At 59.1% G+C, this 57671-nt stretch carries 47 protein-coding genes, 1 tRNA gene and 1 pseudogene (1 of these 49 running past the window's edge); 23 read left to right on the top strand and 26 right to left on the bottom strand.

The window, feature by feature from the left end; all coding sequences use genetic code 11:
• Positions 1-1212, top strand: the final stretch of a protein-coding gene (gene gyrA, locus ABLX76_RS22355) for a DNA topoisomerase (ATP-hydrolyzing) subunit A (protein ID WP_004201688.1). Its footprint begins 1422 nt before the window's first position; only the last 1212 of its 2634 coding nucleotides appear in the window; its start codon lies off the left edge, out of view; the stop codon is at positions 1210-1212.
• 131 nt (positions 1213-1343) lie between these two features.
• On the top strand, positions 1344-4184 hold the full coding sequence (rcsC, locus tag ABLX76_RS22350) for a two-component system sensor histidine kinase RcsC (RefSeq protein WP_023290484.1): 2841 nt from the start codon (positions 1344-1346) through the stop codon (positions 4182-4184).
• 44 nt (positions 4185-4228) lie between these two features.
• On the opposite strand, the gene rcsB is transcribed toward rcsC, so the two are convergent.
• Both rcsB and rcsD read right to left on the bottom strand, forming a co-directional pair.
• A complete protein-coding gene (gene rcsB / locus ABLX76_RS22345; protein ID WP_002913007.1) occupies positions 4229-4879 on the bottom strand; it encodes a response regulator transcription factor RcsB in 651 nt (216 codons plus the stop codon).
• Positions 4880-4894: 15 nt separating this feature from the next.
• Positions 4895-7552 carry a phosphotransferase RcsD gene (rcsD, locus tag ABLX76_RS22340; protein WP_285199109.1) on the bottom strand — a complete coding sequence of 886 codons (2658 nt, stop codon included), beginning with the start codon at positions 7550-7552 and terminating at the stop codon, positions 4895-4897.
• A gap of 772 nt (positions 7553-8324) precedes the next feature.
• On the opposite strand from rcsD, the gene ABLX76_RS22335 reads away from it, so the two are divergent.
• The 6 genes from ABLX76_RS22335 (at position 8325) to mgtE (ending at position 15697) form a co-directional block, all read left to right on the top strand.
• Positions 8325-9446 (top strand): porin OmpC, encoded by a 1122-nt coding sequence (locus ABLX76_RS22335; RefSeq protein ID WP_348875319.1) that lies wholly within the window; start codon positions 8325-8327, stop codon positions 9444-9446.
• Between the two features lie 103 nt (positions 9447-9549).
• Positions 9550-10602: an FAD:protein FMN transferase ApbE gene (apbE, locus tag ABLX76_RS22330; RefSeq protein ID WP_348875318.1), complete on the top strand. Its 1053-nt coding sequence runs from the start codon at positions 9550-9552 to the stop codon at positions 10600-10602.
• Positions 10603-10675: 73 nt separating this feature from the next.
• A complete protein-coding gene (gene ada, locus ABLX76_RS22325) occupies positions 10676-11740 on the top strand; it encodes a bifunctional DNA-binding transcriptional regulator/O6-methylguanine-DNA methyltransferase Ada (protein WP_241516568.1) in 1065 nt (354 codons plus the stop codon).
• Entirely contained in the window at positions 11740-12393 is a 654-nt protein-coding gene (gene alkB / locus ABLX76_RS22320) for a DNA oxidative demethylase AlkB (RefSeq protein WP_261902164.1), read from the top strand. The genes ada and alkB overlap by 1 nt, the downstream gene beginning before the upstream one ends.
• A gap of 74 nt (positions 12394-12467) precedes the next feature.
• Positions 12468-14111, top strand: coding sequence for a multidrug ABC transporter permease/ATP-binding protein (locus tag ABLX76_RS22315; protein ID WP_072420976.1), 1644 nt, complete (start codon positions 12468-12470; stop codon positions 14109-14111).
• Between the two features lie 149 nt (positions 14112-14260).
• Positions 14261-15697, top strand: a complete 1437-nt coding sequence (gene mgtE, locus ABLX76_RS22310; protein WP_023290477.1) for a magnesium transporter — start codon at positions 14261-14263, stop codon at positions 15695-15697.
• Here the strand turns inward: mgtE and ABLX76_RS22305 are convergent.
• Positions 15660-16898 (bottom strand): SulP family inorganic anion transporter, encoded by a 1239-nt coding sequence (locus ABLX76_RS22305; RefSeq protein ID WP_348875317.1) that lies wholly within the window; start codon positions 16896-16898, stop codon positions 15660-15662. The genes mgtE and ABLX76_RS22305 overlap by 38 nt on opposite strands.
• 281 nt (positions 16899-17179) lie before the next feature.
• Here ABLX76_RS22305 and mqo point away from each other — a divergent pair, with 281 nt between their 5' ends.
• Positions 17180-18814 (top strand): malate dehydrogenase (quinone), encoded by a 1635-nt coding sequence (gene mqo, locus ABLX76_RS22300; RefSeq protein ID WP_032453547.1) that lies wholly within the window; start codon positions 17180-17182, stop codon positions 18812-18814.
• A 55-nt stretch (positions 18815-18869) separates the two neighbouring features.
• Here mqo and eco read toward each other — a convergent pair whose 3' ends face one another.
• The 5 genes from eco to ABLX76_RS22275 all read right to left on the bottom strand — a co-directional run bounded on the left by eco (position 18870) and on the right by ABLX76_RS22275 (position 22992).
• Positions 18870-19361 carry a serine protease inhibitor ecotin gene (gene eco / locus ABLX76_RS22295; RefSeq protein WP_023290474.1) on the bottom strand — a complete coding sequence of 164 codons (492 nt, stop codon included), beginning with the start codon at positions 19359-19361 and terminating at the stop codon, positions 18870-18872.
• Positions 19362-19535: 174 nt separating this feature from the next.
• Positions 19536-20645 carry an AI-2E family transporter gene (locus ABLX76_RS22290; protein WP_032453546.1) on the bottom strand — a complete coding sequence of 370 codons (1110 nt, stop codon included), beginning with the start codon at positions 20643-20645 and terminating at the stop codon, positions 19536-19538.
• 187 nt (positions 20646-20832) lie between these two features.
• Positions 20833-20909 (bottom strand) — tRNA-Pro (locus ABLX76_RS22285).
• 76 nt (positions 20910-20985) lie between these two features.
• Positions 20986-22746, bottom strand: coding sequence for an LPS biosynthesis-modulating metalloenzyme YejM (gene yejM, locus ABLX76_RS22280; protein ID WP_348875316.1), 1761 nt, complete (start codon positions 22744-22746; stop codon positions 20986-20988).
• An 18-nt stretch (positions 22747-22764) separates the two neighbouring features.
• Positions 22765-22992, bottom strand: a complete 228-nt coding sequence (locus ABLX76_RS22275) for a YejL family protein (RefSeq protein WP_004195346.1) — start codon at positions 22990-22992, stop codon at positions 22765-22767.
• A 186-nt stretch (positions 22993-23178) separates the two neighbouring features.
• On the opposite strand from ABLX76_RS22275, the gene yejK reads away from it, so the two are divergent.
• Complete coding sequence (yejK, locus tag ABLX76_RS22270) at positions 23179-24186, top strand: nucleoid-associated protein YejK (protein WP_004144267.1); 1008 nt, start codon at positions 23179-23181, stop codon at positions 24184-24186.
• 13 nt (positions 24187-24199) lie between these two features.
• Here the strand turns inward: yejK and ABLX76_RS22265 are convergent, their stop codons facing one another.
• Positions 24200-24967, bottom strand: a complete 768-nt coding sequence (locus tag ABLX76_RS22265; protein WP_049013174.1) for a DeoR/GlpR family DNA-binding transcription regulator — start codon at positions 24965-24967, stop codon at positions 24200-24202.
• An 81-nt stretch (positions 24968-25048) separates the two neighbouring features.
• On the opposite strand from ABLX76_RS22265, the gene ABLX76_RS22260 reads away from it, so the two are divergent.
• Positions 25049-25645, top strand: a complete 597-nt coding sequence (locus ABLX76_RS22260) for an NUDIX domain-containing protein (RefSeq protein WP_348875314.1) — start codon at positions 25049-25051, stop codon at positions 25643-25645.
• A 20-nt stretch (positions 25646-25665) separates the two neighbouring features.
• Here the strand turns inward: ABLX76_RS22260 and ABLX76_RS22255 are convergent, their stop codons facing one another.
• The gene (locus ABLX76_RS22255) at positions 25666-26952 is read right to left on the bottom strand and encodes a serine hydrolase (RefSeq protein ID WP_348875312.1); all 1287 of its coding nucleotides are present in this window, start codon (positions 26950-26952) and stop codon (positions 25666-25668) included.
• Positions 26953-27055: 103 nt separating this feature from the next.
• Between ABLX76_RS22255 and ABLX76_RS22250 the strand changes: the two genes are divergently transcribed.
• A complete protein-coding gene (locus ABLX76_RS22250) occupies positions 27056-27943 on the top strand; it encodes a LysR family transcriptional regulator (RefSeq protein WP_080901696.1) in 888 nt (295 codons plus the stop codon).
• 58 nt (positions 27944-28001) lie between these two features.
• On the opposite strand, the gene rplY is transcribed toward ABLX76_RS22250, so the two are convergent.
• On the bottom strand, positions 28002-28286 hold the full coding sequence (rplY, locus tag ABLX76_RS22245) for a 50S ribosomal protein L25 (protein WP_032453540.1): 285 nt from the start codon (positions 28284-28286) through the stop codon (positions 28002-28004).
• 136 nt (positions 28287-28422) lie between these two features.
• A complete protein-coding gene (locus ABLX76_RS22240) occupies positions 28423-30180 on the bottom strand; it encodes a DEAD/DEAH box helicase (protein WP_080901697.1) in 1758 nt (585 codons plus the stop codon).
• Between the two features lie 147 nt (positions 30181-30327).
• Between ABLX76_RS22240 and rsuA the strand changes: the two genes are divergently transcribed.
• The 3 genes from rsuA (at position 30328) to ABLX76_RS22225 (ending at position 32915) form a co-directional block, all read left to right on the top strand.
• A complete protein-coding gene (gene rsuA, locus ABLX76_RS22235) occupies positions 30328-31047 on the top strand; it encodes a 16S rRNA pseudouridine(516) synthase RsuA (RefSeq protein WP_023290466.1) in 720 nt (239 codons plus the stop codon).
• On the top strand, positions 31044-32240 hold the full coding sequence (locus tag ABLX76_RS22230; protein ID WP_023290465.1) for a Bcr/CflA family multidrug efflux MFS transporter: 1197 nt from the start codon (positions 31044-31046) through the stop codon (positions 32238-32240). The genes rsuA and ABLX76_RS22230 overlap by 4 nt, the downstream gene beginning before the upstream one ends.
• A gap of 330 nt (positions 32241-32570) precedes the next feature.
• The gene (locus tag ABLX76_RS22225) at positions 32571-32915 is read left to right on the top strand and encodes a YejG family protein (protein ID WP_002912974.1); all 345 of its coding nucleotides are present in this window, start codon (positions 32571-32573) and stop codon (positions 32913-32915) included.
• Positions 32916-32918: 3 nt separating this feature from the next.
• Here the strand turns inward: ABLX76_RS22225 and yejF are convergent, their stop codons facing one another.
• The 9 genes from yejF to ABLX76_RS22180 all read right to left on the bottom strand — a co-directional run bounded on the left by yejF (position 32919) and on the right by ABLX76_RS22180 (position 44574).
• A complete protein-coding gene (gene yejF / locus ABLX76_RS22220; protein WP_348875310.1) occupies positions 32919-34508 on the bottom strand; it encodes a microcin C ABC transporter ATP-binding protein YejF in 1590 nt (529 codons plus the stop codon).
• Between the two features lies 1 nt (position 34509).
• The gene (locus ABLX76_RS22215; protein WP_023290463.1) at positions 34510-35535 is read right to left on the bottom strand and encodes a microcin C ABC transporter permease; all 1026 of its coding nucleotides are present in this window, start codon (positions 35533-35535) and stop codon (positions 34510-34512) included.
• Complete coding sequence (locus ABLX76_RS22210; protein ID WP_348875308.1) at positions 35535-36629, bottom strand: microcin C ABC transporter permease YejB; 1095 nt, start codon at positions 36627-36629, stop codon at positions 35535-35537. The genes ABLX76_RS22215 and ABLX76_RS22210 overlap by 1 nt, the downstream gene beginning before the upstream one ends.
• Before the next feature lie 9 nt (positions 36630-36638).
• Positions 36639-38444, bottom strand: coding sequence for an extracellular solute-binding protein (locus tag ABLX76_RS22205; protein WP_348875307.1), 1806 nt, complete (start codon positions 38442-38444; stop codon positions 36639-36641).
• 68 nt (positions 38445-38512) lie between these two features.
• A complete protein-coding gene (locus tag ABLX76_RS22200) occupies positions 38513-40075 on the bottom strand; it encodes a cyclic di-GMP phosphodiesterase (protein WP_080901701.1) in 1563 nt (520 codons plus the stop codon).
• 187 nt (positions 40076-40262) lie between these two features.
• On the bottom strand, positions 40263-40832 hold the full coding sequence (gene mepS, locus ABLX76_RS22195; protein ID WP_004201653.1) for a bifunctional murein DD-endopeptidase/murein LD-carboxypeptidase: 570 nt from the start codon (positions 40830-40832) through the stop codon (positions 40263-40265).
• A 426-nt stretch (positions 40833-41258) separates the two neighbouring features.
• Complete coding sequence (locus ABLX76_RS22190; RefSeq protein WP_176377347.1) at positions 41259-41972, bottom strand: phosphatase PAP2 family protein; 714 nt, start codon at positions 41970-41972, stop codon at positions 41259-41261.
• Positions 41973-42009: 37 nt separating this feature from the next.
• A complete protein-coding gene (locus ABLX76_RS22185; protein ID WP_023290457.1) occupies positions 42010-42987 on the bottom strand; it encodes a GTP-binding protein in 978 nt (325 codons plus the stop codon).
• Positions 42988-43107: 120 nt separating this feature from the next.
• A complete protein-coding gene (locus ABLX76_RS22180; RefSeq protein WP_348875305.1) occupies positions 43108-44574 on the bottom strand; it encodes a fructuronate reductase in 1467 nt (488 codons plus the stop codon).
• Positions 44575-44781: 207 nt separating this feature from the next.
• On the opposite strand from ABLX76_RS22180, the gene uxuA reads away from it, so the two are divergent.
• Positions 44782-45972, top strand: coding sequence for a mannonate dehydratase (gene uxuA, locus ABLX76_RS22175; RefSeq protein ID WP_101992854.1), 1191 nt, complete (start codon positions 44782-44784; stop codon positions 45970-45972).
• A 71-nt stretch (positions 45973-46043) separates the two neighbouring features.
• Here uxuA and yeiP read toward each other — a convergent pair whose 3' ends face one another.
• Positions 46044-46616: an elongation factor P-like protein YeiP gene (gene yeiP / locus ABLX76_RS22170; protein ID WP_002912951.1), complete on the bottom strand. Its 573-nt coding sequence runs from the start codon at positions 46614-46616 to the stop codon at positions 46044-46046.
• Positions 46617-46763: 147 nt separating this feature from the next.
• Between yeiP and ABLX76_RS22165 the strand changes: the two genes are divergently transcribed.
• Both ABLX76_RS22165 and ABLX76_RS22160 read left to right on the top strand, forming a co-directional pair.
• A complete protein-coding gene (locus ABLX76_RS22165) occupies positions 46764-47018 on the top strand; it encodes a YkgJ family cysteine cluster protein (RefSeq protein WP_023290454.1) in 255 nt (84 codons plus the stop codon).
• Positions 47019-47052: 34 nt separating this feature from the next.
• Positions 47053-47145: pseudogene (locus tag ABLX76_RS22160) on the top strand (hypothetical protein); the annotation flags it as partial.
• A 34-nt stretch (positions 47146-47179) separates the two neighbouring features.
• On the opposite strand, the gene setB reads toward ABLX76_RS22160, so the two are convergent.
• Entirely contained in the window at positions 47180-48361 is a 1182-nt protein-coding gene (setB, locus tag ABLX76_RS22155) for a sugar efflux transporter SetB (protein WP_032453530.1), read from the bottom strand.
• 336 nt (positions 48362-48697) lie between these two features.
• Between setB and fruB the strand changes: the two genes are divergently transcribed.
• The 3 genes from fruB to fruA are packed head-to-tail and all read left to right on the top strand — an operon-like array spanning position 48698 to position 52478.
• Positions 48698-49828: a fused PTS fructose transporter subunit IIA/HPr protein gene (fruB, locus tag ABLX76_RS22150; RefSeq protein WP_023290452.1), complete on the top strand. Its 1131-nt coding sequence runs from the start codon at positions 48698-48700 to the stop codon at positions 49826-49828.
• A complete protein-coding gene (gene fruK, locus ABLX76_RS22145; protein WP_348875303.1) occupies positions 49829-50767 on the top strand; it encodes a 1-phosphofructokinase in 939 nt (312 codons plus the stop codon).
• Positions 50768-50783: 16 nt separating this feature from the next.
• Complete coding sequence (gene fruA, locus ABLX76_RS22140) at positions 50784-52478, top strand: PTS fructose transporter subunit IIBC (protein ID WP_348875301.1); 1695 nt, start codon at positions 50784-50786, stop codon at positions 52476-52478.
• Between the two features lie 53 nt (positions 52479-52531).
• On the opposite strand, the gene nfo is transcribed toward fruA, so the two are convergent.
• Together nfo and ABLX76_RS22130 are read right to left on the bottom strand one after the other, a co-directional pair.
• Complete coding sequence (nfo, locus tag ABLX76_RS22135) at positions 52532-53386, bottom strand: deoxyribonuclease IV (protein WP_023290450.1); 855 nt, start codon at positions 53384-53386, stop codon at positions 52532-52534.
• A 71-nt stretch (positions 53387-53457) separates the two neighbouring features.
• Positions 53458-54507: a YeiH family protein gene (locus ABLX76_RS22130; RefSeq protein ID WP_044524219.1), complete on the bottom strand. Its 1050-nt coding sequence runs from the start codon at positions 54505-54507 to the stop codon at positions 53458-53460.
• A gap of 265 nt (positions 54508-54772) precedes the next feature.
• Here ABLX76_RS22130 and yieE point away from each other — a divergent pair, with 265 nt between their 5' ends.
• Positions 54773-55639, top strand: a complete 867-nt coding sequence (gene yieE / locus ABLX76_RS22125) for a DNA-binding transcriptional regulator YeiE (RefSeq protein WP_004201638.1) — start codon at positions 54773-54775, stop codon at positions 55637-55639.
• A 179-nt stretch (positions 55640-55818) separates the two neighbouring features.
• On the top strand, positions 55819-57288 hold the full coding sequence (locus ABLX76_RS22120) for an amino acid permease (RefSeq protein WP_023290447.1): 1470 nt from the start codon (positions 55819-55821) through the stop codon (positions 57286-57288).
• A gap of 41 nt (positions 57289-57329) precedes the next feature.
• Here ABLX76_RS22120 and ABLX76_RS22115 read toward each other — a convergent pair.
• Positions 57330-57671 (bottom strand): hypothetical protein (locus tag ABLX76_RS22115; protein WP_348875299.1); only part of this gene is annotated, 342 nt, incomplete at its 5' end.

The raw sequence follows: 57671 nt of genomic DNA, 5'->3' as shown, positions 1-57671 counted from the left end.
CTCGACGAGTATAAAGAGCTGCTGGAACAGATCGCGGAACTGCTGCACATCCTCGGCAGCGCCGACCGTCTGATGGAAGTGATTCGCGAAGAGCTGGAGCTGATCCGCGACCAGTTCGGCGACGAACGTCGTACCGAAATCACCGCCAACAGCGCTGATATCAACATCGAAGATCTGATCAACCAGGAAGACGTGGTGGTCACCCTGTCGCATCAGGGCTATGTGAAGTATCAGCCGCTGACCGACTACGAAGCACAGCGTCGTGGCGGTAAAGGCAAATCGGCAGCGCGCATTAAAGAAGAAGACTTTATTGACCGCCTGCTGGTGGCCAACACCCATGACACCATCCTCTGCTTCTCAAGCCGCGGTCGTCTGTACTGGATGAAGGTTTATCAGCTGCCGGAGGCCAGCCGCGGCGCGCGCGGTCGTCCGATCGTCAACCTGCTGCCGCTGGAAGCCGATGAGCGTATCACCGCTATCCTGCCGGTCCGCGAGTATGAAGAGGGCGTCAACGTCTTTATGGCCACCGCCAGCGGTACCGTGAAGAAAACCGCGCTGACCGAGTTCAGTCGTCCGCGTTCCGCCGGCATTATCGCGGTGAACCTGAACGAAGGCGATGAGCTGATCGGCGTCGATCTGACCTCTGGTCAGGACGAAGTGATGCTGTTCTCCGCGGCCGGCAAGGTCGTGCGCTTCAAAGAAGATGCCGTTCGCGCCATGGGCCGTACCGCCACCGGCGTACGCGGCATTAAGCTGGCGGAAAACGACAGCGTCGTCTCGCTGATTATTCCGCGCGGTGAAGGCGCGATCCTGACGGTGACGCAAAACGGTTACGGTAAACGTACCGCCGCGGCTGAGTATCCGACCAAGTCGCGTGCCACCCAGGGCGTTATCTCGATCAAAGTCACCGAGCGTAACGGTTCCGTGGTCGGCGCCGTACAGGTGGATGATTGCGATCAGATCATGATGATCACCGACGCCGGGACGCTGGTGCGTACCCGCGTTTCCGAAGTGAGCATCGTGGGCCGTAACACCCAGGGCGTGATCCTCATCCGCACCGCGGAAGATGAAAACGTGGTGGGGCTGCAGCGCGTCGCTGAGCCGGTAGACGACGAAGAACTGGACGCCATCGACGGTAGCGCGGCGGAAGGCGATGACGATATCGCCCCGGAAGCGGATACCGATGACGACATCGCCGAAGACGAAGAGTAATCGTCCCAGGTAAATGTTCTGAAAGGGCCGGGTATTCTCCCGGCCCTTTTTGCATTAACATTGCGGCAAAGCCGGTTTACCGCTACTTTAACCCCATTCTGTTGAGTCCCTGACGGCCGAGCATCGCCACATTGAAATATCTTGCCTCTTTTCACACAACCCTGAAGGTTTCACGTTATCTGTTCAGAGCGCTGGCGGTATTGCTGTGGCTGCTGATTGCGTTTGTCTCTGTGTTTTATATCGTCAACGCGCTGCACGAGCGGGAAGCCGAGATCCATCAGGAGCTCAATCTCAACGCCGATCAGGCCCAGCGCTACATTCAGCGTACGGCGGATGTGATTAAAGAGCTGAAGTACGTCGCCGGTAACCGGCTTTCGGCAGGGGATGCGGTAGCGCAAGGGCAAAGCGGCGATATTGCGATCCCCAGCTTTGAACCCCTGTATCCTGACTCCGACTGCAGCGCGATGAGTAGCGCCTGGCGTAATTCGCTCCAATCGCTGGCGTGGTTTATGCGCTACTGGCGGGATAATTTCACCGCCGCCTACGACCTTAACCGCATCTTTCTCATCGGCAGCGATAACCTCTGTATGGCCAACTTTGGCCTGCGTGACGTGCCGATTGAGCGCGATCAGGCGCTGAAAGTCCTGCATCAACGCATTGAGCAATACCGCAATGCGCCGCAAAACGAGCGCGGCAACAACCTGTTCTGGATAAGCCAGGGCATGCGCCCCGGGGTGGGCTATTTTTACGCCCTGACGCCGATCTATATGGCCAATCGCCTGCAGGCGATGCTCGGCGTTGAGCAGACCATCCGCATGGAAAGCTTCTTTACGCCGGGCAGCCTGCCGATGAGCGTGACTATCTTCGACGATAACGGCCAGCCGCTGATCTCCCTGGCCGGCGCGGAAAGCAAAATCCAGAGCGAAGCGAAATGGATGCAGGAGCGGATGTGGTTTGGCTACAGCGCGGGTTTCCGCGAGCTGGTGCTGAAGAAAAGCCTCGCGCCGTCCTCCCTGAGCATCGTCTATTCCGTCTCGGTAGACCAGGTGCTGGAGCGGATCCGTATGCTGATCATCAACGCCATCGTTCTCAATATCCTCAGCGGCGCGATGCTGTTTGCGCTGGCGCGGATGTATGAGCGGCGCATTTTTATCCCTGCGGAAAATGACGCTCAGCGGCTGGAAGAGCATGAGCAGTTCAACCGCAAAATCGTGGCCTCCGCCCCGGTGGGGATCTGTATTCTGCGCACCCTCGACGGGACCAACATTCTCAGTAACGAGCTGGCGCACAACTATCTGAACATGCTGACCCATGAGGACCGCCAGCGGCTGACGCAGATCATCTGCGGCCAGCAGGTCAACTTTGTCGATGTGCTGACCAGCAACCATACCAACCTGCAGATTAGCTTTGTCCACTCGCGCTATCGCAACGAAAACGTGGCGATTTGCGTGCTGGTGGACGTTTCCGCCCGCGTGAAGATGGAAGAGTCGCTGCAGGAGATGGCCCAGGCGGCGGAGCAGGCCAGCCAGTCGAAATCGATGTTCCTTGCCACCGTCAGCCATGAGCTGCGCACTCCGCTGTATGGCATCATCGGCAACCTCGATCTGCTGCAGACCAAAGCGTTGCCGAAGGGCGTCGATCGCCTGGTGACGGCGATGAACAACTCCTCAAGCCTGCTGTTGAAAATCATCAGCGATATTCTCGATTTCTCCAAAATCGAGTCCGAGCAGTTGAAGATCGAGCCGCGGGAATTTTCCCCGCGCGAGGTCATGAACCATATCTCCGCCAACTATCTGCCGCTGGTGGTGCGCAAGCAGCTGGGTCTGTACTGCTTTATCGAACCGGACGTTCCGGAACAGATGTCCGGCGACCCGATGCGCCTGCAGCAGGTGATCTCCAACCTGCTGAGCAATGCGATCAAGTTCACCGACACCGGCTGCATTATCCTGCACGTCCAGTGCGCGGGGGATTATCTGCAGATTAGCGTCCGCGACACCGGAGAGGGGATCCCGGCGAAAGAGGTATTGCGCCTCTTCGACCCCTTCTTCCAGGTGGGGACCGGCGTGCAGCGCAACTTCCAGGGCACCGGCCTTGGCCTGGCGATCTGTGAAAAACTGATCAGCATGATGGATGGCGATATCGCCGTGGAAACGGAGCCGGGAATGGGCAGCCGCTTTACCATCCGCATCCCGCTGTATGGCGTGCAGAACACGCCGCAGATGACGGCGAACGGTTTCGCTGGCAAGACCTGCTGGCTGGCCATCCACAACACCTCGCTGGCGATGTTCGTCACCTCGCTGCTCAGCTATCACGGCCTCACGGTACGTCGTCATGCCGGAGAAACCCCGGACGCCGAGGATGTCTTACTCACTGACGATGAAGCGCTGAGCGGCTGGCAGGGAAGGGCGATGGTCATCTTCTGCCGTCGTCATATCGGTATTCCGCAGGAACGGGCCGCCGGCGAGTGGCTGCATAGCGTGACGACGCCGCATGAACTGCTGCCGCTGTTGGGGCGTATTTTCCACGTCGCGCTGGCCAGTGCGGACAATAGCCGGGCGCTGATGGCGCCGGAGGCGCAGGCCGGCAATAACGACGACATGATGATCCTCGTGGTCGACGATCATCCGATCAACCGGCGCCTGCTGGCGGATCAGCTGGGATCGCTCGGCTACCAGTGCGTGACCGCGAACGACGGGGTCGACGCGCTCAACGTCCTCAGCAAGCAGCACATCGATATCGTGCTCAGCGACGTCAACATGCCTAATATGGATGGTTATCGCCTGACGCAGCGCATTCGTCAGCTTGGCCTGACGCTGCCGGTGATTGGCGTCACGGCCAATGCCCTGGCGGAAGAGAAGCAGCGCTGTCTGGAATCGGGGATGGACAGCTGTCTGTCCAAGCCGGTGACGCTTGACGTGCTGAAGCAAACGCTGACGGTATATGCGGCGCGGGTACGTAAAGGGCGGGAATAACGGGGAACTCCGTCTCGCCGGGGCGAGACGGAGAGAGCGTAGGGTTACTCTTTGTCCGTCGCGCTCAGCGAGACGGAGGAGAGGTAGTTCAGCAGGGCGATGTCGTTTTCGACGCCCAGCTTCATCATCGCCGACTTTTTCTGGCTACTGATGGTTTTGATGCTGCGGTTAAGCTTTTTGGCGATCTCGGTCACCAGGAAGCCTTCGGCGAACAGACGCAGCACTTCGCTCTCCTTCGGCGACAGGCGTTTATCGCCATAGCCGCTGGCGCTGATTTTTTCCAGCAGACGAGAGACGCTTTCCGGGGTGAATTTCTTCCCTTTCTGCAGCGCGGCCAGCGCTTTTGGCAGATCGGTCGGCGCCCCCTGCTTGAGGACGATCCCTTCGATATCCAGATCCAGCACCGCGCTGAGGATCGCCGGGTTGTTGTTCATGGTCAGAACAATGATCGACAGATCCGGGAAGTGGCGCTTGATGTATTTAATCAGCGTGATCCCGTCGCCGTATTTATCACCGGGCATGGACAGATCGGTGATCAGCACATGGGCGTCCAGCTTCGGAAGATTGTTGATAAGGGCCGTGGAGTCTTCAAACTCGCCAACGACGTTCACCCACTCAATTTGCTCAAGTGACTTACGAATACCGAACAGTACGATCGGATGGTCATCGGCAATAATTACGTTCATAGTGTTCATGTATAAGGCTACCTTCTACAGCAAGCTCTTGACGTAAGCGTCAATGTCGCTGATATATTTTTCTATGCCTTGCGCATCCTTTTCGCGAATCAGATGCTCAAGCGTTTCACATAACTGTTTGCCGGGTATCAGATTAAGCATAGCAAATGCCCCTTTGAGGCGGTGGGCGGTTTGTGCCAGAGCAGCAAAATCGCCCGCTTCGATTTCAGTATACAATCTCTGAACATCATCCGGTACCGTATCGGCAAACAGTGCGTAATAGCCGCTGGCATGGAGTTCGGCGTTACTCTCGTTTCCTGAGGTGGCGGGCTGAACCGCCTCCTCCGCCAGCTGCTGCTCAATAAGCTGCAGGATAGCCTCCTGCATCGCCGTGCTAATATTAAAGTTGACCCGCAGTTGGCCCGGGCCGATTTTGCGTATCCCAACCTCATCATCGCTTAAAAGCAAGCCCGAAGCAGTAAGATTAGACGGATTATCCGTTAAATACAGATCGAACGCTTGACTTGTCGCCCGATCGTCCGGCGTGATGCAGGACGCCCCCCAGCTCTCCAGCTGGCGGGTGACAATCCGCCGCACTTCGCTGGAGGTCACATCCAGCAGGACGATAACGTCATCCAGCAGATGTTCTCCCGCCTCTGGCGCCTCTTCGCTGGCCGGCATTTTCAGATGCAGGCTATAGCGAGTCCCCAGCGACTCCCGCGCTTTGATGGTCAACTGCCCGCCCAGCTTGCGCGTCATGCGGTCACATAACCAGAAGGTGAGGGCGTTCGCTTTGCCGTACAGATCGCTCTGGGTCTCATTGAGATACGGGAAGTGCATATTGTCGATCTCGTTAGCCGAGACCCCGTTGCCGGTATCGAGAATGCGGAAGGTCAGGCGATCGCTGGCCGACTCTTCCTGGCAGACGTCGAGGGTGATCTTGCCGATCGGCGTGGTGGTGACGGAATACTGGATCAGCAGCACCAGCGTGCGCCGCAGCGCTTCACGGTCGCCATAGCGTTGCTCGCCGGTAGGCAGCGCGTTATTGATAAGCAACTGCAGCCCCTTGCGCTTCATCGCCGGCAGCACCTCCGGTACGACGTCGTCGATCAGCCCCTGCACCGAGAACAGCGACTGGCTGGTTTTCCAGGCATCGCTTTCCAGCAGGTTAGCCAGCTGAATGTCATCGATCAGTGTGACCAGCTCATCGGCATGCTGCGCCAGCGTCCGGTTCTCCGCGCCGTCGAGCGCCGCTGCCTCGGCCGCCAGGTTCAGGGCGGGCTGCTTCAGGGCGCTGCCGATATGCTGCATAAAGGCCGCCCGGCCCTGCTGGTTTTTCTCATACAAGCGCTGGGCCTGTTTGAGCTTTTTATTGACCAGCACTTCGCGGTCTTGGTCTCGGATAATCAGGATCTGCGTGCGCGGCGCTACCTGGCTGCGATACTGGCGGATCTCATACTGTTCGTTGTTGACGGTGGCCTGGATCACCCCCTGATGCTGGTCCGCCATGTTGGTGATGTTCTGCAGGTTCAGGTGCGGAAGCAGATGGTCGGCAATCGGGTTGCTGATCACCGTTCGGTTGGCTTCCTGATCGTGGACGAGCAGCCCCAGCGGCAGCAAAGACACAATTTCTTCATTAATGGCGCGCAGTAAACGCAGTTCGCTATTGGCGGCGGAGGGGAGCCCGGCGCCCGAGGCGCTGCTGCGTCCTTTATAATGCCGAAAGGTGGTGAAACCGAACAGGGCCAGCGCCAGCAGGCCGATGTTAAGCAGGAGCGGCAGAAGAATGTTCTGCAGGGACTCCAGCAGCATGGTGCTCATCGGGACCGTCCACAGCACCTGCATACCGGTGGTGCTGATGTCGGTGGCGATGTCAATCTGCATGCCGTTGAAGGTGATCCCGATATGATCGCTAGCCTCTTTCTCGGGGCTGGCGGCAACATTTTGCGAGGGATCAGGCTCGATACGGAAGCTGTCCAGCGCCATGCCCGGCGGGATCAGATCGTTAATCGGCAGGTCGAAGGCGACCACTGTCGCCAGGTGTCCTGGCTGATTGAAGGTAGTACGTAACGTAAAGTAGTGCGCGTTCTGCCAGGCAAGATGGCGCAGCGGCGAGAAGGTCTCGCGCTCATCAAGGGTATTGGCCTGCAGCAGCATTTCCGCGCGCCGGGATTCCACCACGCTGCTGATGGTTGACTCTTTAAAGCTTGAGGAGAGGTCCTTCAACGGCAGGGTGGAGATGAGAATCAGGCTATTATCCAGACCATTGAGATAGTACATCGACCACGGAATGGTCTCCGCGCCCCACAAAATATCCAGATAATCGGACATTTTCTGCGTCATCTCGAGGGTCGAGCTGTCGTGGGAGCCAAAGATCAGGGCTTCGGTTTTACGTCGGGGCTTCTCCAGATAGTACACGTCCTGCTTTAAACGCGTCTCCTGCAGGCCGCCGCTGGCGGTGTTGGAAGAGGTGGCGGCGATATTGTCGTAGATTTGCCAGGTGGCATAGCGCCAGGTATCAATACGCTGGTGCAGGGCATGGGAGACATCAACCACCTGATAGCTCTTCTCTTTCAGCCAGGCATTGACGGCGCTTTGAATCATCACCCCCATCGTCGCCAGCAGGACAATAACCATCAAAATGAAGAAGCGGCTGATGTTGCCGGGGATCAGAGAGAATTTTTTCGGGGTCATCTTGTGGCTGAACGACTCATCATTGTTTGTAAACAGGATGTAGCGCCAGAGTAACTGGCAACAAAGCAGATGCTGCAGGCAGTATAAAGGCTAATGGCGTAAATCCATACTACAGATTGGCGCCAGCGGCGCGATACCGCCCAGGAATTATCTTAGAAACGAAGCGTAAATGAAACCGCGTCCGCAAGGCTGACAGCTGACGATATTGGCAGAAACAAAAGCGAAGAATCGCACGAAATAACAAGACATTGGCAGAATAAGTACGAAAGGCGGCCTAATTGATTGATTAATAGTCGTTAGGGAATCATTGGCTGTAGCACAGATAAATTAAAGTTGTGTAAAGAAGGGTAAAAAAAACCGGATGCGAGGCATCCGGTTGAAATAGGGGTAAACAGACATTCAGAACTGAATGACGGTAATAAATAAAGTTAATGATGATAGCGACTCTTATTTTAGTCACCAATGATCATTTTGTTTTACCATTCAGTGCTATAGGCTTGGTTTTGTATATCATATTGATTTTGAATGGCTAAATAATTTTTTTGATTATAAGTGCGTATTTCCCTGGCCATTTTGGGGTGAAAAAAAGTTCCGCTGCATTTACAAATTGAAACATCTTGTGGGAACTTTGAAACATCTTAGAAGTTTTAGTATCATATTCTTGTTGGATTATTCTGCATTTTGCAGCACAATGAAATAGCCGACTGATTAGAAGGGTAATCAGTAAGCAGTGGCATAATAAAAGGCATATAACAAACAGAGGGTTAATAACATGAAAGTTAAAGTACTGTCCCTCCTGGTACCGGCTCTGCTGGTAGCAGGCGCAGCAAATGCGGCTGAAATTTATAACAAAGACGGCAACAAATTAGACCTGTACGGTAAAATTGACGGTCTGCACTACTTCTCTGACGACAAGAGCGTCGACGGCGACCAGACCTACATGCGTGTAGGCGTGAAAGGCGAAACTCAGATCAACGACCAGCTGACCGGTTACGGCCAGTGGGAATACAACGTTCAGGCGAACAACACTGAAAGCTCCAGCGATCAGGCCTGGACTCGTCTGGCATTCGCCGGTCTGAAATTTGGCGACGCGGGCTCTTTCGACTACGGTCGTAACTACGGCGTAGTATACGACGTAACGTCCTGGACTGACGTTCTGCCGGAATTCGGCGGCGACACCTACGGTTCTGACAACTTCCTGCAGTCCCGTGCTAACGGCGTTGCAACCTATCGTAACTCTGACTTCTTCGGTCTGGTTGACGGCCTGAACTTTGCTCTGCAGTACCAGGGTAAAAACGGCAGCCCGAGCGGTGAAGGCGCTCTGTCTCCGACCAACAACGGTCGTACCGCTCTGAAACAGAACGGCGACGGTTACGGTACCTCTCTGACTTATGACATCTTTGATGGCATCAGCGCTGGTTTCGCATACTCTAACTCCAAACGTCTTGGCGACCAGAACAGCAAGCTGGCACTGGGTCGTGGCGACAACGCTGAAACCTACACCGGCGGCCTGAAATACGACGCGAACAACATCTACCTGGCCACTCAGTACACCCAGACCTACAACGCAACTCGCGCTGGTTCCCTGGGCTTTGCTGACAAAGCGCAGAACTTCGAAGTGGTTGCTCAGTACCAGTTCGACTTCGGTCTGCGTCCGTCCGTCGCTTACCTGCAGTCTAAAGGTAAAAACCTGCAGAATAACTTCACAGGTGTAAACTACGGCGACCAGGACATCCTGAAATATGTTGACGTGGGCGCGACCTACTACTTCAACAAAAACATGTCCACCTATGTTGACTACAAAATCAACCTGCTGGATGAAAACGACTTCACTCGTAAAGCCGGTATCTCTACCGACGACGTGGTTGCCCTGGGCCTGGTTTACCAGTTCTAAGTTGCAAGCTGTATAACAAAAAGGCGCCTCTGGCGCCTTTTTTTATGTCTGGTTTAACCTCGCTGGTATACTCTTGTCGCCCTGGTAAGAGGAGCCTCGATTAATGGATATGACTTTCTTTCGCGCCGCGCTGTTGGGCGCCTGCGTACTGTTCTCTGGCTGCGATTCAGCCACCACTCCCGCGACACCCGCTTCAACGGCCACCGTACTGGATGGTAAAACGATGGGCACCTTCTGGCGGGTCAGCGTTATCGGTGTGGATGAGGCAAAGGCCCAGGCGCTGCGCGCCAAGGTTCAGGCCCAGCTGGACGCCGACGATCGCCTGCTGTCGACCTGGAAAAACGACTCGGCGCTGATGCGTTTCAACCACGCGGCGGATACCCGGCCCTGGCCGGTGAGCGAAGCGATGGCGGACATCGTGAGCCTGTCGCTGCGGATTGGCGCCAAAACGGACGGCGCGATGGACATCACCGTGGGGCCGCTGGTCAATCTGTGGGGCTTTGGCCCGGATAAACAGCCGGTCGCCACCCCGGATGCGCAGGCGATCGCCGCTGCGAAAGCACGCACCGGCCTGCAGCATCTGCAGGTTATCAATCAGAGCGGCAGGCAGTTCCTGCAAAAAGATATTCCCGATCTGTTTGTCGACCTCTCCACCGTGGGGGAAGGCTATGCCGCCGACCACCTTGCGCGCTTGATGGAGCAGGAGGGGATCTCCCGCTATCTGGTGTCGGTGGGCGGGGCGCTGGTCAGCCGCGGGATGAATGGCGAAGGCAAGCCCTGGCGGGTGGCGATCCAGAAACCGACCGACCGGGAAAACGGCGTTCAGGCGATTGTCGACATCAATGGCCACGGCATCAGCACCTCCGGCAGCTATCGCAACTACTATGAACTCGACGGGAAACGTATCTCACACGTCATCGACCCGCAGACCGGGCAGCCGATAACCCATAAGCTGGTCTCGGTGACCGTTATTGCGCCAACGGCGTTGGAGGCGGACGGCTGGGATACCGGGCTGATGGTGCTGGGGCCGGAAAAAGCGCAGCAGGTGGTGCGCGAGCAGGGGCTGGCGGTCTACATGATCGTCAAAGAGGGGGAGGGCTTTAAAACCTGGATGTCGCCGCAGTTCCGTACCTTCCTCGTCGGCGAAAAAAATTAAAAAGCAAGATTGCGGGTTTTTTGCGGCGGGCTTTACCGCAGACTGAGGATACACTTACAGCAGGAGACCCGTGATGAAACCGATAGTTGCCGATACTGATGACCGCCGCTGGCAGGCGGTCTGCGAGCGTGATACCCGGGCCGATGGTCAGTTCGTCTTTGCGGTACTGACCACCGGCATCTGCTGCCGTCCCTCCTGCCGCTCGCGGCGCGCGCGGCGGGAAAACGTGCGCTTTTTTGCTGACGTCGCTGCTGCCGTGGCGGCGGGATTCCGCCCCTGCAAACGCTGCCAGCCGGATAAAGCCTGCCCGCAGCAGCAAAGGATCGATAAAGTGGCGCAGGCCTGTCGCTTGCTGGAGCAGGAGGCGCCCCTGACCCTCGAGGCGCTGGCGCGCGAGCTGGCGGTTAGCCCGTTTCATTTCCACCGTTTATTCAAATCCGTGACCGGTATGACCCCCAAAGCCTGGCAGCAGGCGTGGCGCGCGAGACGCCTGCGGGAGGCGCTGGAGCAGGGGAATCCGGTGACCCGCGCCGCGCTGGCTGCCGGCTTCCCCGACAGCAGCAGCTATTATCGCCAGGCCGATGCCGCCTTAGGGATGACCGCCAGCCAGTTTCGCCGCGGCGGCGCCGCCGCCGTGGTGACCTGGACGACGGGCGACTGCGCGCTGGGCCGCTGCCTGGTGGCGCAAAGCGAACGCGGCGTCTGCGCCGTGCTGCCGGGTGATAACGATGCTGCATTGCTCGACGATCTGCGCCAGCGCTTTCCCCGCGCCGAGCTGCGCCAGGGCGACCCTGAGTTTCGTCGTCAGATGGCGGAGATTTTCGCCCACCTCGACGACAGCCGGCGGCCGGTGTCGCTGCCGCTGGATCTGCAGGGCACCGCGTTCCAGCTGCAGGTCTGGCAGGCGCTGCGGCAGATCCCGGCGGGCGAGACCCGCAGCTACCGCCAGGTGGCGGAGCATATTGGCCAGCCGCGGGCGGTAAGAGCCGTGGCCGGCGCCTGCGCGGCGAATTCGCTGGCGGTGATCGTTCCCTGCCATCGGGTGGTGCGTGAGAATGGCGCGCTGTCCGGTTATCGCTGGGGAACCGCGCGAAAAGCGCAGCTGCTGGCGCGCGAGGCGCAACGAGAGGAGGAGTAATGCTCGATCTGTTTAGCGATACCCCACCGTGGCAGGAGCCGCTGGCCCCCGGCGCGGTGGTCCTTCGGCGCTTTGCCCGCGAGCGCGCTCCGGGGCTGCTGCAGGCGATTGCCGACGTCGCCCGTCAGTCGCCGTTTCGTCAGATGGTCACGCCGGGCGGGTACACCATGTCGGTGGCGATGACCAACTGCGGCCGGCTGGGCTGGACCACCGATCGCCACGGCTACCTCTACGCCCCGGTCGACCCGGTAACTCATCACACCTGGCCGCCGATGCCGGCCGTATTCCGTGAACTGGCGCTGGCGGCAGCCGCGGCCGGCGGCTATCCGGGCTTTTCCCCCGACGCCTGTCTGATTAACCGCTACCAGCCCGGCGCAAAGCTGTCGTTGCATCAGGATAAAGATGAACAGGATCTGCGGGCGCCGATCGTCTCGGTCTCGTTGGGCGTGCCGGCCATCTTTCAGTTTGGCGGGATGCAGCGCAGCGACCCGCTGCAGCGGCTGCTGCTGGAGCATGGCGACGTGGTGGTCTGGGGCGGGGAGTCGCGCCTGTTTTATCATGGCGTTCAGCCGCTGAAAGCGGGCCATCATCCCGAGACCGGAGACTGTCGATATAACCTCACCTTTCGGCAGGCGGGCCGTCCCGGCGATTAAAATAAGAATTATTCTTGATGTCACCGGCGAGCCGTTTAAACTGCTGGCTGTTTTGCTTTTCCGGATAGCCTGTTATGGAACTTCTTTCTCTCGTCTGGCGCCAGTATCGCTGGCCGTTTCTGGGCGTTATTGCCCTCAGCCTGCTCAGCGCCGCGCTGGGTATCGGCTTAATCGCCTTTATTAACCTGCGCCTGATCGCCACTGTCGATACCTCGCTGCGGGTGCTGCCGGAATTTCTTGGCCTGCTGGGGCTGTTGATGGCGGTGACCCTGGGCTCGCAGCTGGCGTTGACCACCCTCGGCCACCATTTTGTTTATCGCCTGCGCGGCGAGTTTGTGAAACGCATCCTCGATACCCAGATTGAACAGGTGGAGAAGATCGGCAGCGCGTCGCTGCTTGCCGGGCTGACCAGCGATATCCGCAATATTACCATCGCCTTTGTACGCCTCCCTGAGCTGGTGCAGGGGATCATTCTCACCTTCGGCTCCGCCGCTTATCTGGCCTGGCTGTCAGGAAAAATGATGCTGGTGACGGCCCTGTGGATGGCGCTCACCATCTGGGGCGGTTTTGTGCTGGTGTCGCGGGTCTACAGACATATGGCCAGCCTGCGCGAAACGGAAGATAAGCTCTATCACGACTACCAGACGGTGCTGGAAGGGCGCAAAGAGCTGACCCTCAACCGCGAGCGCGCGGAGTATGTGTTTAATCAGCTCTACCTCCCGGACGCCCGTGAGTACCGGCACCACATCGTTCGCGCCGATACCTTCCATCTCAGCGCGGTCAACTGGTCGAATATTATGATGCTTGGCGCCATCGGGCTGGTGTTCTGGATGGCCAACAGCCTCGGCTGGGCCGATACCGCCGTGGCGGCGACCTACTCCCTGACGCTGCTGTTTTTGCGCACGCCGCTGCTCTCCGCCGTCGGCGCGCTGCCCACGCTGCTGAGCGCCCAGGTGGCGTTCAACAAGCTGCGCCAGTTCTCCCTCGCCCCGTACCGGGCCGATTTCCCCCGGCCGCAGCCGCAGGCTGACTGGCAGACGCTGGAGCTGCGCGATGTCACTTTCCATTATCCGGACCATCGCTTTGCGGTAGGGCCGCTTAATCTGACGCTAAAACGCGGCGAACTGGTGTTTCTGATCGGCGGCAACGGCAGCGGCAAGTCAACCCTGGCGATGCTCCTGACCGGCCTGTATCAGCCGGTTTCCGGTCAGATTCTGGTGGACGGCCAGCCGCTGGCGGCGGATAAACCGGAGGCGTACCGCAAACTGTTCTCCGCCGTGTTTACCGACGTCTGGCTGTTCGACCGTCTGCTCGGGCCGCAGGGTGAGGAGGCCGATCCGGCGCTGGTGGCAACGTGGCTGGAGCGTCTGCAAATGGCCCACAAGCTGCAGCTGGAAAACGGTAAGATCGGTGACCTGCGGCTGTCGAAAGGGCAGAAGAAGCGCGTGGCGCTCCTGCTGGCGCTGGCCGAGTCCCGGGATATCATTCTGCTGGATGAATGGGCGGCGGATCAGGATCCGCATTTCCGCCGCGAGTTCTACCAGGTCCTGCTGCCGTTGATGAAGCAGATGGGGAAAACCGTGTTCGCCATCAGCCATGACGATCACTACTTCCAGCACGCCGATCGCCTGCTGGAGATGCGTGCCGGGCAGCTGTCAGAGCTCACCGGCGAAGAGCGGGCGCAGGCCTCCCGCGATGCGGTGGCCCGCACGGCCTGATTCACGCTGCGCGCCCGGGGAAAGCCCGGGCGCCGCTGAAATTTTCAGCGTCTACATTGCTGACGGTTATTATTTCCCCCTCCTCGCGCTATGCTTAAGGCTTCCGGCCTGCAGGCCGGCTCACTATTCTCAAAAGGATTGCCCGACCGATGTCCGTTTTGCATAAAAAAAGCGCCCGCTTGCGTGACGAAGAGCGCGCCCGTCTGATTTGGCTCTTGAGCACCGATAAAGCGGTGACCTCTGCGCTGCTGGGCAAACTGACGCTGGCAGAACGTTACGATGAAGGTACGCTCGCCGATGACCTGGCCGAAGTGGAAATCCTGGTCTCGCATCTGCCGCCGCCGGATCTCGCCGATGCGCTGGAAGCGCTCCCCTATGACGCCCGCACCGCGCTGTGGTGCCAGGTGCCCGACGATAAACGCGGCGAAGTGCTGCTGGAAGCCTCAGAAAACGTCTGGGGCGACCTCATCGATAAGATGAGCGACCACGAGCTGCTGCAGGCGATGCAGCCGCTGGATATCGATGAACAGGTTTACCTGCTGCAGCATCTGCCGCGCAACCTGACCGGACGGTTGCTGGCGACACTGCCGGCCGAGAAGCGCGCCCGTATTCGCCAGATCATGCGCTACGCCGACAACAGCGTCGGGTCGATCATGGAGTTTGAGGTCATTACGGTGCGGCCGGAGGCCACCCTGGCGGCGGTCCAGCGCTATTTGCGGCGTCTCGGTAAAATGCCGGAGAACACCGACAAACTGTTTGTCACCACCCGCAATAAGCTGCTGCTCGGCGAGCTGGAGCTGCAGACCATTCTGCTCAACGATGCGCAGAAGCGGGTGGGGGAGGTGATGGAGGGCGATCCGGTCACCTTTCAGCCGCACGAAGAGGCGGAGAAGGTGGCGCGCACCTTCGAACGTGATGACTTGCTCAGCGCCGCCGTTATCGATGCCGATGGTAAGCTGATCGGCCGTCTGACCATCGATGAGATCGTCGATGTGGTCTATGAAGAGACCGACAACGATCTGCGGCGGATGGGCGGTCTGAGCGATGAAGAAGATGTCTTCGCTCCGGTCAGCAAGGCGGTGAAAACGCGCTGGGCGTGGCTGGCGGTCAACCTGTGTACGGCGTTTATCGCTTCCAGGGTCATCGACGGCTTCGAACACACCATTTCTCAGCTGGTGGCGCTGGCCTCGCTGATGCCGATCGTCGCCGGGATCGGCGGCAATACCGGCAACCAGACGATCACCATGATCGTCCGGGCGATGGCGCTGCAGCAGATCCAGCCCGGCAGCTTTACCTTCCTGATCCTGCGTGAAATGGGCGTTGCGCTGATTAATGGCCTGGTGTGGGGCGGGATCATGGGGGGCATCACCTGGTGGCTGTATGACGATCCGCAGCTTGGCGGAGTGATGACGCTGGCCATGATGCTCAACCTGCTGATGGCGGCGATGATGGGCGTCATAATCCCGATGGTCATGGTGAAGCTGGGGCGCGACCCGGCGGTCGGCTCCAGCGTGATGATCACCGCTATCACCGACACCGGCGGCTTCTTTATTTTTCTGGGGCTGGCGACGCTGTTTCTGATGTAGCCTGCGCTTTTGCCCGCAGGCGGCGGGGGATGATCGCCATCGCGGCGATCCCCGCCAGCACGCCAATCGCCAGATTGCTGGTTCCCACCGTCGCGGCGACGGTCACCAGCATCACCAGCGTTTCCGGCCACGGATTGCGCGCCAGCTCGCCCGGGCGAATGCTGTGCCAGCTAAAGGTCTTCACCGCCACGATCACCATCACCCCGGCCAGGACCGCCATCGGGATCTTCGCCATCACCTGGCTGAGCGCTGTCACCAGCAGGAGCAGCACCAGACCGGCGATCGCCGTAGAGAGACGGCTGCGGGCTTTGCCCATTTCCACGTTAACGATGGTCTGGCCGATCATCGCGCAGCCCGCGATACCGCCATAACAGCCGGCGAGGATGTTGGCGATACCCAGCCCGGCGCTCTCCCGCGATTTATTCGACGGCGTATGGGTCAGGTCATCCACCAGCTTAGCCGTCAGCAAAGACTCCATCAGGCCGACAAAGGCGATGCTGAGGGCGCACGGCCAGATAATCTGCAGCGTGGCAAGATTGAGGGGAACGGTCAGGGCGGTGAATCCCGGCAGGCCGCCGCTCATCGAGCCTTCATCGCCGACGGTCGGCAGCAGCTGGCCGGTGGTGACGGTATAGAGAGTGAGCGCGACGATGGCGATCAGCGGCGCCGGGATAGCCTTAATAAAGCGCGGCGCCCACAGGACGATAAGCAGCGTGAGGATAAACAGGCCGACGATGAGCGGCTGACGGCTCCAGAAGTGCGGCACCTGGGCAAAGAAAATCAGGATCCCGAGGGCGTTGACGAACCCGGTCATCACCGCCGGGGGGATAAAGCGCATCAGGCGCGCCATGCCGCACAGACCAAACAAAATTTGAATAATACCCGCCAGAATGACGGCTGGCAGAATGTAACCCACGCCGTGCTGATGCACCATCGGGCCAATGACCAGCGCTACTGAGCCCGCGGCCGCGGTGACCATCGCCGGGCGTCCGCCGAGTAGCGACATCGCCAGACAGAGCACCACGGAAGCAATCAGGCTCACCTGCGGGTCAACGCCGGCGATGACAGAAAACGAAATCACTTCCGGGATTAACGCCAGGGCGGTGAGCACGCCGGCCAGGGCTTCGCGCGTCAGCAGCGACGGAGAACGGAGGATGGTGCGCAGGTTGCCGGAAGCGGCGGAGTCAGAAACTGGAGGCATAAAAAAAGTTCGCAGCTTATAAAAAAAGGAGGAGCGGTGTCAGACCCTGCTTCCGTGCGGTCTGTCACAAAACCAGGGATGATAGCGCGGAATCTACCAGCGCACCAGTACAAAAAGTGATTTGCTGTATACATTTATTAAACATTTTTATAACGGATCTCAAAACAGAACTTAAAATTTAAACAATATTTAAATTTTTGAGCTTCGGTGGTAACGTGAGGGGTGAGAATCGTATCACCTGCGCTAAATAAAAACAGCGAGTAAAGTAAGGCTCAAATCCGATGAATAAAAAGATGGCCGTACCACGCTCACAGGCGGTTGGTCCCAACAGCACTCGGACCAACACCCGCCATGAGCAAGAGACGGATGTATTGTTGATTGGCGGCGGCATTATGAGCGCCACACTGGGAACCTGGCTGCAGGAGCTTGAGCCAGACTGGTCTATTACCATGGTTGAGCAGATGTCCAGCGTGGCGGAAGAGAGCTCAAACGGGTGGAACAATGCGGGGACCGGCCACGCGGCGCTGATGGAGCTGAACTACACGCCGCAGACCGCCAACGGCATCAATATCGACAAAGCGGTCGACATCAACGAAGCCTTCCACATCTCGCGTCAGTTCTGGGCGCATCAGGTGACGCGCGGCGTCCTGAACAAACCAAAATCATTCATTAACAGCGTGCCGCACATGAGCTTTGTGTGGGGCGAAGATAACGTCAACTTCCTGCGCGCGCGCTATGCGGCTCTGCAGCAGAGCGAACTGTTCCGCGGCATTCGTTACTCTGAAGACCATCAGCAGATCAAAGCCTGGGCGCCGCTGGTGATGGAAGGTCGCGACCCGCTGCAAAAAGTGGCCGCCACCCGTACGGAAGTGGGAACCGACGTCAACTATGGCGAAATCACCCGCCAGCTGATCGCCAGCCTGCAAAAGCATGATAATTTCTCCCTCCAGTTGGGCACCGTGGTGCGTCGCTTCAAGCGCAACGCCGACAAGAGCTGGACGGTCACCCTGGCGGATGCCGACAACCGTCGTCAGAAGCGGGTTATTAAAGCCAAATTTATCTTTATCGGCGCCGGCGGCGCGGCGCTGACCCTGCTGCAGGAAACCGGCATTCCGCAGGCCAAAGAGTATGCGGGCTTTCCGGTCGGCGGCCAGTTCCTGGTCTGCGAAAATCCGGAGGTGGTAAACCACCATCTGGCGAAGGTATACGGCCAGGCCGAAGTGGGCGCGCCGCCGATGTCGGTGCCGCATATCGATACCCGTATTATCGACGGTAAACGCGTGGTGCTGTTCGGGCCGTTTGCGACCTTCTCGACCCGCTTCCTGAAGAACGGTTCGCTGTGGGATCTGCTGGCCTCGACCAATACCTCGAATATCCTGCCGATGCTCAACGTCGGCCTGGACAACTTCGATCTGGTGAAATATCTGATTAGCCAGGTGATGCAGAAAGACAAAGATCGTCTGGCCGCGCTGTGCGAATACTATCCGGAAGCGCGGAAAGAGGACTGGCGGTTGTGGCAGGCCGGTCAGCGCGTGCAGATCATCAAGCGCGATGCGAAGAAGGGCGGGGTACTCCGCCTGGGCACCGAAGTGGTCAGCGATGACGAAGGCACCGTCGCGGCGCTGCTCGGCGCATCGCCAGGCGCCTCCACCGCGGCGCCTATCATGCTGCAGCTGATGGAAAAAGTGTTTAAGGACAAAGTTAATTCGCCGGAATGGCAGGCCAGGCTGAAGGCGATCATCCCGACCTACGGTATTCGCCTTGATGGCAACCCGGCGGAGATTGAGAAAGCGCTGGCGTGGACCAGTGAAGTGCTGGAGCTGAAATATGAGCCAGCCGCGGCGATGGATGAAGCCCCGCAGGCGGAGCTGAAGCCGCTGAGCGGCGGCAAGCCGATAGCGGATATCGCGCTCTGACAAAAACGGCAGCCTGCGGGCTGCCGTTTTTTTATTGCCGTTTTAATGGCGCGCCTTAGCGGACCTCGGCGTTACCGATAGTCTCCTCAGCGCGCCAGATGCGATATTTCACATCGACATTGGTCGGCGTGTAGACGACGATCGGCAGCTTGCTGTTGTAGCGCAGCATGGCGTCATCGCCGAGGCCGGCAGTCACAAATTTCTTCGTTTTCTTGCCGTCCGGGCAGGCCATCATGGTGGATACCGGGCCGCTCAGCTTATCAAAAACATAGTAGTCATAACCCCAGCCTTCCAGGGTTTTGCTTTCCAGCTCCCCGCCAAGACGATGGTGGTTGCAGTCAACTTCCAGCGTCTGGCCGATCATCAGCTCAACCTTCAGCGCCGATTCATCCTGCTGCTGCGGCAGCTGAATAACCTGACGCTTCATGCCTTTTTCCGCTTTCGGGAACGGCGCGACTTTTTCCAGCGGCTGGTCTGCGGCCAGGGCGCCGGCAGACATGCAGGCGGCGGTCAGCAGAGAAACGGCTAGCGTAGTGATTTTTTTCACGGTTGATCATCCTTTATTTTCGTTCCTGACAGAGATAGCCTATCATCACTTTGCTAAATGTTAAGATTTATTTACCAATTTTTGCAAAATGAATAGTGTTATCTACTGGTAAGACATCGGCCGCCCAGAGCGCAACAGGGGCGCTGGCAGGCCGCCAGAGGCCAGCCGGTGAAATTATTCATTACGGCTATTTTTCGCTTCCTCAATAAATTCTTCATCGATTTCATCGGTGTTGCCAGCGTGTTCCCGCCCCGACAGCAAATTCCAGCAGGCGATAAACAAGGCGGCGATCAGCGGGCCGATAACAAAGCCGTTAATACCGTAGATCTCCATGCCGCCCAGCGTGGCGATCAGGATCAGGTAGTCCGGCATTTTGGTATCCTTGCCCACCAGCAGCGGACGCAGAATGTTGTCCACCAGGCCAATCACAATGACAAAGAAGCCGACAATAAAGGCGCCCTGCCACAGCTGGCCGGTGGCAAAAAGGTAAATCGCCGCCGGCACCCAGATAATGGCCGAGCCTACCGCCGGGATAAGCGACAGGAACGCCATCAGCGCGCCCCAGAGAATGCTGCCGTCCAGACCGGCGATCCAGAAGGCAAAGCCGCCCAGCGCCCCCTGCGCCAGCGCCACGGCGACGGTGCCTTTTACCGTGGCGCGGGCCACCGCGGCGAACTTAGCGAACAGGTGCTGCTTCACGTAACTGGATAACGGCAGAGATTCGAGGATCAACAGCACCAGGTGAGGGCCATCCTTCAGCAGGAAGAACAGCAGGTAGAGCATAATGCCGAAGCTGACGGTGAAGCCAAAGGTGCCTTTACCAATCAGAAACGCGCTGCCGGCCAGATACTGGCCGCCTTTCAGGGCGACATCGGAGAGCTGCTGCTGGATCTGCTGCGCGCTATCCAGGTTATGTTCGGCGAGGAAGCTTCTGGCCCAGCCGGGGAGGTGGGCGATCAGGCTGGCGACCACCGTCGGGAACTGGGTATCGTTATGCTGCAGTTTGCTGTACACCACGTTCAGCTCGTAGGCCAGTGACGACAGGATAATCGCCAGCGGCGTGAACACGATAAGGCAGATAATGACGATGGTCATCAGCGCCGCAAGGCCGTTACGTTCGCCGAGGCGGGTGCGCATCTTGTTTTTGACCGGATTGAAAATCACCGCGAGGATGGCGGCCCAGAGGATGGCGGAATAATAGGGTGAGAGAACATCAAAAAAGGCCAGGGTTACAATGAAGACGATAAGGATGAAAAATCCTTTGGTAAGTCCATTAACTCTCATGTCATCCGCTCCTGCTTATGAGTCATACGGTCGAATAATAGATGCTACGACGTAATTTACCATCAGGATAGTCGTACTCTATACGCTGTGGCGCGGAAAGGGCACAAATTCAACGAGCTGGGGAGAACAGGCGTAAAAGAGGGGCATAAAAAAACCAGCCTTAAAAGGCTGGTTTCTCAGGGATTTTTGGTCGGCACGAGAGGATTTGAACCTCCGACCCCCGACACCCCATGACGGTGCGCTACCAGGCTGCGCTACGTGCCGACGCGTGGGGAACAATATTACCCGTTCCCCAGGCGAATGCAAGCGGGTCGCGCGCGATTGATTCATAATTAATCAATCAGTTAGCGATAAAGCGTTTTTCATCGGTCAGGACCTGCAGCAACAGGCTGAGCTGCGGTTTCTGATCTTTGATTTTCTCACCGTCGCGGCTCCAGGTGGTATAGGTGCCGTTATGGTTGAGGACCACGGTGATAGTCGGGGTGGTAATCGCCAGCGTATCGCCGTTGGCCGCGGTGACCCAGTTCCGACGCCGCGCGGCGCTGAACAGATCTTCCCCCTGCGAATACTCATTGGCCGGCGTCGACACGTGAAGCAGGCGCTGCATCAGCGTGGTCATCACATCTTTGTTATCGGTCAGGGTGGCAATTTCCTGGGCCGGCGTGCCCGGCCAGTGAATAACCAGCGGCACCTGCAGCTGCTCGCGCGACCAGTCGAACGGGTCGTGTTTGACGTTAAGCGGCTTGCCGTGGCCGCCGGTGATAATGACCACCGTATTATCGAGCTTGCCGGCTTCGCGCAGCGCGGTCAGCACCCGATCGATCTGGGCATCAACGTCGCCTGCCGCCTTGCTATAACGGCGGACAAAGCCCTGCTGCTGCGTATCGTCGAGGGTGGTGCCATTGAGCGAGACCCACGAGAACCAGCGATTCTCATCCTGCGCGTAACGGTCCAGCCAGCCGATCCACTGATTGGCGGTCTGCTCGTCGCTCTGGGTCTTCGCGCTCGGCAGCGAGAAGTCGGAGAGCAGCGCCTGGCGATACAGCGGGCTGCTAAACCCATCGGAAGAGAACAGGCCCAGCTGGTAGCCCTGCTGGTTGAGAGCGGTGATCAGCGCCGCGGGAATACGCGCCGAGAGGACACCGTCCATATAGCCTGGCGAAATGCCGTAGAACAGGCCAAACAGGCCGCTGTCGGCGGTATTGCCCGAGCTCATATGCTGGGTAAAGTTCACGTTTTCTTTGGCAAACGCCGCCAGCGCCGGCATCGTTTTTTCAAACCGCGAGTAGTTCAGGTTGTCGACGGTGATCAGTAGCACGTTATAGCCCGCACCGAGGTCGCGGTAGCGCAGGTTACTGAGCGGATACTGGACCGATACCGCCTCCGGCGCCCCTTGCTCCACCAGGCGACGCTGATAATCCTGGGCGTCGAGCAGGCCATGTTTCTCAAGGAAACGACGGGCGGTCATCGGATAAGAAAGCGGTAGATTCGCTCGCTGCATGGTGATCGGGCGATAAAAATTGGCATCCGCCCATATATAGACCAGGTGGCTGCTGATGAACGACAAAAAGAAGAACCAGGCGACCGGGCGGGCATAATGGCGGCGACGCGTCAGGCTGCGCAGCTTTTGCCAGCTCCAGGTGGCGAAGAGCATTTCAATCAAAAAGATGACCGGGACGCTGATAAACATCAGCTGCCAGTCGCGCGCCATCTCATTCTGGTCAGGGTTGATGACCAGCTCCCAGACCACCGGGTTTAAATGAAGATGAAAGCGGGTAAAGACCTCGCTGTCTATCAGCAGCAGCGTCATCCCGGCGGTGGCAAGGATCACCGACAGGAAGCGCATCAGGCGCTGCGAGACCACGATAAAGGTCAACGGAAAGAGGATCAGCACATAGCTGGTAAACACCAGGAAGCTGAAGTGCCCGACGAGACTGACGTACGAAAAGAGTCGTCCGGCAAGCGTCGTCGGCCAGTCGGCGACAAAAAGGTAGCGGCTGCCGAGCACCATGGCCAACAACATGTTGAACAGGGCGAACCAGTGCCCCCAGCTAACCATCTGGGAGACTTTTTCTCGGTAGGGCTGACGTAGAGTCACCATATACTGTTGCTGTTATCCTTAATGCGCTGGATCGTCGTTAATCGAAGATTGCAAAGCCTGCGCGAAAGAACGGGCGATGGCCTGACGCTGCGCCGGCGCGACGCTACTGTTGATCAGGTTGGTCACCATATTGCCTAACACCATCAGTGAAAGGTCAACCGGGGCTTTGTGTGATTCCAGGACGTTCGTCAGCTCGCTGAGCAACTGTTCGACCTGTTGATCGCTATAGCGGGAAATTTGCGGCATAAACTCAAAATCTGTTTGTTCGTGAAAGGGCAACATATTACCGTAGCAGCAGCTTTTTTTCCGCATTTTTTCGCCGCGGCGCAAAAGCGCACCGATCGTCAGTCATGACGTCGAAATGTGTGGCGCCAGTTGCGTCGGCAACCCGGCGGTGGTTGAATACCGCCCGGTCTAAAAGGAGAGTTTAACATGAGTCTGGATATCGACCAGATTGCCCTGCATCAGTTAATCAAACGTGATGAACAAAATCTGGAGCTGGTGCTGCGCGAGTCACTGCTGGAGCCGAATGCGACGGTCGTCGAGATGATGGCTGAACTGCACCGGGTTTATAGCGCCAAAAGCAAAGCCTATGGCTTGTTCAATGAAGAGAGCGAACTGGCGCAGGCGCTGCGCCTGCAGCGTCAGGGGGAAGAGGAGTTTCTGGCGTTCAGCCGTGCGGCGACCGGCCGCCTGCGCGATGAGCTGGCGAAATACCCGTTCGCCGAAGGGGGCATTGTCCTCTTCTGTCAGTATCGTTACCTGGCGGTCGAGTATCTGCTGGTGGCGGTGCTCAATAACCTGAGCAGCATGCGCGTCAACGAAGAGCTGGATATCCGCTCGACCCATTATCTGGATATTAACCATGCCGATATCGTCGCGCGCATCGATCTGACCGAGTGGGAAACCAACCCGGAGTCGACCCGCTACCTGACCTTCCTGAAAGGGCGGGTGGGGCGCAAAGTGGCCGATTTCTTCATGGATTTCCTCGGCGCCAGCGAAGGTCTCAACGCCAAAGCGCAGAACCGCGGCCTGCTGCAGGCGGTGGATGACTTTGCCGCCGACGCGCAGCTTGATAAATCCGAGCGACAGAATGTGCGTCAGCAGGTCTATGCTTACTGCAATGAACAGCTGCAGGCCGGGGAAGAGATTGAGCTGGAGTCGCTGTCCAAAGAGCTTGCCGGCGTCAGCGAAAAGAGCTTCCAGGAATTCACCGCCGAGCAGGGCTACGAGCTGGAAGAGAGCTTCCCGGCGGATCGCAGCACCTTACGTCAACTGACCAAGTTTGCCGGCAGCGGCGGCGGTTTGACCATTAACTTCGACGCGATGCTGCTGGGCGAACGCGTATTCTGGGATCCCGCCACCGATACCCTGACCATTAAGGGCACCCCGCCGAACCTGCGCGACCAGCTGCAGCGCCGGACGTCCGGCGGCAACTAAGCGCCACGCCCCGTCAGCGCGACCGCTGAACGGGGACGATCTCCACGCCGCTCTGCACCAGCCGCTGGCGCAGCGCGGCGTCGGGCTCCCCATCGACGATAAGCGTACTGGCGAGGTTCAGCTCGCCGATGGCAAAGGCCGACGCGGCGTTGAGCTTTTCCCGGGAGGCCATCACCACGGTTTCCGCGGCCCTGGCCGCCAGCGCGCGCTTGATGCCTGCCTCTTCATAATCACCGGTGGTAAAACCCGCTCGCGGGTGGACGCCGGTCACCCCCATAAAGAACACATCGGCGTTGATCCGCGCCATTGCTTCCAGCGTTTCAGGGCCGACGGCGACAACCGAATGCTTAAACACTTTGCCGCCGAGCAGGATCACCTCGATTCGCGGGTGATCGACCAGCGCCACGGCGATGCCGGGGCTGTGAGTGACCACCGTGCAGCTGAGGTCGGCGGGTAATAAGCCGATCATCGCCGCGGTGGTGGTGCCGCCATCGACAATCACCACCTGTCCAGGCTGGATCAGGCCGGCGGCAGCGCGCGCCACCGCCTGCTTGGAGGCGATTTGCACGCTTTTGCGTGTTTCAATAGGGGCGATGGCAGCGGAGACCGGCAGCGCCCCGCCGTGGACTCGCTGCAGTTTTCCTTCCGCCGCCAGCTCGCGCAGATCGCGGCGAATGGAGTCCTCAGAGACGTTAAACCGTTGGCTCAGCTCCCCGGACATCACCTGTTTTTCCTCCGCAAGGATCTGCAGGATTTGCTGTTTTCGTTGACTGGCGAGCATGATTTTTCCTTCACGAGTGATCTTGTTTATGCACGATTATGCATGTTATGGTGCCTGCTGTCATCTGAAAGGGGATATAACATGCAAACTCACGCACCGCACGTCCGTCACGTTCGCGAGACGCTGCTCTCTGATAACTGGTACACGCTGAAAAAATATACCTTCGAACTGCAGCGCCGGGACGGACGCTGGCAGGAGCAGAGCCGCGAGGCCTACGATCGCGGCAACGGCGCGGTCATTTTACTCTACAGACGGGAAAAGCGGACGGTGGTCCTGACCCGTCAGTTCCGTTTTCCGGTGTTTACTCACGGTCACGACGGATATCTCATTGAAGCGGCGGCCGGGCTGTTGGATAACGCCTCGCCGGAGGCGCGGATCGTTGCCGAAGCGGAAGAGGAGACCGGCTTTCGGGTGACGCGCATCGAGCCCCTCTTCACCGTCTTTATGAGCCCCGGATCTGTCACCGAAAAACTCTACTTTTTTATCGCCGAATATCAGGCCGATGACCGGCAGGGAGACGGCGGCGGGCTGGCGGCGGAAGGTGAGGACATTGAAGTGCTGGAGTGGCCCCTGGCGCGGGCGCTGCAGGCCATTCGCGATGGCGAGATCATGGATGCCAAAACCATTATCCTTCTGCAGCACCTGGCGCTGAATGCCGACACGCTCCTCGCCGGCTGAGCGGCAAGGAGCAGGGAGGGTTAACGCAGCTCGCGGGCAATGGCGCTGTACATCAGCGCCGCTTCCAACGGCTGGGCGTTAAAGGAGGGTTCCGCCTGCGGCCAGGTCGACCACTGGACGATCACCAGGTGTTCCGCGCGGTTCACCATGATCACCTGGCCGTAGATCCCCAGCGCCCACAGCGAGTCTTTCAGCCCTTCCTGCGGCGTCGGCTGGACGTTTTGCGCATTCGCCGGAATGGCGTTATTCCACCACTGATAGCCGTAGATACCTTGCGGATGCGCCGCCGAGACCGAGTTTAGCGCAGTGGTCCAGCTTGCGGCCTGATCGAACCAGCTCGCCGGCACCAGCTGTTTGCCGTTGCTTAACCGACCATCGCGGGCGACGAATTCGCCGAAGCGGCCCCAGTCTTCAAGGGTGGCGTTAAAACCGTGGGCGCCGACATCGTGCTTCCCTTGCTGATAAGCATGCCATACGCCGTCGTGGGCCATCCCGGCGGGCCGCCACAGCGACTGCTCAAGCCAGGCGGCCAGAGACATACCGGTGGCGCGCTCCAGGATATCGCCCAACAGCCAGGCGCCGCCGGAAGAGTAGGACCACTGCTCCCCCGCCGGATGCTGGCGCGCCAGGCCGGTGACGATCTTGCGCACGCAGGCATAGGCCCCGGGCTGCGCCTCGCACTGGGTCAGGCGGGCGAAGTGCGACTGCGGGTCGGTGTAGTCTTCATTCCATTCCACACCGCTGGTGTGCTGCATCAACTGCTTCAGCGTCACGCCGTCCCAGGCGGTGCCTTTCAGTTCGGGTTCATAAACGGTAATCAGATCATCAAGGGAGTGGATCTTACCCTGCTGAATGGCGATGCCCACCAGCGTCGAGACCACCGATTTTCCCACCGAGCGTGAGGTCCACAGGGTGGTATCGGTGTTGCCGTCGCCAAGATATTTCCAGGCGACTTTGCCGTCTTTCAGCACCAGCATACCGCTGACGTTCTCGCGCTTCAGGTAATCCTGCAGGGTCCAGGTGTGGCCGTTGAGGGTATAGCGGGCATCGGTCAATTGTTTTTCAGCGCGTTCCAGCGGCGCCGAGGCGCCGTGGCGGAAAACATCGCCGGCATAGTTGCGATAGTCATTTCGAAAGCCAATCACGCGTGAAGTCTGATCCCAGCTGAGCATATCTTTGGCGGCGGGTAGCGTTTGGTCGTAAGGCGTTGGGCAGACATCCAGCGTCAGGTCGCCGCAGCGTTGTGCCATTGCCGCGGCCGGCAGCGCCGCCAGGATTAACGCCAGGGCCAGTGGTTTTCTTATCATCATCCTTTCCTCGTTTGCCATAGATTCGCATCGCAGTATATAAATCGGCGCGCGGCGGCTAAAATCAGTAAAGGGGGGATTTTCCCCCGCAAGGGAGAGAAGGATGAAAACCCTGCAGTATTCTTTCGCGCAGATTGAAGCATTCGCCACCATCGCCGAGACTGGTAGCCTGTCGCGGGCGGCCATTCGGTTAGGTAAAGACCGAACCACGCTGCGCGATCTGCTGGACTATCTGGAAGATGCGCTGGGCTATCGGCTGTTCAGCCGGGAAGGGCGTACCCTGACCTTAACCGCCGAAGGGGAGCAGCTTTTTCGTCAGGCGCATCTGCTGTTGCGCCAGGCGCAGGCTTTCGAGTCTTTTGCGCAAACGCTGCCGCAAACCGCCGGGCAGGCGCTGCGTCTGGTATACGATCCCTTTATCCCACGTGATTTTCTCTGCGCACTGGCCGATACGCTGGCCCGGCGGCAGATCCGGTTAAGCTGCTGGAGCGCCTCGCGGCGCGAAGCCGAGCAGGCGCTGAGCGATGGCGTGGCGGATATGGCGATGTGCCAGGCCAACAACCGCACGCTGGGCAGCGAAATGGAGTGGCGGGCGCTCGGCACCGTGGATCTGCGTTTCTACGCGGCGGACCGCCTGTTCCGGGATGCCGCGCGGCCGCTGACGCTGCTCAATCTCTCGTTAACGCCGCAGCTGGTGATGCACCGGCGCAGCGACGATCAGATTGCCCGCCGGCTGCAGATCTCCGGCCATACGCTGTATATGAACGAAATTACCCTGCTGCGCCATGCGATGGAGCAGGGGAGGGGCTGGGGGTTTTTACCGGACCATTTGCGGCCAGGCGAGTGGCAGGGAGTCGGTGAAATCGCGACGGAGGTCGGCAGTCAGGGGCTGAACGTCACCATGGTGATGCTCTGGCTGCCCGGAATGAATAAGCACCGGCTGCTGAGCGACATCGTGGACGAGGCGCCGGCGCTTTGGCGGCGCGGATAACAAAACGCCCCGGAGCCGAAGACCCCGGGGCGCTTGCCATACAACTTGCTATCGGCGATTACGCGCGAACGAAGTCGATGTGAGTCAGTTTCGGCTTGAACGCGTGGCGCTGAACAGCCTGAACTTTGACTTTTTCTTCTTTGCCATCAACAACGACGGTCAGAACTTCGCCGTAAAACTCAGCTTTGCTCTGCATGTTCCATACTTTGTCGTGGTCCAGTTCGATAGCAACCGGAGCAGCTTCGCCACCGTAGATGATTGCCGGGAACTTGTTAGCTGCGCGCAGGCGGCGGCTCGCACCCTTACCCTGCTCTTTACGTACTTCTGCGTTGATAGTAAACATTGATGTCTCTCTATATATAAAGCCTGCTACAGGCGACCCAGCAACAGGCGGATTATCTGCTTTGCGAATGCAAAAGCGGGCGGCATTATAGCCGCCAAACGACACCCGGGCAATCAAAACCTCAGCTTTCGGGTGATTAACGCAGCTCGTTGGCGCGGCGAAAACGCCCCTGATAATCGAACACTTTTTCCCGCACCTGCCAGTACTGGCCTTTCATGCGGGCGACGACAAAGTCCGGATGGCGCAGCAGCGTCTGCTGGGCCACGATATCCGCCGGCGTTATCCAGCGCAGCGGCACGCCCGGCGTGCGGGTATGCGGGCGGATAAACAACTGCTCAAAGGCGGTACGCTGGGCGGGCGTTTGCAGACGGAAGCGCTCACTGACGTCGGCGCCGTCCTCATCGTAGTAGGTGATTTTCAGCCACGGGCCTTTCTCGTCGCTACCGTGCTGCAGGGCCATGCCGCTACAGCGCAGCACCAGCGCGTCCTTCAGCTTCAGCGCCGCCTTCAGCATGTCGTCCGGGTCAACCAGAATGGTGTCGCACTCCCGGCAGCGGCGGGCGGCGATATCGTTTTCCGCGTTGCACTGCGGGCAGTTTTTGAAACGAAAGCGGAAGTCGCACTGTTCGCGGTGGCCGTCGTCATCTTCGAACCACCCCTGGCAGCGGCGGCCAAAATGCTCAATCAAGGTGCCGTCGGCGGTGGTTTTGCCCCAGAAGGTATTGGCGAAGCCGCAGGCCGGGCAGAAGACCTGCACCGGCACGTTGTCGCTTTTACCCTTCGGCGTTCCCACTTCCGGGGCGTACAGGTCGTGCGGGTTGCCGGCGTAGTCGAGGATCAGGCAGTCGGTTTTTCCCGGCGCCAGGCGCAGGCCGCGGCCAACGATCTGTTGGTAAAGACTCACCGACTCGGTGGGGCGGAGGATGGCGATCAGGTCGACGTGCGGGGCGTCGAAGCCGGTGGTCAGCACCGCGACGTTCACCAGATAGCGATACGCCTGCGCTTTAAACGCCTCGATGATGCGATCTCGTTCCGGACCCGGGGTTTCCCCGGTGATCAGCGCCGCCTGGCCTGCCGGCAGCAGGCCGGTCACTTCCCGGGCGTGCTCCACGGTGGCGGCGAAGATCATCACCCCTTTGCGGCTTTCGGCGAACTCCACGATCTGGCTGACGATATGCGGTGTAATGCGCTGCTGTTTTTTCAGTTCGTGATTAAGATCGGCCTCGCTGAACAGGCCGTTGCTTTGCGCCTGCAGGCGGCTGAAATCGTACTGTACCACCGGCATATCGAGGCGTTCCGGCGGCGTCAGGTAGCCGTGCTTAATCATATAGCGCAGCGGCAGCTCATAGATGCAGTCGCGGAACAGCGCTTTTTCATCGCCACGCACCATCCCGTGGTAGTGGAACTGATAGATCCACCCCTTGCCGAGGCGAAACGGGGTCGCCGTCAGGCCGAGCAGCCGGAGCTGCGGGTTGACCTGCCGCAGGTGACTGATGATCTGCTGATACTGGCTGTCGTCATCATCGCTGATGCGGTGGCATTCATCGACGATCAGCAGCGAAAACTCGCTGCGAAATTGCGCCAGATTGCGCGCCACCGACTGCACGCTGCCGAACACCACTTTGCCGTGGCTCTCTTTACGCTGCAGTCCGGCGGCAAAGATATCCGCCTCGAGGCCAAGGGCGCAGTATTTAGCATGATTCTGCGCCACCAGCTCTTTGACGTGGGCCAGCACCAGCACGCGGCCGCGGGCCAGTCGGGCAAGCTCGGCGATCACCAGGCTTTTGCCCGCGCCGGTGGGCAGGACAATCGCCGCCGGCTCGGTATGGCGACGAAACCAGGCGAGGGTGGCATCGACGGCTTCTTGTTGGTAGGGACGTAATGTAAAAGTCATGAATTCACGGGGCTAATTAACTCGCGAATAGTATGCCATGAATCTTTTCCCTTGAGTGGTGTTAAGAGCCCGTTATACTAGCCAGTGAATTTCTTCTTTTTCGGGCGATTTGCCCGCTCCAGCACTTTGACAGGCTAAAAAAATCTCATGCGACTTGATAAGTTTATCGCTCAGCAGCTTGGCGTCAGCCGGGCTATTGCCGGGCGTGAAATCCGCGGCAGCCGCGTTACCGTGGACGGCGACATTGTAAAAGATGCTTCCTTTAAGCTTCAGCCGGAGCACGAGGTGGAGTATGACGGGAACACGCTGACCCAGCAGAACGGCCCGCGCTATTTTATGCTCAACAAGCCGCAGGGGTACGTCTGTTCCACCGACGATCCCGATCATCCGACTATCCTCTATTTCCTCGACGAGCCGGTGGCGCATAAGCTGCATGCCGCCGGTCGGCTGGATATCGACACCACCGGACTGGTGCTGATGACCGATGACGGCCAATGGTCGCACCGCATTACCTCGCCGCGACACCACTGTGAAAAAACCTATCTGGTGGCGCTGGAAAGCCCGCTGGCGGAAGGGACCGCGGAGCTGTTTGCCAAAGGCGTCCAGCTGCATAACGAAAAAGATCTCACCAAACCGGCGGTGCTGGAAGTTATCACTCCGACCGAAGTGCGCCTCACCATTAGCGAAGGCCGCTACCATCAGGTGAAACGCATGTTCGCCGCCGTGGGCAACCACGTGGTTGGCCTGCATCGGGAACGCATCGGCGACATCCTACTGGATGAATCTCTGGCGCCGGGTGAATATCGTCCGCTGACGGAAGCGGAAATCGCCAGCGTGGGCGCCCCGCAGCCACGGAGCAAAACGTGACGCTGAAGCAAAATTCGTCTCTGGGGATTGTCTTTATCCTTGGCCTGCTGGCCATGCTGATGCCGCTGTCGATCGATATGTATCTCCCGGCCCTGCCGGTGATCGCTGCCCAGTACCACGTGCCGGACGGCAGCGCGCAGATGACTCTCAGCACCTATATCCTCGGCTTTGCGCTGGGGCAGCTGCTGTACGGTCCGATGGCTGACAGCCTCGGCCGCAAGCCGGTGATCCTCGGCGGAACGCTGGTCTTCGCCGCGGCGGCGGTGGCCTGCGCCCTGTCGCAGACCATCGAGATGCTGATCGCCATGCGCTTCTTCCACGGTCTGGCGGCCGCGGCGGCCAGCGTGGTGATCAACGCCCTGATGCGCGATATCTATCCGAAAGATGAGTTTTCGCGGATGATGTCGTTTGTCATGCTGGTGACGACCATTGCGCCGCTGGTGGCGCCGATGGTCGGCGGGGCGGTGCTGGTCTGGTTCAGCTGGCATGCCATCTTCTGGATCCTCGCCCTGGCGGCCCTGCTGGCGTCGCTGATGATCGGCCTGTTTATCCGCGAAACGCTGCCGGCTGAAAGGCGTCAGCCGTTCCACCTGCGCACCACGATGGGTAACTTTGCCACCCTGTTCCGCCATAAGCGGGTCCTGAGCTATATGCTGGCGAGCGGCTTCAGCTTCGCGGGCATGTTCTCTTTTCTTAGCGCCGGGCCTTTCGTCTATATCAATATTAACCACGTCGCGCCTCAGCACTTTGGCTACTATTTTGCGCTGAACATTGTCTTTCTGTTCCTGATGACCATGTTCAACAGCCGGTTTGTGCGGCGGGTAGGGGCGTTGCGCATGTTCCGCGCCGGGCTGTGGATCCAGTTTGCCATGGCGGTGTGGATGGTGGTTTGCGCCCTGCTCGACGTCGGCTTCTGGTCGCTGGTCATCGGCGTGGCTGCCTTCGTTGGCTGCGTATCGATGGTGTCGTCGAACGCTATGGCGGTGATCCTCGATGAGTTTCCGCATATGGCGGGCACCGCTTCGTCGCTGGCGGGGACTTTCCGCTTTGGTATCGGGGCGATTATCGGCGCGCTGCTGTCGATGGCCACCTTTACCACCGCCTGGCCGATGCTGATCTCCATCGCCTTCTGCGCCACCAGCTCTATTTTCTTCTCCCTTTACGCTTCCCGCCGGCGAAAAATCGCACGCTAGGTCACATTTTCAGGGGCGAAATCGCCCCTTTCTTGATGCACGTCAACCGCAATGGGCTTCAGGGTTCTGCGATTTGTTTCCTTTATGTAAAATCAATTAGTGTAAAAAGTCGCATTGTTGCGATAAAAAAGTTGTTTTGGATCACAGAAACGGGTACATATAGCGCCAATCGGCTTGCCGGGTTAAAAAATAACACGCTGGAATATAAGCGCTTAACCCTGGGCCGCCGCGGCTGTAAACGTTTTCTGCGTCTGAGCAGGACTATTTGTCAACAGTGTGTTAATATTGATGTAAATTTATTGTGAAGCCTTTTGCTTCCGGGGAAACCACGTGAATACACAACAACTCTCTATCGTACACCGTCTGCCGCAGAGCTATCGCTGGCTGGCCGGTTTTGCGGGTTCCAGAGTTGAACCGATTCCGCAAAACGGCGCGCAGAACGAAAACAGTCTCGTCGCCCTGAAGCTGCTGAGTCCGGACGGTGAAAAAGCCTGGCCGGTGATGCATAAGCTCAGCCAGGCGTTAAGCGACATTGAAGTCGACTGTTCCGTTCTTGAGTGCGAAGGCGAGCCCTGCCTGTTCGTTAATCTGCAGGATGAGTTTGCCGCCACCTGTCGTCTGAAAAACTTTGGCGTGGCGATCGCCGAGCCCTTCTCCGGCAATAACCCTTTCTGACCGTCAGCTTAGCGCCAGCAGCTGGCGGGTATACTCATGCCGGGGCGCGCTGAAGACGGACTGGCACTCGCCCTGTTCGACCACCACTCCCTGCCGCAGCACCATCACCTGGTGACACAGCGCGCGCACCACGCCTAAATCATGGCTGATAAAAATATAGGCCAGCTGATGCTTCAGCTGTAACGCTTTCAGCAGATTCAGGATCTGCGCCTGAACGGTTTTATCCAGCGAGGAAGTCGGCTCGTCGAGGACGATCAGCTGCGGCTTGACGATTAACGCTCTGGCGATGGCGATACGCTGGCGCTGGCCGCCGGAGAAAGCCGCCGGGTAGCGCTGGCGGCTGGCCGGGTCGAGGCCGACCTCCTGCATGGCAAGGATCACCGCCTGTTCGCGTTCAGCCGCCGTCAGCGTCGGCTGGTGGACGCGCAGGCCCTCCTCAATGATCTGCTGCGCCGTCAGGCGCGGATTGAGCGACGAGTTCGGATCCTGAAAAACCACCTGCATCTGTCGGCGCAGCGGCAGCAGCTGTCGGCGACCGCGTCCCTGAATCGGCTGGCCGGCAAAGGTTATCTTGCCTTCGGAGGGGATCAGGCGCAGCAGCGCCAGACCGGTCGTGCTTTTGCCGGAACCCGATTCTCCCACCAGACCCAGCGTCTCGCCGGCCCGTAGCTGGAAATGGAGATCATTGACCACCCGATGGTGATCGACCACCCGACGCAGGATCCCCCGGCGAATGGGGAACGCCACCTGTAACGCCTCCGCCTGCAGCAGCACCGGGGCATCGGCGGCCATCGGCACCGGCTCGCCGTCCGGTTCGCTATCCAGCAGGCGTTGGGTGTAAGGATGGGCCGGCGCGCTAAACAGCGCCCGACAGTGATTGTGCTCCACGCAGCGGCCGTTCTGCATCACCGCCACCCGGTCAGCCAGCTGGCGGACGATGCTCAGGTTATGGGTGATAAACAGCATCCCCATGTTCAGCTCCCGCTTTAGCTCGCGCAGCAGCTGCAGAATTTGCGCCTGCACTGACACATCGAGGGAGGTGGTCGGCTCGTCGGCGATCAACAGCTCCGGGCGAGTCAGCAGCGCCATAGCGATCATCACCCGCTGGCGCTCGCCGCCCGAGAGCTGGTGCGGATAGTCCGCCAGCCGCCGCGGCGCCTGACGGATCCCGACGCGCTCCAGGCAGTTGAGGATCTCTCCGCGCGCCGCCTCTTTGCGCATTCCCCGGTGTAACGACAGCACCTCGTAGAGCTGTTTTTCCAGGGTATGGAGGGGATTGAGCGACACCATCGGCTCCTGAAAGATCATCGCGATCCGGTTGCCGCGCACGCCGCGCAGGGTCGCCTCATCCGCATGCAGCAGCGACTGGCCATGAAAACGGATATCGCCGCTGGGGTAGCTGGCCGGCGGGGTAGGGAGCAGCCGCAGCACCGACAGGGCGGAGATGCTCTTACCGGAGCCGGATTCCCCCACCAGGGCCAGCGTTTCGCCGGCCGCCACCTCGAGCGACAGATTATGCACGACGGTCTGCGTCTCCCCCTGTTGGCGAAAGGCGATAGAGAGATTGTCGATAGCTAACAGCGGGTGGGTCATATTACACCGCCTTACTGGGGTCAAAGGCGTCGCGCACCGCTTCACCGATGAAAATCAGCAGCGTCAGCAGCACGGCGACAGAGAGAAACGCGGCAATGCCCAGCCAGGGCGCCTGCAGGTTGTTTTTGCCCTGCAGGAGCAGCTCGCCGAGGGAGGGCGAGCCGAGCGGCAGGCCGAAGCCGAGAAAATCCAGCGACGTCAGGGTGGTAATAGAGCTGCAGAGAATAAACGGCAGGAAGGTGAGGGTCGCCACCATCGCGTTGGGCAGCATATGCCGCAGGATGATCTGCCGGTCGCTGACCCCTAACGCCTGCGCCGCCCGGATGTAGTCGTAGTTGCGGGTGCGGAGAAATTCAGCGCGCACCACGCCCACCAGCGTCATCCAGCCAAACAGGACAGTGATCGCCAGCAGCCACCAGAAGCCCGGCTGCACGACGCTGGAGAGCAGGATGATCAGAAACAGCGTCGGCATACCGGACCAGACTTCGATAAAACGCTGCCCCCAGAGGTCGATTTTACCGCCGTAATAACCTTGTATCGCACCGGCCAGCACCCCCAGCACGCTGGAGAACAGCGTCAGCAGCAGACCAAACAGTACCGAGATGCGCGTCCCATAAAGGATCCGCGCCAGCACATCGCCGCCGTTGGCGTCGGTGCCGAGCCAGTTGCTGGCCGAGGGCGGCGATGGAAAAGGAACCGTGCTGGCAAAATTGATCGTCGTCGCGCCGAAGCGCACCGGCGGCCAAAGCGCCCAGCCGTGGCTGGCCAGCTGCTGCTGCAGCCAGGGATCCTGATAGTCGGCGGCGGTGGCGAATGCGCCGCCGAAGGTCTGCTCGGTATAGTTTTTTAACACCGGGACGTACAGCTGGCCCCGGTACTGCACCAGCAGCGGCCGATCGTTGGCCAGCAGTTCAGCCCCCAGGCTGCAGAGGAAGAGGATTAAAAACAGCCACAGCGACCAGTAACCGCGACGGTTGTGGCGAAAGCGCGCCCAGCGGGCCTGATTAACGGGACTGAAGAACGACATTAGCGGCCCTCAAAATCAATACGCGGGTCGACCAGCGTATAGCTGATATCGCTGACGATATTCAGCAGCAGGCCGATCAGGGTGAAAATATAGAGCGTGCCGAACATCACCGGATAGTCGCGGGAGACCGTCGCTTCATAGCCCAGCAGCCCCAGACCATTCAGGGAGAACATCACTTCGATCAGCAGCGAGCCGGTAAAGAACATACTGATAAAGGTGGCCGGGAAACCGGCGATCACCAGCAGCATGGCGTTGCGGAACACGTGTCCCCAGAGGATCTGTTTCTCACCGACGCCTTTGGCGCGGGCGGTGACCACATACTGTTTGCGGATCTCGTCCAGGAAGCTGTTTTTAGTCAGCATGGTCAGGGCGGCAAAGCCGCCGATCACCGTCGCCAGCACCGGCAGGGCGATGTGCCACAGATAGTCGAGGATCTTTTCATACCACGGGAGGGTGTCGAAGTTTGGCGAGACCAGACCGCGAAGCGGGAAGAGGTCGAAATAGCTGCCGCCGGCGAAAATCACGATCAGCAGGATGGCGAACAGAAAGGCGGGGATCGCATAGCCAATGATAATCAGCGTACTGCTCCAGATGTCAAAGCGGCTGCCGTTGCTGACGGCTTTGCGGATGCCCAGCGGAATGGAGACCAGATAGATGATCAGCGTGCTCCACAGCCCGAGGCTCACCGAGACCGGCAGGCTGTCTTTAATCAGCTGCAGCACGGAGGCGCTGCGAAACAGGCTGTCGCCAAAATCAAAGCGCAGATAATCGCTCAGCATCTTCAGGTAGCGCTCGTGCAGCGGTTTGTCGAAGCCGTAGCGGTGGGTGATCTCGGCGATGACTTCCGGATCGAGGCCGCGCCCCCCGCGATAGTGACCCTCGCTGATATTGCCGGCGCCGGTGCGGGCATGGCTGGCACCCATCCCGCCGTCGCCGGCGCCTGGCATTCCACCGTGCTGACCAAATTCGATGGCGGCGATGGCCTGGTCGACCGGGCCGCCGGGAGCGATCTGTACAATAAAAAAGTTAATGGTAATGATGGCCCACAGGGTGGGGATCACTAACAGCAAACGGCGGATCAGGTAGCTGCCCATGGTATGTCCTTAGCGTCTGTCCGCGGGGAGGGTGGCCGCTTTGTTCGCGTCATACCACCAGGTATCAAGGCCGGACGAATAAATGGGGCGGGTTTGGGGGAACGAGAATTTATTCCACCACGCGGTGCGGTCCTGCGCCATATACCACATCGGCAACATGTAGTGGTTCCAGGTGAGGACGCGGTCCAGCGCCCGGCCAAGGGGGATCAGCTTCTGCTTATTACCCTGCCACTGCAGGATCTGCGCAATCAGTTTATCCACCACCGGACTTTGCACCCCCGGCGCGTTGTAGCTGGAGTGAATATAGTCCGACGCCCAGGAGATTTGCAGGTCAGTCCCCGGCCAGGGCATGGCGCGCCACAGGCTCGGCATCATGTCGTAATCGCGGCTGCGGCGGCGGTTGCTGTACTGCGAGTTATCCACCTGACGAATATCCATGACGATCCCCAGGCGCTGCAGGTTGTGCTGAAACGGCAGCACCCAGCGGTCATTGCTTCCGGCCGGCATCAGCAATTCAAAACGCAGCGGCTTGCCGGTGGCGGCGTTAACCCGGCGCTGGTTCTTCACCGTCCAGCCCGCCGCGTTAAGCAGGGCGTCGGCTTGGAGTAAGTTGGCGCGGTCGAAGCCATCGCCGCGGGAGACCGGCGGCTGGTAAACCTGGCTGAAGAGCTCGGGGGGCAGTTCGTTTTTCATCGGCGTCAGCAGGGCCAGCTCGGCCGCGTCGGGCAGGCTGCGGGCGGCATATTCGGTGTTCTGGAAATAGCTGTTGGCGCGCTGATACGCGCTGTAAAACAGCGCCTTGTTCATCCATTCAAAATCAAACGCCAGGGTAATGGCCTCCCGCACCCGGCGATCGGCGAATACCGGGCGCTGAATATTGAACGCCAGCCACTGGGTATCCTGCGCCGAGGTGTTGGCATACTCCTCTTTAATGATGTAGCCGCGGCTGAAGTTGCGGCCGACGTAGCGGGTGGCCCAGTTTTTGGCGACCGTCTCTTCCCGGCGGTCGACGGCCCCGGCTTTAAAGGCTTCGAAAGCGACGTTGTCGTCAAGATAATAGTCATAGCGCAGCGTATCGAAGTTCCAGCGACCGCGGTTGACCGGCAGGTCGGCCGCCCAGTAATCGGCGACCCGGGAATAGGTAATATACTGTCCCATCCGCCAGGCGCTGATGCGGTAGGGCCCGCTGGCCAGCGGCGGCTTTGACAACGGGTCGCTGAGTTTGTGATGACGCCAGAACGCCTCGGGCATCACCGGCAGGCTCAGCAGGCTCAGCATGTTCTCTTTACCGGGCTGGCCGAGGTCGATACGCACGGTCAACGGCGCGATGGCCTTCACGGTGGTGCCTTTATAAAAGAGGCGGAACTGCGGCACCCCTTCGGTCATAAACTTATTGAAGGTAAAAGCGACATCGCGGGCGGTGATTGGCGTGCCGTCGTGAAAACGGGCGCGCGGGTTGAGGGCGATCTCCATCCATGAATAGTCCCCGGCGTAGCGGGCCCGCTCGGCAATCAGCGGATAGTAGCTGCCGGGCTCATCATCCGAGGTGGTGAACAGGGTATCGTAGAGCGCCTCCGTGCGTACCGCGGGATTGCCGCGCAGCGCGTAGCGGTTGAAGTTGTCAAAGGTGCCGATCGCCGCCAGGGTGAGGGTGCCGCCTTTCGGCGCCTGTGGATTAACATAATCAAAATGGCTGAAACCGGCGGCGTATTTGGGTTCGCCGATAATCGCGAAGGCGACGTTTTCCTGAATGGATTGCGCTTTAGCGCTCAGGCTAAACAGAGCAAGCAGAAGCAGAAAAAGTCGCGCATACATAGGCGGCAAAATACCCTGTCATAGCCGGCCCCCGTGGCCGACTTCTGTTCCTGCATCATAAGTGAGACTTAACGCGTTGTGAAATAATTCGCGGGTTCATCGTGCGCGGCCACTAGCGCCGCCAGCGACAGCGGCCGGCTGATCCAGTACCCCTGCAGGAAATGCACTCCCTGAGCGCGGAGCCACTCCGCCTGCTCCTGGGTCTCCACCCCTTCGGCAACGGTCATCAATTTCAGCCGGCGGCTGAGGGTCAGCACCGCATCCAGCACTGGCGAGGTGACGGTTTCGGTGCCGATCGCCTGCACAAAGCCGCGATCGATCTTCAGATAATCGAAGTTATAGCGTTCGAGATAGATCAACGCGCTATGCCCGGTGCCAAAATCATCGATCGCGATTTCAAAACCGTGCTGGTGCAGCCAGGCGAAGTTAGCGACCGATTTTTCTTTGTCAATCATCGCCCGCTCTGTGACCTCCAGCACCACGTGAAAATGGCCGGCGGGCAGCGCGGCGGCGAAGCGCAGCATATCGTCGCGGAAGCTGTCGGCCTGAAGATGGGCTGGGGAAATATTGAGCCCCAGCTTGACGCCGTGCGGCAGAATACGCTTCAGCGCCGGCGCGTCGCGGGCGATCAGCGCCAGCAGGTGATCGGTCAGCGGCACGATCATCTGCTGGGTTTCCGCGAGGTTAATAAAGACGTCAGGCGGAATTTCGCCCACCACCGGATGGCGCCAGCGCATCAGGACCTCCACGCCGCTGATACGCAGAGTCTGGGCATTCACCACCGGCTGATAGACGACGTAGAACTGGTTGTTTTTGATCCCCAGCAGAATGGATTTTCGCGGATCGGATTTGATCGACAGCACGTAATAGCAGAGCAGCCCCGCCAGCAGGCCGCACACCACCCCGAGCAGCAGAGCAAACTGCGTATTTTCCGCCAGCCAGCTGTTGGCATACAGGTAGACCTTGAGGGGGAAACCGTCGATCTGCACTTCGCGGATCGGCACATTATGCAGCGTTTGCGGATCCACCAGCCGGTTACTGAAGGTGGAGATAGCGGTGTGGCCGATGACCAGCGCAATACCGCTGAAATCATTCTGCCGTGCGGAATAGAGGATATACGGCGTGAGATTGGCGTTAATCGACACGAAAATGCCGCTGTTTTCATCACCGGGTTTGCCTACCCATAGTGCCAGCGCCGCGCTCTTCGGCATCATCGGCGTGCCTGGCAAAATCGCCATATCAAGGGGTTTGCGGATATCAATGGCCGGGATCAGCTGGGTGAGGGGGGTATTCATGGCGCCGGTTGCCGAGGAGCAAAAGGCCACGCCGTTTTTGACCAGCAGAAAAGCGCGGACGTTAGGGCTGAACGCGGCGTGGGAGGTGAGCCCGGAGTCAATATTCTCGCAGGGCTGGTCCACGAGCGGCTGCAGGCCGTCAATGGTCTGGCGCAGGTCGTGAAAATAGCTTTTCAGATAGGTATTAACATTGTTGATAATGGCGTCGAAACGCTCGGCCCGGTTATGGTAAATCACCATAAACTGAATGCTGCCAGCCAGTAGCGCGACGATAATGCCCACGCACAGGCTGGTTAGCCAGGTTTTACGCTGGGGCGAAAAGTAGCGAGTCAGCATAGCTATAGTCTTTCCGTGTTATTGATGCGCAGCAACGGGTTGTCAGTCGTCGTTTTTCTCATTCCCACTTAAAAGACATAGCTTATTTTGCGTCGTTCAGAATCAGGTGGCAAAAAAAAACACTGCCGGGGCAGTGTTTTTTATCCCGCTTCCAGCCAAGGGATAACCGGCGGCGGTAGAGGACAGTTTACGAGCGGCTCAGGACTCGACGCGCTTCGTTGTAGCGCTTTTTCCAGTATGGCTCATCCATGCTGGAGATGGTCACTCCGCTGCTGGTAGAGGCGTGAACAAACTGGTTGTTGCCGAGGTAGATCCCGACATGGCGGCCGGTAGAGCCGGCGCGGAACAGAACCAGATCGCCAGTACGCAGCTGGGTACGGGAAATCGATTTTCCGGTTTCCTGCTGTTCAGAAGTTGAACGCGGCAGTTCCAGACCAAATTGTTCGCGGAAGGTGCGCTGCACGAACGCCGAGCAGTCGATACCTTTGCGAGTGCTGCCGCCGAGGCGGTAACGCACGCCTTTCCAGCTGGCATACTGATCCATTAAACGGGACTTCACGTCCAGGTTACGGACCATCGTTTCAAATTCATCCTGAGAGGCTTGCAGTGATGATAAATCGCCACTACCCACAGCATGCGTCTCAGAATGCATATTCCTGGCGGTACTTGTTGAACTACACGCGGAAAGCAGAACCGCTACTGCAATCGCGGGGGCTACCCGCAAGATGTATCTCAAAATCGGCTGAGATTTGACCATGCTGTTTATTTTCCCTTGTTGTCCTTAACGACAATGTCGTTATAAAAAATGCCAAACGTGTTAGAGCCTAAATACCCATCCGCAATGAGACAATTCCTTAAGCTTAAATTTGTGCAGTCACGCACAATTTTATTCAGGGCCTGAATTAATGTTGCGGAAAAGGCAAAACGAGAACGAGATTACCCTATCAAACGCCGCATGGCGAGCGGTTTTGCGCGATTTCTTATAAGTATTTTGGTGACAAAAAGTGAATCATCGGGAAAGGCCAAAATTGCGGCAATTACGGGCAAAAAACAGACAATTCCTTCATTTGTCACGGGATTAATGTGACAAGAAGATGAACACGATGTTGAAAAAAAGGAAAATTGAAAAAAGGGACCCAAAAGGTCCCCTTATAGATAATGCCCCTGGCGGCTGCCCGCGGCTTTATTTGGCCGATATTCCGCCGGGTAAGTAGCGATCGAAAAAGGCGATCAGTTTATCGCTCAGCGGCGTCATCAATACCCAGGGCGCGCCAATCAGCACGGCGGTCAGAGAGCCGACGGCAATATCGCTGAACCAGTGGGCGCCAATCATCACCCGCGGGAAAGCAAAGGCCACAAATATCACCAGCGCCACGGCCAGCGCGCGGCGGCCAAAATAGCGCCACATAAAGCTCGCGAAGATCAGCAGCATCATCCCATGATCGCCGGGGAAGCTGTCCTTGGAAGCATCCTTAGTGGGGAAGTTAACGACGTCGCTGACGCGGGTGACATCGCTGAAAAACAGCGACGGACTGGCGCGCTGAACCGGCATCAGGTGCTGCGCCAGCTGGTTGATGATCACCGCCGCCAGCAGCATTACCACGCCCATAATAGCGATCTGACGACGGCCTGCCGCCGGCGCCTTGAGCCAGTAGCTGAGCATCAGGCAACCCATCGCCAGCAGCGAGCAGGCGTCGAAGGCGCGATTGTTGATGATCGCCAGCAGCCAGGCGTAAGCGCGGCTGACGCTGACGCCATGGTTAAAGAAATGGAAGATCGCGGCGTCTACCGGCGCCCACGCGCCGTGGTTGGCTGGCAGATACCAGGAGCAAAATAGCGCCACACCCGCGATGTTAAGCAGCAGGATTAAAGGAATTCGGTTTTTCATCATAGCCATTGCGATTTTGTGACAGTCGGCGGCAACCTTAGCCGCCTTAACTTAAACGAAGCCTCAACAATGAGGTCTGGAGCGCGTTCCAGTCGGCTTCATGGGCGGAGATAAGCTCGATGCGGCTATCGGGCGGGGCGACGCTAAGGGTCTCGATATGCAGATCCTCGCCCTGGCGGTTGATCCGCACCGCCCCTTCGGCAATGCGCAGCACACCTTTGACCCGCGCCACCGGCGCCAGCCGGGCCCACTCCAGCAGGGCGATGGTGTCAAAGACCGTTTCCGCGTCGAAGATCCAGCCGCAGGCCTGATAGCCCTGGCCGCTGTTAAGGTGGCGGCGCCAGCGCTGGTGTTCCGCCAGACTAAGGGCGGCGAGACCGGCTGTGGGGGGATGGCGGTGGGCGTGCTCCGCGCTCGCCGGCAGCGGGGCAGTGTTGCGCCGCGGTTCATCAAGCAGGGCCAGGTCGATATTACCCTGGGTCGCCGACACCTGGCGGCGATCGCCGCCCCAGCGTTGCCACCAGTCGACAAACGCCTGAGCGCTTTCGGGCGTTTCCCGATCGCTTTTATTGGCCACGATGATATCCGCCGCTGCCAGCTGGTCGCGAAAGTTGTCGTTGTTGACCGCTTTCTCGTCCAGTAGCTGACGCGGATCGAGAATGCACAGGGTCGCGCGCAGATCGATCCAGGGTTCATACACCGCCGCGGTGAGGATATCGAGGATCTGCTTTGGATGGCCAAGTCCGGTGGGCTCAATCAACAGACGATCGGGTTTCCCCTGGCGCAGCAGGGTATTCAGCCCGACCTGCATCGGCAGGCCATTGACACAGCACATGCAGCCGCCGGGGATCTCCTTGAGCAGGGCGCCGCTGTCGGCCAGCAGGGCGCCGTCTATCCCGACTTCGCCAAACTCGTTAACCAGTACGGCCCATTTTTCATCCGCAGGCTTCTGCGCCAGCAGATGAAGAATCGAGGTCGTCTTACCGCTGCCGAGAAAGCCGGTGATCAAATTGGTTCTGGTCACTCTTTTCTCCAGGATAAATGTAATGTTGTAACAGTTACGTCTATCCTGACGAAAAAAGAGGGAAAAGAGAAGTCCTGAGGCGGACAGAAGGAAATTCTGTCCGCATAAGCGCAAATATTGTTAAGAATTGAGCGCGCGGGCAACCGCCTCGCGGGCGCCGTGCATCGCCAGCTGCTGCCAGGCGGCGCGGATCCCGGCGACAAACTGCGCGTTGCGCGGCAGGTCGCGGCCAAATATTTCCTCCAGACCCAGCAGGGCGTCAACGCGCTGCTGCTCATCGCCCTGCGCCACCCGCTGCTGGATCTTGTCCACCAGCGGATCGCGGACGTCGATGGCCTGACCGGCATCGTCCGTACCGCTGACGTAGCGCATCCAGCCGGCTACGCCGAGGGCCAGCAGCGGCCAGCGGCTGCCGCGCTCAAGATGCACGCGAATACCGTCGAGCATACGCTGGGGCAGCTTCTGGCTGCCGTCCATGGCGATTTGCCAGGTACGGTGTTTGAGCGCCGGGTTGCTGAAGCGCGCGATCAGGCTGTCGGCATAGGCCGCCAGATCGACGCCGGTAATGGTCAGCGTCGGGGCCTGTTCGTCAAGCATCAGCTGGCGGGCGGCGCGGCGGAAGACCTCATCCTGCATGCAGTCGCTGACGTGCGCATGACCTGCCAGATAGCCAAGCCAGGCGAGGAAAGAGTGGCTGCCGTTGAGCATCCGCAGCTTCATCTGCTCCCAGGGCAGCACGTCGTCGGTCATCTGCACGCCCGCCGTCTCCCAGGCGGGGCGCCCGGCGACAAAGTGGTCTTCGACCACCCACTGAATGAAGGGTTCGCAGCTGATGGCGCAGGGATCTTCCACCCCCAGCACGGCGGCGATTTCCGCCAGCGACTCCGCGGTGGCGGCGGGAACAATGCGATCCACCATGGTGCCCGGGAAGCTGACGTTGTCGGCGATCCAGCTCGCCAGCGCCGGACTGCGTTTTTCCGCCATGCCGAGGACGGCATTTTTCACCACGTGGCCGTTGTCGGGAATGTTATCGCAGGAGAGCACGGTAAAGGGCGGCAGGCCCCGTTCCCGGCGGCGCGCCAGCGCTTCAACTAAAATACCGGGAGCCGACTGCGGCAGCGTCGGATTTTCCAGATCGTGAACGATACGCGGATGCGTCGGATCCAGCTTGCCGGTCGCCGGATCGATGCAATAGCCTTTTTCCGTGATGGTCAGCGAGACAATCGCTACCTGCGGCTCGCAAAATTTCTCGATAATCGCCGCCAGCGAATCGAGCCTGGCGTTCAGGCATTCGTGCACCGCGCCGATAACAATGGGCTGATTACCGTCGGCGCCTTTTTCCAGTACGGTAAACAGGTGGTCCTGTTCGCGAAGCTGGCTCATCAGCGTATCGCCGCTGAACAGACTGATTTCGCAGATCCCCCAGTCGCCGCCGATGTTATTCAGCACGCGATCGGTCAGCAGCGCCTGGTGCGCGCGATGAAACGCGCCAAAGCCGAAATGGACAATACGCGAGCGGAGCTGGCTGCGATCGTACTGAGGACGTTGCACGTTTTCCGGTAGCGTAGCGGTTGCAATTGTTGTCATTCTTTACACACCTGTTTAACTGCTTATTAACATTGCCAGTCTAAAGTTATATGACAGGAAATTAAATTGGTAAGCCGAAATTATCCGCTGACTGTGAGCTGGATCAATCAATGCGCCGGCTCTGTTTGCAGCCTGACGAGAAACATGTATGGTAGTCGTCATGATTGTCGCCATTATTGGTATAACAACTTTTGTGAGGGCATAGCGATGGAGCAAACCTGGCGGTGGTATGGGCCGAACGATCCGGTATCGCTTGATGATGTACGACAGGCGGGGGCGACCGGGGTCGTCACTGCGCTGCACCATATTGCAAACGGTCAGGTCTGGCCGGTCGACGAGATTAAAGAGCGTCAGGCGCTGTTAGCGGCGAAAGGGCTGACCTGGTCGGTGGTCGAAAGCATTCCGGTGCACGAGGATATTAAAACCCACAGCGGGCAGTATACGACCTGGATTGCCAACTATCAGCAGAGCATCCGCAACCTCGCGGCCTGCGGCATCGATACCGTATGCTACAACTTTATGCCGATCCTCGACTGGACGCGCACCGATCTGGAATATGAGCTGCCGGACGGCTCCCGGGCGCTGCGTTTCGATCAGATCGCCTTCGCCGCCTTTGAGCTGCATATCCTCAAACGCCCGGGGGCGGAAGCGGATTACAGCGAAGAAGAGCAGCGCCAGGCCGAGGCGTATTACAAGGCGATGAGCGAAGCGGACATTGAGAAACTGACCCGCAATATCATCGCCGGCCTGCCGGGGGCGGAAGAGGGCTACACCCTCGACCAGTTCCGCGCGCGCCTGGCGGAATATGACCACATCGATAAAGCGCAGCTGCGCGAAAATATGGCCTATTTCCTGCGGGCCATCGTACCGGTGTGCGAAGAGGTGGGGATCCGACTGGCAGTGCATCCGGACGATCCGCCGCGGCCGATCCTGGGCCTGCCGCGTATCGTGTCGACCATCGAAGATATGCAGTGGCTGAAAGAGACAGTGGACAGCATCAATAACGGCTTTACCATGTGCACTGGATCCTATGGCGTCCGCGCCGATAACGATCTGGTGAAGATGGTGGAGACCTTTGGCGATCGCATCCACTTTACCCATCTGCGCGCCACCTGCCGCGAGGCGAACCCGAAAACCTTCCACGAGGCGGCGCACCTTAGCGGCGACGTCAATATGGTGGCGGTGGTGGATGCGATTCTGCGTGAAGAGCAGCGGCGTAAACAGGCCGGCGATCTGCGCCCGATCCCGTTCCGTCCGGATCATGGTCATCAGATGCTGGACGATCTGCGCAAGAAAACCAACCCAGGCTATTCGGCGATTGGCCGTCTCAAGGGGATGGCGGAAGTGCGCGGCGTGGAGCTGGCGCTGAAGATGACCAAATACCCTGAACTGCTGTAATCGCGGCAACGGGGATAACAAAAAGGACAGCCAGCGGCTGTCCTTTTTTCTGGTCAACTCGTCACGGAAAATTAATCCGCGCGGCCCATATAGCGGCACTCTTCGATATGAATGCGGATTTTCTCACCGGTGGTCAGGTATTCCGGCACCTGAATCACCAGGCCGGTGCTCATGGTGGCGGGCTTGGTGCGGGAGCTGGCGGATGCCCCTTTAATACCCGGCGCGGTTTCGATAATTTCCAGGTCCACGGTCTGCGGCAGCTCAAGCGCCAGCAGCTGGCCGTCCCAAGTCAACACCTGCATATCCGGCATGCCGCCTTCCGGAATAAACTGCAGCTCTTCTTCGATCTGCTCTTTCGTGAAGGTGTAAGGGGTATAGTCTTCTTTATCCATGAACACGTATTCGTTGCCATCGACATAGGAGAAGTCAACGAAACGGCGGGTCAGGGTCACGGTATCGACGATATCGTCGCCTTTGAAGCGCTCTTCTACTTTCAGGCCGGTACGCACATCGGAGAAGCGCATTTTATACAGTGTCGCAGCACCGCGGGCGCTGGGTGACTGAATATCGATATTTTTCACAATCAGCAGCTTGCCGTTGTAATTCAGCACCATACCTTTTTTAATTTCATTCGCTCTTGGCATTGCAGTAATCCTGTCACTTAACGAGTCAAAAATATCGCGTAAAACTACTCGCGCCCGGGCGTTCAGGCAAGTGGAATTCGCGAGTTTTGCTATCTTCTGGCAAAACGTTTAGGCTGTGGCGCAAAATGAGCGTTTGGGAGCTGGGTTGTGGAATGTCGTACTGATTGTGGCGCATGTTGCATCGCCCCCTCTATATCCTCGCCGATCCCCGGCATGCCGCAGGGCAAGCCGGCCAATACCCGCTGTATTCAGCTCTCCGAGCACAATCTGTGCCTGATTTTCGGCTCCCCACTGCGTCCGAAGGTGTGCGCCAGCCTGCAGCCCTCGCCGGAGATGTGCTTCACTCATCGTGATGACGCCATCACCTGGCTGCTGGAGCTTGAGCTGGCCACCGCGCCTTGAGCTTAAAGCAGCAAATGAGACAGGTTTTTGATATGTGTATACCGATTATTTTGCCCATGTGTCGATTATGCGCAAGGTGCTGCTGCGCATGACCAGCTGGCTGCATTATCTCTATCTGGATCACTAATCCGCACTGCCCGGCTCCGGCCGGGCAACCTTATCTATACGTCCCTGATCCGCCACAGGCAGGCCTGCGTGGCGATCCCCATAACCAGCGCTATCCAGAACACCGCATGATAGCTCCAGATCTCTGCCACCACGCCCGCCAGTGAGCCGGCGATGATCCAGCCGACGCGGGTGGTATTGGTGTAGAGGGTGGTGGCCGCGCCCGCCTGCCCGGGCATCAAATCCTGGAAATAAAGCATGCCAATCCCGGCGAGGATCCCGATATAGATGGCGTTCAGCACCTGCATCGCCAGCAGCAGCGCCGGCGTATGCACCGTCAGCATGCCCACATAAAACAGCACCCCAGCCACCGCGGAAAGGCGCATCAGAAAGCGTTTACCGAAGCGCCGGGCGTAGTAACCGGCAATCAGCATGGTGGGAATTTCCAGCCCGGCGGCGGTCCCCATCATCAGGCCGGCCAGCTTCTCCGGCAGATGCAGCTCGTTAATGATAAACAGCGGCATATTAATGATGTACAGGCTGTTGGTGCCCCACATCAGCGTGCAGATGCTGAACAGCAGCAGCGCATCGCGGCGGTGCGTGCGCGGGGCTTCCAGCCGGCCAGTCGCCACCGCCTTCGCTTTGCGCATGCTGGGCAAGAACAGCCAGACCATGATCCCGCAGACGATAAACGCCGCCGCGGCGCTGAGGTACATCGCGGTAAAGCCAAACCCCATCGCCAGGGCATAGGCCAGCGGGGGACCAATCACCCATGCCAGCGAGACCTGGGCGCGCAAAATGGAGCTGAACATCACCGCTTCGCGGCCGGTTTTGTCGGCATGCTCGCGCGCGAGGGCGAACATCTGCGGGTTGGCGGTCGAACCAAAGCTGCTAAGGAATACGCCGATGAACAGCAAAATGAAATAGTTCCGGTTCCAGGCAAACAGCACGCAGGCCAGCACCCCCAGCAGGCAGCAGACGACAATCAGCTGCTTGCGATCGCCCTGACGGTCAGAACGTCCGGCGAGGAACTGGCTGACCAGAATGCCGATGACGGCGCTGCCGGTAAAAAAGAAACCCACCATCGCCGGGCGGACATGCACTTCATTGGTTAGAAACAGGCTCAGGGTCGGCGTCTGCAACGCCCCGGCAATGCCCGTCAGAAAGGCGACGATCAGGAAGGCGGAAGAGGTGACATCGAACCCGCGTCGGGGGAGGGCGGCGCTTCGGTTTTCCATGTGTTTGGTTTTCTGTAGTTTCAGGAGACGGCGCGGAGTTTACGCCTGCTGGCTGAAAATAAACAGTAGTATGGCACGAATAATTAAAAAGGCGTTTCAAAATAGAGGGTTCAGCAAAAAGCTGACGGTTACCGCGGCCAGGCGCCAGGGCTTCAGCAAAAGTGTGCAGTACCTCTAAGTTCTGCAATCAAGTCGCTGACGTACCTTGCGCGTTGAGCAAGAAAGGTACAGAATTCTTGAAACGTTTCAGCGTCATTCGGCATATCGTTCACCGTCAGATGGCGCCTTTTTTCTCAAGTTAGCTGAAACGATTCAATTCAGCAGGAGAGGAGAACCATGTTCCAGTTATCTGTGCAGGATATTCATCCCGGCCAGCAGGCCGGTAATAAAGAAGAGGCCATCCGGCAGGTCGCCGCCGCGCTGGTCAGCGCCGGCAACGTGGCCGATGGCTACGTGAACGGCATGCTGGCGCGCGAGCAGCAGACCTCCACCTTCCTCGGCAACGGGATCGCGATCCCGCACGGCACGACGGATACGCGTGACCAGGTGCTGAAGACCGGCGTTCAGGTGTTTCAGTTCCCGCAGGGCGTCACCTGGGGCGAAGGGCAGACCGCCTATGTGGCGATCGGGATTGCCGCCAGCTCAGATGAACACCTCGGCCTGCTGCGTCAGCTGACCCATGTACTGAGCGATGACGCGGTCGCCGCCCAGCTGCAGTCCGCCACCACCGCGGAAGAGCTGCGTGCGCTGCTGATGGGGGAGAAACAGAGCGAAGCGCTGAAGCTGGACAACGAGACCCTGAGTCTCGACGTCGCGGCCAGCGATCTGCTGACCCTGCAGGCGCTGAACGCCGCGCGTCTGAAAGAAGCAGGTGCTGTGGATTCCGCCTTCGTTAGCCACGTCATTAACGATACGCCGCTGAACCTCGGTCAGGGTATCTGGCTGAACGACAGCGCCGAAGGCAATCTGCGCAGCGCCGTGGCGGTCAGCCGCGCCGCCACCGCCTTCACCCGCGACGACCAGCCAGTTTCCCTGCTGGTCACGGTGGCGATGACCGACGATCAGCCAACCGCGGTGCTGAACCGCCTGAGCAAGCTGCTGCTGGACAAGAAAGCTGACCATCTGCTGAAAGCCGACGCCGCCACCGTGCTGGCGCTGCTGACCAGCGACGACGCGATTGCCGAAGATGTGCTGAGCGCCGAATTCGTGGTGCGCAATGAGCACGGCCTGCACGCCCGTCCGGGCACCATGCTGGTCAACACCATTAAACAATTTTCCAGCGACGTCACCGTCACTAACCTCGACGGTTCCGGCAAGCCGGCCAACGGCCGCAGCCTGATGAAGGTCGTGGCGCTGGGTGTGAAAAAAGGTCACCGTCTGCGCTTTACCGCGCAGGGTGAGGATGCGCAACAAGCGCTGGATGCGATTGGCGAAGCGATCGCCGCAGGCCTTGGGGAGGGCGCATAAATGAGCAGACGTGTAGCAACCATTACTTTAAACCCGGCGTACGATCTGGTGGGCTTCACCCCGGAGATCGAGCGCGGTGAAGTGAACCTGGTGCGTACCACCGGCCTGCACGCCGCCGGGAAAGGCATCAACGTGGCGAAAGTGCTGAAAGATCTTGGCATTGACGTCACCGTCGGCGGCTTCCTGGGGAAAGACAACCAGGATGGCTTTCAGCAGCTGTTCAGCGAGCTGGGGATCGCCAACCGTTTCCAGGTGGTGCAGGGGCGGACCCGCATCAACGTTAAGCTGACGGAAAAAGATGGCGAAGTGACCGATTTCAACTTCTCCGGCTTTGAAGTGACCACAGGCGACTGGGAACGCTTCGTCAACGACTCCCTGAGCTGGCTGGGGCAGTTCGATATGGTCTGCGTCAGCGGCAGCCTGCCGTCCGGCGTCAGCCCGGAAGCCTTTACCGACTGGATGACCCGTCTGCGCAGCCAGTGCCCGTGCATCATTTTCGACAGCAGCCGCGAAGCGCTGGTTGCCGGACTGAAAGCGGCGCCGTGGCTGGTGAAACCGAACCGTCGCGAGCTGGAGATCTGGGCTGGCCGTAAGCTGCCGGAGATGAAAGACGTTATCGACGCCGCCCATGCGCTGCGCGAGCAGGGGATCGCCCACGTGGTGATTTCCCTGGGCGAAGAGGGCGCGCTGTGGGTGAACGCCTCCGGCGAGTGGATTGCCAAACCGCCTTCAGTCGAAGTGGTCAGCACCGTTGGCGCCGGCGATTCGATGGTCGGCGGCCTGATTTACGGCCTGCTGATGCGTGAATCCAGCGAGCATACCCTGCGCCTGGCGACCGCCGTCGCTGCCCTGGCCGTCAGCCAGAGCAACGTCGGGATCACCGACCGTACCCAGTTGGCCGCGATGATGGCGCGCGTCGACTTACAACCCTTTAATTGACAGCAGGAGAGGCATAATGAAAACGCTGCTGATTATTGATGCCGGACTCGGACAGGCGCGCGCCTATATGGCGAAAACCCTGCTGGGTGCCGCAGCGCCAAAAGCGCACCTTGAACTGATTGATAATCCGAACGACGCCGAACTGGTGATTGTTCTCGGGTCGGCGCTGCCCACTGACAGCGCGCTGAACGGCAAACAGGTCTACCTCGGCGATATTAATCGCGCCGTGGCGCACCCGGAGCTGTTCCTCAGCGAAGCCAAAGGCCACGCGACGCCGTACGCGGCGCCTGCCGTCGCGGCAGTCCCGGCGGCCACCGGCGGACCGAAACGTATTGTCGCGGTCACCGCCTGTCCGACCGGCGTTGCCCATACCTTTATGGCGGCTGAAGCCATTGAAACCGAAGCGAAAAAACGCGGCTGGTGGGTGAAAGTGGAAACCCGCGGCTCCGTCGGCGCGGGCAATGCTATCACCCCGGAAGAGGTGGCCGAGGCGGATCTGGTGATCGTCGCCGCCGATATCGAAGTCGACCTGGCGAAATTCGCCGGCAAGCCGATGTATCGCACCACCACCGGTCTGGCGCTGAAGAAAACCGCCCAGGAGCTGGACAAAGCGGTGGCTGAAGCCAAACCGTACCAGCCTTCCGGTAAACCTCAGGCTGCTGGCGAAGGTAAAAAAGAGTCGGCGGGCGCCTACCGCCACCTGCTGACCGGCGTCTCCTACATGCTGCCGATGGTGGTGGCGGGCGGCCTGTGTATCGCGCTCTCCTTTGCCTTCGGGATCAAAGCGTTTGAAGTGAAAGACACCCTCGCGGCGGCGCTGATGCAAATCGGCGGCGGCTCGGCCTTCGCGCTGATGGTGCCGGTGCTGGCGGGCTTTATCGCCTTCTCCATTGCCGACCGTCCGGGTCTGACCCCGGGTCTTATCGGCGGTATGCTGGCGGTCAGCGGCGGCTCCGGCTTTATCGGCGGGATCATTGCCGGTTTCCTTGCCGGTTACGTGGCGAAAGCCATCAGCACTAAGCTGAAACTGCCGCAGAGTATGGAAGCGCTGAAGCCGATCCTGATCATTCCGCTGGTCTCCAGCCTGATCGTGGGCCTGGCGATGATCTACCTGATTGGTAAACCGGTCGCCGGTATCCTCGCCTGGCTGACCCACTGGCTGCAAACCATGGGCACCGCCAACGCGGTTCTGCTGGGCGCGATCCTCGGCGCGATGATGTGTACCGACATGGGCGGCCCGGTGAACAAAGCGGCCTATGCCTTCGGCGTTGGCCTGCTGAGTACCCAGACCTACGCGCCGATGGCGGCGATCATGGCGGCCGGTATGGTGCCTCCGCTGGCGATGGGTGTCGCGACGCTGGTTGCCCGCAATAAGTTCGACAAAGGGCAGCGGGAAGGGGGTAAAGCCGCGCTGGTTCTCGGCCTGTGCTTTATCTCTGAAGGGGCGATTCCTTTTGCCGCCCGTGACCCGATGCGCGTGCTGCCTTGCTGTATCGTCGGCGGCGCGGTAACCGGCGCTATCTCGATGGCGATTGGCGCGAAACTGATGGCGCCGCACGGCGGGCTGTTTGTTCTGCTGATCCCGGGGGCGATTACGCCAGTGCTGGGTTACCTGCTGGCGATTGTTGCCGGGACGCTGGTGGCGGGCCTCTCCTACGCGGTGCTGAAACGCCCGGAAGCGCAGGTAGCGGAAGTCGAAAAAGCGGCATAATCTCTCCGCAATAAAAAAGGGCCGACTGTTCGGCCCTTTTTTTATGTCTCTATTTACGCCACTTCAGCGATCTGCTGCGCCCGCAGCCAGGCAATCTCTTCCGCCCAGATATCCGGGTTGATGGTTTCCAGAATCAGCGGAATGCCGTCGAAGCGGTTGTCCTGCATGATCCAGCTGAAGCAATCGTGGCCGATGTTGCCTTCCCCCAGACTATGGTGACGGTCGACCCGGCTGCCGAAGGCGCTCTTGGCATCGTTGAGATGCATGCCGCGCAGATACTGAAAGCCGACGATACGGTCGAAGTCGGCAAAGGTCTTCTCGCAGGCTTCGGCGCTGCGCAGGTCATAGCCGGCGGCGAAGGCGTGGCAGGTATCGATGCAGACGCCGACGCGGGTTTTATCTTCCACGCCGTCGATGATGGCCGCGAGGTGCTCGAACTTAAAGCCCAGGTTGCTGCCCTGGCCGGCGGTATTTTCGATAACCGCGGTGACGCCTTCGGTCTTCGCCAGCGCGATATTGATCGATTCGGCGATGCGCGCCAGACACTCTTCCTCCGGGATCTGCTGCAGATGGCTGCCGGGGTGGAAGTTGAGCAGCGTCAGCCCCAGCTGCTGACAGCGGGTCATCTCATCGATGAAGGCGTCACGGGATTTTTCCAGCGCCTCTTCCACCGGGTGGCCGAGATTAATCAGGTAGCTGTCGTGCGGCAGGATCTGTCCGGGGCCAAAGTGATACTTTTCACAGGCGGCTTTGAATTCGGCGATCGTCTGGTCGCTGAGCGGCGCGGCGCGCCACTGGCGCTGATTTTTGGTGAAGAGGGCGAAGGCGGTTGCTTCTATTTCGGCGGCGCGAATGGCGGCATTGGCCAGTCCACCTGAGGCGCTCACGTGCGCTCCTACGTATTTCATAAAAAAACTCCAGTTAAAGCCGCTGGGGGGTGGGTAATGATAGCGGCTTAACTGGAGAAAGATGTAGTGCTTTATGCCATCAGGCTGTGGATGGCGACGTTAATGGCCCCGCCGCCGACAATCAACCAGACGAACAGCATCAGCGCCATCAGCAGCGGTTTCGCCCCGGCTTTTTTCAGCGCGCTGACGTGAGTGGTCACCCCAAGAGCGGCCATCGCCATCGCCAGCAGGACGGTATCCAGCGTCACCAGCATCTCCACGACCGCTTTCGGCAGCAGATGGAAGGAGTTAAACACTGCCACCAGGATGAACATAATGGCAAACCACGGAATGGTGATTTTGCTTTTCTCGCCGTTACCCGCCGGGGTCAGCTGTTTAACACGCGCCGCCAGGAACAGCAGGAACGGGGCCAGCATCATCACGCGCAGCATTTTAGCGATAACCGCGGCGTTCTCCGCATCCGGGCTGACCGCATGGCCGGCGGCGACGACCTGCGCCACTTCATGCATGGTGGAACCCATATAGATCCCGTAGGTCTCCGGGGTAAACCAGTGCGCCAGCAGCGGATACATCGCCGGGTAGAGGAAGATAGCGATGGTACCGAAGATCACCACCGTGGCGACGGCGACGGTCACTTTACTGGCTTCGGCTTTGACCACCGGCTCGCTGGCGAGCACTGCCGCCGCGCCGCAGATGCTGCTGCCGGCGCCGATCAGCCAACTGGTGTGCTTATCGAGCCCAAACACTTTCTGGCCCAGGAAGCAGGCAATGAAAAAGGTGCTGGAGAGCGTCAGAACGTCAATCAAAATACCGCTCACGCCGACGTCGGCAATCTGGGCGAACGTCAGGCGGAAGCCGTAGAGGATGATCCCCAGGCGCAGCAGATACTGTTTGGCGAAGATCACCCCGCCGTCGCAGGGCTGCCAGATTTTCGGATAGACCGTGTTACCGACGACCATCCCGAACAGGATAGCGAGGGTCAGGGCGCTGAAGCCCGCCCCGGCGATGGCCGGGAAGCTACCGGCCCACAGGGCGGCGCCGGTCAGGGCGGCAGTCAGCGCCAGGCCTGGGACAAAATGCCACAGGGAACGATGTTTGGTGGGTAAAGTGAGTGCTGTCATAACCTTCTCCTTTGTCTGCCTAAAGGTTACGCCGCGCGGGATTAAATATAAAATTGATTATATGTTTATAATCAATCGTAATAAGTGGTTAATGGCCGCTTCGCTGGCGACAACGGGGCTGGGGAGTGAGGCGCGCAAGCGAGCTTCTCTTGTCAGCAAGACGATGATTTTGTGACGTAAGGGGATTTTCATTCCGTCAGCCGCCTCGATTTGTGTCACCATAGTAAGGAAGGTTATTCAGACTGGATTACTAAACGGGTGGGTTATGCATATTACGCTGCGGCAGCTGGAAGTGTTCGCCGAAGTCCATAAGAGTGGGTCGACCACTCAGGCGTCACAGATGCTGGCGCTTTCGCAATCGGCGGTCAGCGCCGCGCTGACCGATCTGGAAGGGCAGCTTGGTGTACAGCTGTTCGACCGCGTCGGCAAGCGGCTGGTGGTCAATGAGCATGGACGGCTGCTCTATCCGCGCGCCCTGGCGTTGCTGGAGCGGGCCCTGGAGATCGAGCAGCTGTTTCGCGGCGACAACGGGGCGATTCGGGTCTACGCCAGCAGCACCATCGGCAACTATATTATGCCGGAGATCATTGCCCGCTATCGCCATGACTTCCCGGATCTGCCGGTTGAGCTGAGCGTGGGCAACAGCCTGGACGTGATCAACGCCGTTGCCGACCTGCGGGTGGATTTCGGGCTGATCGAGGGGCCGTGCCATGCCGCCGATATTATCGCCGAGCCGTGGCTGGAAGATGAGCTGGTGGTGTTTGCCGCGCCTGACTCGCCGCTGCTGGCGGGGGAGGTGACCCTGCAGCAGCTGGCCGAGGCGCCGTGGATCCTGCGCGAGCATGGGTCTGGCACCCGGGAGATTGTCGATTACGTTCTGCTGTCGCATCTGCCGGCGTTTCATCTGGGGATGGAGCTGGGCAACTCGGAGGCGATCAAACACGCGGTGCGCCATGGGCTGGGGATCAGCTGCTTATCGCGGCGGGTGATTGCCGAACAGCTGGCCTCCGGCACGCTGGCGGAGCTGAAAGTGCCGCTGCCCCGGCTGACGCGCACGCTGTGGCGGATCCACCACCGGCAGAAGCATATTTCCAAAGCATTACAACGTTTTCTGCAGTATTGCCAGGTGTAGCGATCCGGCTTTATCGCCTGATAAAAGGGGGGAATTTGCTGGCAATTCCGCAGGTTAGTGCTTTACTAATAATTTGCGGTCGATCATGAAGCTCTCTTATAACTTTGCATTTGTACCGGATGGAACCCCGATCGTCTGCTACAATCGCGCCTCATTTTTTGGATGGATAGCATTATCACATGGTTTCGGAAACTAAAACCACAGAAGCGCCCACGCTACGTCGTGAACTAAAGGCGCGCCACTTGACCATGATCGCCATCGGCGGTTCCATCGGTACGGGTCTTTTTGTTGCCTCTGGCGCAACGATTTCGCAAGCAGGTCCCGGCGGGGCGCTGCTGTCTTATATTCTGATCGGTCTGATGGTCTATTTCCTGATGACCAGCCTGGGCGAACTGGCGGCGTTTATGCCGGTGTCCGGTTCCTTCGCCACCTACGGGCAGAATTATGTTGAAGAGGGCTTCGGCTTCGCGCTGGGCTGGAACTACTGGTACAACTGGGCGGTAACGATCGCCGTTGACCTCGTGGCCTCGCAGCTGGTGATGAGCTACTGGTTCCCTGACACCCCAGGCTGGATCTGGAGCGCCTTGTTCCTCGGCATTATGTTCCTGCTGAACTGGATCTCGGTGCGCGGCTTTGGCGAGGCGGAATACTGGTTCTCGCTGATCAAAGTGGCCACCGTCATTATCTTTATCATCGTCGGCGTGATGATGATTGTCGGTATCTTCAAAGGGGCGCAGCCTGCCGGCTGGAGCAACTGGGGGATCGCGGATGCGCCGTTTGCCGGCGGCTTCTCGGCGATGATCGGCGTGGCGATGATTGTCGGCTTCTCCTTCCAGGGCACCGAGCTTATCGGTATTGCCGCCGGTGAGTCTGAGAACCCGGAAAAGAACATTCCGCGCGCGGTGCGCCAGGTCTTCTGGCGTATCCTGCTGTTCTACGTCTTCGCGATCCTGATTATCAGCCTGATCATTCCGTATACCGATCCGAGCCTGCTGCGCAACGACGTTAAAGATATCTCCGTCAGCCCGTTCACGCTGGTCTTCCAGCACGCCGGTCTGCTGTCGGCGGCGGCGATCATGAACGCCGTTATCCTGACGGCCGTTCTGTCGGCGGGTAACTCGGGGATGTACGCCTCTACGCGTATGCTGTATACCCTGGCCTGCGACGGCAAAGCGCCGCGCATTTTCTCGAAGCTGTCGCGTGGCGGCGTACCGCGCAACGCCCTGTATGCGACCACCGTTATCGCGGCGCTGTGCTTCCTGACTTCGATGTTCGGTAACCAGACGGTGTACCTGTGGCTGCTGAACACCTCGGGGATGACGGGCTTTATCGCCTGGCTGGGGATTGCCATCAGCCACTATCGTTTCCGTCGTGGCTTCGTCCTGCAGGGTAACGATATTAATAATCTGCCGTATCGTTCCGGGTTCTTCCCGCTGGGGCCGATCTTCGCCTTCGTGCTGTGCCTGATCATCACCCTCGGACAGAACTACGAAGCGTTCCTCAAGGACACCATTGACTGGGGCGGCGTGGCGGCGACCTACATCGGTATTCCGCTGTTCCTCGTCATCTGGTTTGGGTACAAACTGGCGAAAGGCACCCGCTTCGTGCGCTACAGCGAAATGACCTTCCCGGACCGCTTTAAGCGTTAATCTTCGCTATTGTGCGATAAAAGCCCTCTGAAAAGAGGGCTTCATCGTGCTGGCCAGGTGCAATCTTCAGGAATTGCCCGGCGGCGCTGCGCTTGCGCGGGCCTACAGATATTTGCGTAACTGTTTGATATTTCAACTTTTCGTAGGCCGGGTAAGGCGAAAGCCGCCACCCGGCAGACAGATGAGTACGATAACGAAAACAGGTTTGTCATCGCCCGGAAGCCCTCTGAAAAGAGGGCTTCATCGTGCTGGCAAAGTGCAATCTTCAGGAATTGCCCGGCGGCGCTGCGCTTGCGCGGGCCTACATATATCTGCGTAACTGTTTGATATTGCAATTTTTCGTAGGCCGGGTAAGGCGAAAGCCGCCACCCGGCAGACATATG

Origin of the sequence: Klebsiella sp. JB_Kp004, assembly GCF_040065795.1 — a bacterium.
GTDB lineage: Bacteria > Pseudomonadota > Gammaproteobacteria > Enterobacterales > Enterobacteriaceae > Klebsiella > Klebsiella quasipneumoniae.
This window is presented reverse-complemented; position numbering and strand designations above follow the sequence as displayed.

Excerpts from the sequence above, each read along its gene's own strand:
- ABLX76_RS22240 (WP_080901697.1), bottom strand. The coding sequence starts at position 30,180 with ATGACTTTTACATTACGTCCCTACCAACAAGAAGCCGTCGATGCCACC.
- rcsB (WP_002913007.1), bottom strand. The coding sequence starts at position 4,879 with ATGAACACTATGAACGTAATTATTGCCGATGACCATCCGATCGTACTG.
- ABLX76_RS22275 (WP_004195346.1), bottom strand. The coding sequence starts at position 22,992 with ATGCCGCAAATTTCCCGCTATAGCGATCAACAGGTCGAACAGTTGCTC.
- yeiP (WP_002912951.1), bottom strand. The coding sequence starts at position 46,616 with ATGCCAAGAGCGAATGAAATTAAAAAAGGTATGGTGCTGAATTACAAC.
- ABLX76_RS22305 (WP_348875317.1), bottom strand. The coding sequence starts at position 16,898 with ATGCCTCCAGTTTCTGACTCCGCCGCTTCCGGCAACCTGCGCACCATC.
- fruA (WP_348875301.1), top strand. The coding sequence starts at position 50,784 with ATGAAAACGCTGCTGATTATTGATGCCGGACTCGGACAGGCGCGCGCC.
- mqo (WP_032453547.1), top strand. The coding sequence starts at position 17,180 with ATGAATAAAAAGATGGCCGTACCACGCTCACAGGCGGTTGGTCCCAAC.
- apbE (WP_348875318.1), top strand. The coding sequence starts at position 9,550 with ATGGATATGACTTTCTTTCGCGCCGCGCTGTTGGGCGCCTGCGTACTG.
- ABLX76_RS22290 (WP_032453546.1), bottom strand. The coding sequence starts at position 20,645 with ATGAGAGTTAATGGACTTACCAAAGGATTTTTCATCCTTATCGTCTTC.
- rcsD (WP_285199109.1), bottom strand. The coding sequence starts at position 7,552 with ATGACCCCGAAAAAATTCTCTCTGATCCCCGGCAACATCAGCCGCTTC.
- yejK (WP_004144267.1), top strand. The coding sequence starts at position 23,179 with ATGAGTCTGGATATCGACCAGATTGCCCTGCATCAGTTAATCAAACGT.
- ABLX76_RS22215 (WP_023290463.1), bottom strand. The coding sequence starts at position 35,535 with ATGTCGTTCTTCAGTCCCGTTAATCAGGCCCGCTGGGCGCGCTTTCGC.
- ABLX76_RS22130 (WP_044524219.1), bottom strand. The coding sequence starts at position 54,507 with ATGACAGCACTCACTTTACCCACCAAACATCGTTCCCTGTGGCATTTT.
- fruB (WP_023290452.1), top strand. The coding sequence starts at position 48,698 with ATGTTCCAGTTATCTGTGCAGGATATTCATCCCGGCCAGCAGGCCGGT.
- uxuA (WP_101992854.1), top strand. The coding sequence starts at position 44,782 with ATGGAGCAAACCTGGCGGTGGTATGGGCCGAACGATCCGGTATCGCTT.
- ABLX76_RS22265 (WP_049013174.1), bottom strand. The coding sequence starts at position 24,967 with ATGCTCGCCAGTCAACGAAAACAGCAAATCCTGCAGATCCTTGCGGAG.
- ABLX76_RS22200 (WP_080901701.1), bottom strand. The coding sequence starts at position 40,075 with ATGCTGACTCGCTACTTTTCGCCCCAGCGTAAAACCTGGCTAACCAGC.
- setB (WP_032453530.1), bottom strand. The coding sequence starts at position 48,361 with ATGGAAAACCGAAGCGCCGCCCTCCCCCGACGCGGGTTCGATGTCACC.
- ABLX76_RS22190 (WP_176377347.1), bottom strand. The coding sequence starts at position 41,972 with ATGGCTATGATGAAAAACCGAATTCCTTTAATCCTGCTGCTTAACATC.
- ABLX76_RS22205 (WP_348875307.1), bottom strand. The coding sequence starts at position 38,444 with ATGTATGCGCGACTTTTTCTGCTTCTGCTTGCTCTGTTTAGCCTGAGC.
- ABLX76_RS22335 (WP_348875319.1), top strand. The coding sequence starts at position 8,325 with ATGAAAGTTAAAGTACTGTCCCTCCTGGTACCGGCTCTGCTGGTAGCA.
- ABLX76_RS22260 (WP_348875314.1), top strand. The coding sequence starts at position 25,049 with ATGCAAACTCACGCACCGCACGTCCGTCACGTTCGCGAGACGCTGCTC.
- ABLX76_RS22180 (WP_348875305.1), bottom strand. The coding sequence starts at position 44,574 with ATGACAACAATTGCAACCGCTACGCTACCGGAAAACGTGCAACGTCCT.
- alkB (WP_261902164.1), top strand. The coding sequence starts at position 11,740 with ATGCTCGATCTGTTTAGCGATACCCCACCGTGGCAGGAGCCGCTGGCC.
- nfo (WP_023290450.1), bottom strand. The coding sequence starts at position 53,386 with ATGAAATACGTAGGAGCGCACGTGAGCGCCTCAGGTGGACTGGCCAAT.
- rplY (WP_032453540.1), bottom strand. The coding sequence starts at position 28,286 with ATGTTTACTATCAACGCAGAAGTACGTAAAGAGCAGGGTAAGGGTGCG.
- yejM (WP_348875316.1), bottom strand. The coding sequence starts at position 22,746 with ATGGTGACTCTACGTCAGCCCTACCGAGAAAAAGTCTCCCAGATGGTT.
- ABLX76_RS22120 (WP_023290447.1), top strand. The coding sequence starts at position 55,819 with ATGGTTTCGGAAACTAAAACCACAGAAGCGCCCACGCTACGTCGTGAA.
- ABLX76_RS22250 (WP_080901696.1), top strand. The coding sequence starts at position 27,056 with ATGAAAACCCTGCAGTATTCTTTCGCGCAGATTGAAGCATTCGCCACC.
- fruK (WP_348875303.1), top strand. The coding sequence starts at position 49,829 with ATGAGCAGACGTGTAGCAACCATTACTTTAAACCCGGCGTACGATCTG.
- yejF (WP_348875310.1), bottom strand. The coding sequence starts at position 34,508 with ATGACCCACCCGCTGTTAGCTATCGACAATCTCTCTATCGCCTTTCGC.
- ABLX76_RS22315 (WP_072420976.1), top strand. The coding sequence starts at position 12,468 with ATGGAACTTCTTTCTCTCGTCTGGCGCCAGTATCGCTGGCCGTTTCTG.
- mgtE (WP_023290477.1), top strand. The coding sequence starts at position 14,261 with ATGTCCGTTTTGCATAAAAAAAGCGCCCGCTTGCGTGACGAAGAGCGC.
- ABLX76_RS22210 (WP_348875308.1), bottom strand. The coding sequence starts at position 36,629 with ATGGGCAGCTACCTGATCCGCCGTTTGCTGTTAGTGATCCCCACCCTG.
- ABLX76_RS22255 (WP_348875312.1), bottom strand. The coding sequence starts at position 26,952 with ATGATAAGAAAACCACTGGCCCTGGCGTTAATCCTGGCGGCGCTGCCG.
- rsuA (WP_023290466.1), top strand. The coding sequence starts at position 30,328 with ATGCGACTTGATAAGTTTATCGCTCAGCAGCTTGGCGTCAGCCGGGCT.
- mepS (WP_004201653.1), bottom strand. The coding sequence starts at position 40,832 with ATGGTCAAATCTCAGCCGATTTTGAGATACATCTTGCGGGTAGCCCCC.
- ada (WP_241516568.1), top strand. The coding sequence starts at position 10,676 with ATGAAACCGATAGTTGCCGATACTGATGACCGCCGCTGGCAGGCGGTC.
- yieE (WP_004201638.1), top strand. The coding sequence starts at position 54,773 with ATGCATATTACGCTGCGGCAGCTGGAAGTGTTCGCCGAAGTCCATAAG.